The sequence below is a fragment of the uncultured Senegalimassilia sp. genome, from assembly GCF_902464545.1.
In the GTDB taxonomy this organism is placed as follows: domain Bacteria; phylum Actinomycetota; class Coriobacteriia; order Coriobacteriales; family Eggerthellaceae; genus Senegalimassilia.
Genome location: NZ_CABQJR010000022.1, coordinates 1 through 43,466, shown reverse-complemented (window position 1 = coordinate 43,466; position 43,466 = coordinate 1). Strand labels below are relative to the sequence as shown.

Below are 43,466 nucleotides of genomic sequence, written 5' to 3'. Positions count from 1 at the left end.
CACCGCAGGCGGTGCCTCGTCCGACTGCGCCCGAGCGGCCTGCGCCCGCACCTGCTCCTGCTCCCGCCGCGCCCGTTGCCCCGGCGGCTCCGGCTCCGGTCCCTGCGGCCCCCGCACCCGCTCCGTCGGCCCCGGCGGCCGCGCCCGCTTCCGCTGCGGCTGCGGCGGGCGGTGCGAACCCGCAGCTGGCGGCCACCATGGAAAACCCTGCGGCGCTGCAGCGCATGTGGCAGGCGGCGCTTGCCGAGCTCAAGCGCAAAAAGGCCGCTTACGGCGTGCTGTTCCTGGGCACGAAGGCCGTGTGGAATGCGCAGACGAGCATGCTCGCCATCGAGTTCCCGAAGGAGAACGCTTTCGCGTTCAAGGCCGTCCAGAAGCCGGATGTGCAAACGGCGGTAGCCGAGGCTCTGGCGCAGTCGTGCGCGGGCCAGGCGGTGCCGTTCGCATATCAGCAGGCAGGTGCGGCCCCTGTCGCCGCGGCGGCCACCGCGCCCTCTCGCCCGCAGCCCGCGCAAGCGCGTCCTGCGGTGCAGATGCCCGCGCAGCCCGCGCCTTCGCGCCCGCAGCCCCAGGCTCAGCCCGCGCAACGCCAGATGCCGGCGGCTCAACAGCGTCCGGCGGCACCCGCGGCGGCGCCGGCCCCTATGGCTCAGCAGCGTCCGGCCGCGCCCGCGGCCCAGCCGGCCCCCGCGGCGCCGCAGCGCCCGCAACGGGCTGCGGCTGACGTGCCGCCGTGGGAGGACGACCAGGTTCCCTATGGGGACATGGACGCGCCCATGCCTGAGGACGAGCTCCTCAACGCGCCGGCCGGCCCCGCGCGCTCCGCGCAGCCGCATCCTGCGGGGGCTCCTCGTCCGGCGGCGCGTCCGCAGGCGGCGCCTGTTGCCTCGCAGCGACCGGCGCCTCCTCAGGCTGGCATGCCGCAGCCTCAGGCCGCACCGCGCCCCATGGCCCCCGCGCAGCCTGCTGCTGCGTCTTTCCCGGCCAAACCGGCTTCCGCGGCCCCGGCCCAGCCGGCTCCCGCGCCGCGGCCTGCGGCTGTACCGCGGCCTGCGGCTGTACCGCAGCCTGCCGGCGCTCCCTTCGCGGCCCAGTCGACGCCTTCCTGCGAGGGCGCGCCGCAAACCCCCGACGAGCTGCAGGCCGTGCTGCAGGCGGGCTTCGGCGGCGGCGTGACGTTCGAAGAAGTCAAGGAATAGCGCACATCCGGGCTCGCGCCCGGTACAATGCAATGGTTTGAAACCCGTACATTCGCGATTAGAACAGGAAACGATATGGGACGTAAAGGCGGATTCCCCGGCGGCGGCATGGGCAACATGGGCGCCATGATGAAGCAGGCTCAGAAGATGCAGGTCGAACTTGCCCGCGCGCAGGAGGAGATCAAGGACATGACCTTCGAGGCTTCCGCCGGCGGCGGCATGGTCAAGGCGGTCGCCCAGGGTGACAACAGCCTGGTCAGCCTGACCATCGACCCCGAGGCGGTGGACCCCGAGGACGTGGAGATGCTGCAGGACATGATCACCGCGGCCGTCAACGAGGCGCTGCGCGGCGTGGCCGAGCTCGGCGCTCAGCGCATCAACGCCGCAACCGGCGGCATGAGCATCCCCGGCCTGATGTAGGGAAGCGGTTCCGTGCAATCGGCTCCCGCAATCCAAAAGCTGCTCGACGAGCTCGAACGCCTTCCCGGCGTGGGCCCGAAATCGGCGCAGCGCATGGCGTATTGGATTTTGAACTCCGACCGCGCCACGGCGCTGCGCTTGGCGCAGGCCATCGTGGAGGTGAAGGACACGGTGCATTTCTGCAGCCGTTGCTTCAACTATGCCGAGGACGACCTGTGCGAGATCTGTCGCTCGACCAGCCGCAACCAGCAGCTGCTGTGCGTGGTCAGCGAGCCGCGCGATATCCCGCCCATCGAGCGCACCGCCGTGTTCCAGGGCGTGTACCACGTGCTGGGGGGCGCTCTGTCGCCTATGGACGGCATCGGGCCCGATGACCTTCGCATCCCCCAGTTGATGCAGCGTCTGGGCAGCGAGGATATCCAGGAGGTGGTGCTGGCCACCAATCCCAACGTGGAAGGGGAGACCACCGCCGCCTATCTTGCGCGCTTGATCAAGCCCCTGGGCATCAAGGTCACGCGTCTTGCCAGCGGCCTGCCCGTGGGCGGCGACCTGGAGTTTGCCGACGAGGTGACGCTCGGACGGGCGCTTGAGGCAAGGCGCGTGCTGTAGCGCAGTCTCCGTTGCGTGCGTTTTCCGTAGCGCCAAAACCCATGGGAGCGAATCGGGCCCCGCAGCCGAACAGCTGCGGGGCCTGCATGTTTCGCCTGATGGCGGCGTTTTGGCATAGAAAAAGGGATTCCGCCCCCTCCAAAAAACGGAATCCCTTCTCTTCCTTTTAACGAAGCCGAAGCCATCGAAAAAAGCAAATTCATTATAGCAATCTCTTCACGGAATATCAATAAAATCTATCAATCATAAGCACTTCATTAGATGAAGTACATGGAACGCCTGGGCCTGGTCTTGTGCGCGGGGTGTGCGTCGGAAAGCACATGCTATACTTTTTCGTACGAAAGGATATGCGCATGATCAAATTTCCCAGCCCCGCGGTCTCCATCGTCGGGCGTCATAATTCCGGCAAGACAACCCTTATCGAGAAGCTCATCGCCGAGCTGGTCGGTCGCGGTCTGGACGTGGGCAGCGTCAAGCACCACAGCCATGTCGGGTTCGATATCGACATCCCCGGGAAAGACTCGTGGCGGCATCGCCACGCCGGCGCCAGCGAGACGGTTATCGCGGCTCCGGGCCAGATGGCGCGCATCCAAACCACCGATGGGGAAGCGGAATGCGCCGACATCGTGGCGAGCATGCCCGGCCACGATGTGGTGATCGTCGAGGGCTATCGCAAGAGCGGCCTGCCCACCATCGAGATCATGCGCGCCGGCAACAAGGCCGATGCCCGAACCGCCGAGGTGTTCGTCGAGGGTGCTCGCAAGGGATGGGCGCTCGGCACGGATTTCACCCAGTTCGGACGCGGCTCCGTGCCTCATGCGGCCGATGTCCACCCCGATGATCATCCCGTGGCGCAGCCTTTGGACCAGGTCGAGGAGGACCGCCTCGCGCGCAGCTATCCCGACCATGCCGACATCTCCAACAAGATGCCCACGGCCGCAACGGTCGCGGTGGTCACCGACATCCCGCTGGCTGCTGAAGCCGCCGGCATATACGGCATCCCGGCGTTCGATATCAACGATGTGGCAGGGTTGGCGGTTTTTCTGCAGGCGAGCTTCGCGCGTCCGCGCGTGTCTATGGTCATCCAGGCCGGCGGCGAGAGCCGCCGCATGGGTCGCAGCAAGGCAACGGTCCCGTTCTGCGGCCGGCCGCTCATCTGCCGTTTGGTCGAGAGGCTCTCGCCGGTGGCCGATGAACTCATCATCACCACCAATGAGCCGGAGGAGCTTGCGTTTCTGCAAGAGCAGTATCCCGAACTGAGTATCCGCTTCGAGTCCGACGTCATCAACGAGCGCGGCGCGCTGCCGGGCCTTTACACGGCACTTCGCTGCGCCCGCAACCCCTACGTGGCCGTTGTGGCCTGCGACATGGTGCTCGCGTCGCCGTCGCTCGTGGTCGCCGAAGCGCTCGAGATGACCAGGACGGGGGCTGATGTGGTGGTGCCCGTCAACAAGCATGGCTTCGAGCCGTTTCACGCGATCTACCGCCGCTCGGGCTGCTTGCCGGCCGTGCGCGAGGCGCTCAATGAGGGAGAGAAGCGCGCTCAGGTGTTCTTCAACCAGGTCAACGTGTGCGAGTTCCCGCAAAAGAAGGTGCTTGAGGCCGAGCCTATGGGCGGGTGCTTCATGAACGCGAACACGCCCGACGAGCTGGCGGCGCTCGAGCGCATCGTGCAGGAGCGCATCGAGTGCGAGTAGCGCCATGTGAAGCGCCCGCGTCCGACCCGCGCCGATTTCGCGCAGATTATGATGCGAACTCGTCGCGTGCAGCGGTCGTACGCTAATCTTCGCCGCGGCATATACGCGCGGGACTAAACGAGGGGGAAGGCGAATGCCCAACATCGCAGACATCATAGAAGTGGCCGAGGAGCTTGAGGACAAGGCCGTCGTGCCAGCTTCGAAACGCTGTGTGGCCGTACGCAACCGTAACGCCTCGTGCCGCAAGTGCATCGATGCCTGCCCGGCGGATGCCATCAGCGTGCACAACAACGTGCTCAGCGTCGATCACAAGGCTTGCGTGGCGTGTGGGGCCTGCACGGTTGTTTGCCCCACCGAGGCCCTGATCCCCGTTCGCCCTGCCGACGAGTCGCTTGAGCAGGCGGCGGCAGAGGCCATGGCCGCACTTGATGGGCGCGCGGTCGTCGCCTGCGCCCGCATCGCGTCCAAGGGCCTGGCAGACCCGCACAAGTTTGCCGAGGTGCCCTGCCTGGCGCGCGTCGACGAAAGCCTGCTGCTCGGCTTGGCGGCGGTCGGCGCCAAGGACATCGTGTTGGTGGACGGGTGCTGCAAGACGTGCAGGTTCAGGGCGACCTCGCCCGGCGTGGACGAAACCATCGCTTCCGCTAACAACCTGATGCAGGCGCAGGGGGCGCCGGCAATGGTCTCCCGCGCGTCGGAGTTCCCCGAAGGGCTGGCGCTCAAGAACGCCAACAGCCTGCTCGGCGAGGCGCGCCGTGGCTTCTTCACCAGCGCAACCTCGTGGACGGCCAGCGCGGCGGGCAAGACCGCCGAGATGGTCATCCGCAAAAACCTGGGGATGCAGGCAAAGGAAGCCACGCTTCGCGAACAGCTGGGGGCGGGCGCATCGGGCACGCTGCCCCAGTTTCAGGAGCGGCGCCGCAGCCAGGTGCTCGATGCCATGGACCGTTTGGGCGAGCCTGCGGTCGAGCAGGTCGAGACGCGCCTGTTCGGCAGGGTGGAGATCGATGCCTCCGTGTGCAACTCGTGCGGCATGTGCGCGGTGTTCTGCCCTACGGGTGCGCTTGCAAAAAGCTCCATCAAACCCAGTCCCAACGCCGACGGCACGCCCGACGGCGGCAGCTTCCTGGAATTCTCCTGCGCCGAGTGCGTGCAATGCGGCCTGTGCGTGGATGCGTGCATGAAGAAGTGCATCACGGTAAGCCCACAGGTGTGCACCGCCGAGCTGTTCGACTTCGAACCGCGTTTCATCTATTTGTCGAAACCCCAGGCCAGACCGGGAATCTTGTCGAATTTCAAGCGGTAGGGGCGCATTCGGCCGCAAATTTTGAAAAAAGTCGTCGCGGATGCCGGATGGTTATGCTAATATATTCCCCGCTGCGAAAGCGGCAATCGGGATGTGGCTCAGCTTGGTAGAGCGCTGCGTTCGGGACGCAGAGGCCGCAGGTTCAAATCCTGTCATCCCGACCATTGCATGGTCAAGGCTCGGTGTTCGCACCGAGCCTTTTTCGTGCAACCGTGCATATCCGTTGGAGTGCTGCGCAAGCGCGTGTGCTTTTCATCGAAGGTGCGTCGGCAAGCTGCGGTTATGCTAAAGTACGCGGCGTTGCATATCACGGCCCGATGCCCGGGCTGGGACGAGTACTTGGAGGACACATGAAATTTCTGGGAATGGGCGTGCCTGAGCTTCTGATCATCCTCGTGGTGATCCTGCTTATCTTCGGCCCGAAGAATCTGCCAAAACTCGGTAGCGCTCTGGGCAAGACCGTGAAGAACCTGCGCGAGGGCATGGGCGATTCTAAGAAGGCCGAGGAAGAGGCCGACGAGGTCGAGGTCGAGGAAGGCGACGAGGACGCCGCCAAGAAGAAGACCACCGCTGCCCGCAAGAAGAGCGAGTAGATCGCAGCTTCACAAGGTTGGTACGCGGTATGCGCAACGGGCTGCGGCCCGGCGCATACCGCTTTTTTCGTATAGATAGGTGAACAACATGGCTGACAACTACATTCTTACCCCCGAGGGCAAGCAGCAGCTCGAAGAGGAGCTGCATTATCTGGAAACCGAGAAGCGCGCCGAGGTGGGCGAGCGTATCAAGGTAGCGCGCGAGTTCGGCGACATCTCCGAGAACTCCGAGTACGACGACGCGAAGAACGAGCAGGGCATGCTCGAGGCGCGCATCGCCGAGATCACCCGCATCCTGGGCGAGGCCACCGTCGTGGCAACCCCGAAGCGCTCCAACTCCGTGCACATCGGCTCCACCGTCACCGTCGACATGGGCGGCCGTGAGCGCGTGTTCACCATCGTGGGCGGCGCCGAGGCCGACAGCCATGCCGGCAAGATCTCCAACGAGTCCCCGGTGGGCGCCGCGCTGCTGGCCCACAAGAAGGGCGACGAGATCGAGACCACCGGCCCGACCGGCCGCGTCATCAAGATGAAGATCGTCAACATCGAGCACTAGCAGATTTGCAAGTTCCGCTTGCCTGTGGGTAAGCGGAACATCTCGATGTTGCGGCTGGCTGTGCCGCGTCGCTTGCGCATTCGGTTCCACGGACAAGGCTACGGGCCTATGCCTGCTCGTTTCGGTCAAACCCGGCGCACCGCAGCCGCTCTCGCTTACTCAATCAAATCCCTGTACTTAGAAGGGCTTTCCCATGAGCAATACCCCTGAAGTTATCGAAGACGATCCCATCGAGGTGCGCAAGGCCAAGCGCCAGGCCATGCTCGATGCCGGCCAGAACCCCTATGGTCATGCGTTCGACTACAGCCATCACCTAGCCGAGCTCGAGCAGCTGTACGCGCACCTTGAGGACGGGGATTCCACCGAGGACCTGGTTAAGGTCGCCGGCCGTATCATGTCCAAGCGCGTTCAGGGCAAGATCGCCTTTCTGGGCCTGCGCGACGCCACAGGCGACATGCAGCTGTTCTGCCGCATCAACGAGCTGGGCGAAGAGGCCTTCGGCCGCTTGAAGGACCTTGATGTGGGCGACTGGATCGGCGTCGAGGGCGCTATGATGCGCACGCGTCGCGGCCAGCTGTCCGTGGCCGTCTCGTCCTTCGAGCTGCTCAGCAAGTCCATCCGCCCGCTGCCCGAGAAGTTCCACGGCCTGGCGGACAAGGAGACGCGTTATCGCCAGCGTTACGTCGACCTGGTCATGAACCCCGAGGTCAAGCAGGTCTTCGAGAAGCGCTTCAAGATCGTCGCCGCCATCCGCCGCTACATGGAGGACCAGGGCTTCTACGAGGTGGAAACCCCGTTTCTGCACCCCATCCTGGGCGGCGCGAACGCAAAGCCGTTCGTCACGCACTTCAACGCGCTCGATCGCGACTACTTTCTGCGCATCGCCACCGAGCTGCCGCTCAAGCGTCTGCTCGTAGGCGGTTTCGAGAAGGTGTTCGAGATCGGCCGTCAGTTCCGCAACGAGGGCATGGACCCGTACCACAACCCTGAGTTCACCACTATGGAGGCATACCAGGCCTTCTCCGACCTCAACGGCATGATGAACCTCACCGAGGGCTTCATCAAGGCGGCAGCTGAGGCTGCTTGCGGCACGCTCAAGGTCAGCTACCAGGGCGTCGACATCGACCTGTCCGGCCAGTGGCCGCGCGAGACCATGTGCGGTCTGGCAACGCGCTACGCCGGCGAAGAGGTGTCCTTCGACCGCAGCCGTGAGGACCTGGTGGCCATCCTGGAGAAGAACGGCGGACACGCCGAGGACGCCTGGGGCAAGGGCAAGCTCATCTCCGAGATCTTCGAGGCCGTGGCCGAGGAGAAGCTCATCCAGCCCGTGTTCGTCACCGAGCATCCGCTGGAGATCTCCCCGCTGGCCAAGAAGCTGCCGAACAACCCCGAGCTCACCGAGCGCTTCGAGCTGTTCATCTGCGGTCACGAGTATGCCAACGCCTTCAACGAGCTCAACGACCCGGTCGACCAGGCCGAGCGCTTCCGTGCGCAGGTCGAGGCCAAGGATATGGGCGACGACGAGGCCATGGGCTACGACGCCGACTATATCCGCGCGCTCGAGTACGGCATGCCCCCGGCAGGCGGCGTGGGCATCGGCATCGACCGTCTGACCATGTTGCTCACCGATTCTCCGACCATCCGCGATGTGCTGCTGTTCCCGCACATGCGCGACGAAGCCCCTGCCGGCGCCAAGCCCGCCGCACGTCCGGCTGCTCCGGCAGAGCAGCCCGCCGAGGAGCCCATCGACTTCTCCAAGGTGGTCGTCGAGCCGCTGTTCGCCGACGAGGTGGACTTCGACACGTTCAGCAAGTCCGACTTCCGCGCCGTGAAGGTCAAGGATTGCGTGGCCGTGCCGAAGAGCAAGAAGCTGCTGCAGTTCACGCTTGATGACGGTACGGGCGAAGATCGCACCATCCTGTCCGGCATCCACGCCTACTACGAGCCGGAGGAGCTGGTGGGTCGCACGCTCGTGGCCATCACCAACCTGCCGCCGCGCAAGATGATGGGCATCGCCTCCTGCGGCATGCTGCTGTCCGCCGTGCACGAGGAGAAGGTCGATGACGACACCACCGAGGAGCGTCTGAACCTGCTCATGGTCTCCGACCGTATCCCGGCAGGCGCCAAGCTGTACTAAGCGGCAAACCTTATATCGTGATTGCAAGAAAGCCCGCCTGGGTTAACCCAGGCGGGCTTTCTTTGTTTGGTGGAAGGCGAACGTGCGGTTGCGTTTCGCCGCTCGATCCTATGACGCGGTGCCGCGCCATAGGATCGTCCCGTTGCGGATGACGTTATGCCAGTGTTGCGGGTTTGATAGCCGCGTCGCTTTCGTCTTCGCTGCCGTTTTCGGCATCAACTTGCGCGAAGTGCTCCATGGCAAGCGTTCTGATCGTGGAGATGACGGGCACGCCCAAAAGCACGCCCAGAAGGCCGAACAGCGACCCGCCGGCGATCACGGCCACGAACACCCAGATGCTCGGCAGGCCCACCGACTGTCCCACCACGTTCGGGTAGATGAGGTGCCCCTCGATTTGCTGGAGGACCACCAGGAACACGATGAACTGCAGGGCCTGCATAGGATCTTGCGACAGGATCATCGCTGCACCCATGATGCCGCCGATCCACGCGCCGGCGAACGGGATGAGCGACGACACGCCCACGATAAGACCGATGGAGGCCGCATAGGGGAACTGCAGGATGGTGCCGCCGATAGCGCACAGGGCGCCCAGGATGATGGCCTCGATGCATTGCCCGCGGATGAAGCGCGAGAAGCAGTCGTTGGTGATGCTGCATGCGTGCAGCACGCGGCGACGCAGGGCCTCGCTGGGGATGAAGCTGGCCGCGCGCATGGCGCCGGCGTGCACGCGGTCCTTATCAAGCAGCAGGTACAGCGCGAACACCATGCCCAGCAGGATGGAAAGCGTCAGGTGGGCCACCTCGCCGCTGGTCTGCGCCACGATGCGCAGCGCCTGGTCGGTGCCGCCCATGGCGTCCAGGGCCTTTTGCCCGATGGAGTTCCAGGTGGCGTTGTCCAAGATCGGGATGGCTTGCGCACCGGGAAGGTTCGCGATGGCCTGCGATGCCATGGCCGCAGCTTCCGAAACGCCGGTGATGATGGCGGCGCCCACGGATTTGAACTCGCCGCCCACGAACGCGGTCAGCTCCGCAAGCGCCAAGGTGACGGCGGTGATGGCCAGGATGACGCAGATGGGGCGGCGCGTTTTCGCCACAAGCGCGCTGTTCGAGCGCGGAAACCACCGAGATTCGAGCGCCGCCGCTATGAAGTTCAGCAGATATGCCAGCACCGCGCCGATGGCCAGGGGCTCAAGGGCGGACCAGACGGTTGATAGGATGGAACATAGGTCGTCGAATCGGGCGACTGCCAGCGCCGCCACGGCAAGGGCGGCAACAAGGATAAGGGCGTAGCGTATGGTGTGCCTGTTCATGCGATCCTGTCGGTTGAAGGGGGATGGGCCGCGCTGCTGCGCGTTTCGCAACCAGTATAAGCGTGTGCATCGGTCAAGGCGCCGTGTTTGCGCGCTTGTCGACCTTTCGTGAAGAACCGCTTGCGGAATCCGGGTGAAAAGGGGCAAAAGGGGTCTAAAAGCGCTTCCGGTGTGTGCGGATTGCACGTAGCGGGGGCAACGGGCGTTGTGCGGCTCCGGGCTACCCTATTATGTATACGATACATAAACGGCTTAGCAGTCCCTTGACGGGAGTGCTAACATAAACAACCGAGACCATAATCATATGCCGCGAGAATCGAGGCTTCATGTCATTTGAGAAGTTCACGGACAAGGCGCGCAAGGTGCTCGTCTTGGCCCAGGACGAGGCACGCGCCCTGCATCAGCCTTATGTGGGCACCGAGCATATCCTGCTTGGCCTCATCCAGGAAAAGGACGGCCTTGCCGCCCAGGCCCTCGAGCGTCTGGGCGTGGCCTATGACGCCGTGGTGAAGGGCATTCGCGAGGTGGCCTCCATCGACGAGGGCGCCGACGTGTCCGGCCATCTTTCGTTCACCCCGCGCGTCAAGCGCGTGCTCGAGAACAGCCTGCGCGAGGCCATGCAGATGGGGCAGAGCTACATCTCCACCGAGCATCTGCTGCTCGGCATCGTGCGCGAGAACGAGGGCACGGCGCTCGACGTGCTCTCGCGCCTTGGCGTGAAGGGCGACGATATCCGCACCGCGCTCAACGACCTGGTGGGTCAAAGCCCCGTGTACGCGGGCCGCAACCCCTTTGAGGCGGCCGGCACCGTGCCCGACAGCGCCCTGAAGGAGTTCGGCACCGACCTTACGCAGAAAGCGCGCGACGGCAAACTCGACCCGGTCATCGGCCGCGCCGGCGAGATCGAGCGCGTCATGCAGATCCTCTCCCGCCGCCAGAAGAACAACCCGCTGCTTATCGGCGAGCCCGGCGTGGGCAAGACCGCCGTCGCCGAGGGCTTGGCGCAGCTCATCGTGTCCAACCAGGTTCCCGATATCCTGCGCGGCAAGCGCCTGCTCACGCTCGACGTGTCCGCCCTTGTGGCCGGCAGCAAGTACCGCGGCGAGTTCGAGGACCGCTTGAAGAAGTGCATCAAGGAGGTCAAGGACGCCGGCGACATCATCTTGTTCATCGACGAGATGCACACGCTCATCGGCGCGGGTTCTGCCGAGGGCTCCATCGACGCCGCCGCCATCCTCAAGCCGCCGCTGTCGCGCGGCGAGATCCAGGTCATCGGCGCCACCACCATCGACGAATACCGCAAGCATCTGGAGAAGGACAGCGCCCTCGAGCGCCGTTTCCAGCCCATCACGGTCGGCGAGCCCAACGAGGAGCAGGCGCTGCGCATCATGGAGGGCCTGCGCGACCGCTACGAGGCGCATCATCAGGTGCATTTCACCGACGAGGCGCTTCAGGCCGCCGTCACGCTGTCGGATCGCTATATCCAGGACCGCTTCCTGCCCGATAAGGCCATCGATGTCATGGACGAGGCGGGCGCCCGCATGCGCATCCGCAACATGACCTTGCCCGACGAGCTGCGCGAGATGGACGACAAGCTGCGCCAGATCCGCTCCGATAAGGACAAGGCCATCGCCGAGCAGGACTTCGAGCGCGCCGCCAAGTTGCGCGACCAGGAGTCCGCCGTGAAAGACGAGCGCGCCGCGGCCGAGAAGAAGTGGGCCGAAGATTCCCAGAAATCGGTGCATCAGGTAACGGCGCAGGACATTGCCGACGTCGTCTCCATGACCACCGGCGTGCCCGTGTCCAACCTCACCGAGGCCGAAACCGAGAAGCTGCTGCGCATGGAAGGTGTGCTGCACGAGCGCGTCATCGGCCAGGAAGAGGCCGTGACCGCGTTGTCGAAGGCCATCCGCCGCAGCCGCGCCGGTTTGAAGGACCCCAAGCGCCCCGCCGGCAGCTTCATCTTCCTGGGCCCGTCGGGCGTGGGCAAGACCGAGCTGTCCAAGGCGCTCGCCGAGTTCCTGTTCAGCTCTGAGGACGCGCTCATCAGCTTCGATATGTCCGAGTACATGGAGAAGCACTCCGTCAGCCGTCTGGTCGGCTCGCCTCCGGGCTATGTGGGCTTCGACGAGGGCGGCCAGCTCACCAAGGCAGTGCGCCAGCGCCCGTATTCGGTGGTGCTGTTCGACGAGATCGAGAAGGCTCATCCCGATGTGTTCAACATCCTGCTGCAGATCCTGGAGGAAGGTCGTCTGACCGACGCCCAGGGCCGCACGGTCGATTTCCGCAACACGGTCATCATCATGACGTCCAACGTCGGTGCCCGCGAGATCTCCGCGCCTACCACGCTCGGCTTCAGCCCCGAGGGCAAGGCGGGCCTTTCCGACAAGGAGATCAAATCCCGCGTTATGGGCGAGGTGAAAAAGCTGTTCAGGCCCGAGTTCTTGAACCGTATCGATGAGATCATCGTGTTCAAGTCCTTGACGCAGGAGCAGATCGTCGAGATCGCCAAGCTCATGGTGGCAGACCTGCGCGAGCGCTTGATCGCCCAGAACATGACCATCAACCTCACCGATGACGCCTACAAGCTCATCGCGAAGGAAGGCACCGACGCCGCCTATGGTGCCCGCCCGCTGCGCCGCGCCATCCAGCGCCTGCTGGAGGACCCGCTGTCCGAGGAGCTGCTCGAGGGCAAGTGGACGTCCGGCTCGGTCATCCAGGCCAACGTTTCCGAGGACGGCGAAAGCCTTGCGTTCGCCCCCGGCACGGGCTCCATCCCTGCGCCGCGCAAGCACGATAACATCGCGCGCGACGCCGAGCTTCTTCTCACGAACTTCGATCTGGGCCACGCCGGCGTCTCCGGCTCGGGCGGGTCGGCAAGCGGCGGCGCTGCGGATTAAGGTTCCGGTTGCTCCCGCTGCGCCCTGCTTGGGCCGGCTGGGGAGCGCCTGCCACGCGCTCTTTTTCCATACAGCGCGTAGCGTGCCTGCGAAAACGCGGCAGTTGCTTTAGAATGTAAGGCGGTCCCGAAAGGGGCCGCCTCATTTGTTTTCGACGGAAAGAGGAAACCATGCCCAAGACCGTTGACCCGGTGTTCTCGTCCTCGGTGCTCGCCGCGGCCGATCTGGCCACGGCGCTCGACATCGATGCGCTCACGCAATCCTTGGCCGGCCTTGAGGGCAAGGTCGACAAGAACCCGAAGACGGCGGCCATCATCTTGGCCGGCGGCACGGGCGAGCGTTTCGGCAAGGAAGGCGGCAAGCAGCTGGTGGAAATCGGCGGCAAGCCGATTCTCACCTGGTCGGTCGAGGCCTTCGACGCCGTAGGCGACATCGGCCTCATCGTCATCGTCTGCCCGGCCGAACGTCAGGGCGAGTACCTGAGCAAGGCCGTCGACCCCTTCTCGTTCGCCACGCCCATCGTGGTCGCCGCGGCGGGCTCCACGCGTCAGGAATCAGCGTTTTCCGGCCTTGAGCTGGTGCCCGAGGAGTTCGAGTACGTGGTCATGCACGACGGCGCGCGCCCGCTCATCTCGGCCGATCTGATCGCCCATACCATCGCCACGCTCAAGGGCAACATCGACGCCGATGGCGCTGTGGTGGCCCATCCCGCCATCGATACGCTCAAGGTGGTGGAAAACGGCGTTATCGTGGGCACGCCAGACCGCAGCGTGTTCTGGAACGCGCAAACCCCGCAGGTCTTCCGCGCGGGCATCTACCGCCGTGCTCACGCCTCGGCGCTTTCCGACGGCTTCGTCGGCACCGATGACAGCTCCTTGATCGAGCGTCTCGGCGGCCGCGTCCTTGTGGTGGAGGGCAAGCGCGACAACATCAAGCTCACTGTGCCGGAGGATTACCTCATGCTCGTCGCCGCCGTGCGCGAGCGCTATCTCAAGCAGAAAGGCGAGCAGGAGCAATGAGCCTGGAATTCAACGCCCTGCGCATAGGGCAGGGCTACGACGTGCATAAGCTGGTCGAGGGCCGCAAGCTCATCATCGGCGGGGTGGATATCCCGCATGCCTTGGGCTTGCTCGGTCACTCCGACGCCGATGTGCTCGCGCATGCCGTGGCCGATGCGCTGCTCGGAGCCATCCGCGGCGGCGATATCGGCAAGCTCTTCCCCGACACCGATCCCGAATGGGAGGGGGCCGATTCCATGAAGCTGCTGGCGGCTGTAGCGGACAAGGTACGCGAAGAGGGCTACCAGATCATCGACGTCGATAGCGTCATCGCAGCTCAGGCGCCGAAGATGGCGCCGCATCGCCAGCAGATGCGCGAGAACTTGGCAGCCGCCATGGGTATCGCGGTCGACAACGTCGGCGTGAAGGCGACCACCACCGAGCACCTGGGTTTCGAGGGCCGTCAGGAGGGCATCTCCGCCACGGCCGTGGCCCTGCTGGCGCGATGTAGCTAGTTCGGGCGCGGTTTTCGCAACGCCCGGTCCCTTCGCAGCCTTCGTCAACCCGCCGCACCATGCGGCATGCACATAGAACAGGAATGCAAATGCTTAAGATCTACGACACCAAACTTCGTGAAAAGGTGCCTTTCGAGTCGCTCGAGCACGGGAAGATCGGCATGTACGTGTGCGGTCCCACCGTGTACAACTACATCCATATCGGCAATGCCCGTACGTTCGTCAGCTTCGACGTCATCCGCCGCTACCTCTCCTGGCGCGGCTTCGACGTGAAATTCGTCTCCAATATCACCGACGTCGATGACAAGATCATCAAGAAGGCCAACGAAGAGGGCCGCAGCGCAGCCGAGGTTGCCGCCGAGTATTCGCAGGCATTCCTTGATGATATGCACGCCATGAACGTGCAGGACCCCGATGTACGCCCGCGCGCAACCGAGGAGATCCCTGAGATGATCCAGCTCATCCAGGAGCTCATCGATGGCGGCCACGCGTACGAGGTCGAGGGCGACGTCTACTTCAGCGTGCGCAGCTACGCTGATTACGGTGCGCTGTCCGGTCGCAACATCGACGAGATGGAAGGTGGTCATCGCGAGCTGCGCGCCGACGGCCAGGGCCTGGAAGACCGCAAGCGCGACCATCTCGACTTCGCGCTGTGGAAGGCCGCCAAGCCCGGCGAGCCTTCTTGGGAAAGCCCGTGGGGCCAGGGTCGTCCCGGCTGGCACATCGAGTGCTCGGCCATGTCGCGCAAGTACCTGGGTCTGCCCTTCGACATCCACGGCGGCGGTGCCGACCTGGTGTTCCCACATCATGAGAACGAGCGCGCCCAGTCCGAGGCCGCATGCGGCTGCACCTTCGCCAATCACTGGATGCACAGCGGCATGCTGCAGATCAACCACGAGAAGATGAGCAAGTCGCTGGGCAATTTCCTGCTGTTGCGCGACATCCTCAAGACCACGTCCCCCGATGTGCTGCGTTTCCTTATGCTGCAAACCCATTACCGCAGCCCGCTCGATTTCTCCGACGAGCGTCTTGACGAGGCTGCATCCGCGCTTTCCCGCATCGAGAACGCCGTGCGCAACCTTGATTGGCAGATGAAGAACGCCCAGGATGTGCCCAGCCCGCTTGATACCCAGGCCATCCTGAAGCAGACGAAGTCCACGCGCGTCGAGTTCGTCCTGGCCATGGACGACGACTTCAACGCTCCGCGCGCGCTGGGCGAGGTGTTCGACCTGGTCGGTTTCGCGAACACCCAGATCGCCGACAAGACGCTTTCGCTCTCCGATGTCCCCTCCGTGCGCGATCTGCGCGAGACCATCACCACGCTCATGCGCGTGTTCGGCGTGGAGGTTGCTCCTCAGGATTGGGAGGATGCGCAGGAAGATGCGTATCCGGCCGAGGTCGTCGACCTGGCGAAACAGGTTGCCGGCTACGAAGGCTCGGATGCTCATGAGGCTGTCGACGCCCTGCTCGATGCCCGCGCCACCGCGCGTGCCGAGAAGAACTGGGCTGTGGCCGATGCCGTGCGCGATGGCCTTACGGGGCTGGGCTTCACCATTGAGGACACCCCTCAGGGTGCTCGCGTCAGCTACGACCCTTCCGAGGTCAAGTAGGCTAAAACCGACGTTGTTGGCCGCTGTGCCGCTTCGTTCCCATTCTCAACCCTGCGGGCGTGGCCGAAAGGCCGCGCCCGGTCTGGCCTGATGCAAGATGCGTTTTACCGGGCCTAGGGCAAAGGGTGCCGGATTTGCCGTGCGGCGTCCGGTTGGATGGGTTCGAGGCCGCGCGGCGGCTTTCGTGTTTGTACTGGATCGATTACTACGAAGATTGCTACCGATGACTGACTTTTCAACAACCGAGCTCCTTGCGCCTGCGGGCGGCCGCAGCCAGCTGGAGGCCGCCGTCCGTTTCGGGGCGGATGCGGTGTATTTGGCCGCCGACAGGTTCGGCATGCGTCAACGTGCCGAGAACTTCACGCTTGACGATATCCCGTCCGCCGCCGCCTTCGCGCACGCAGCGGGCGTGAAGGTGTACGTGACGGTGAACACGCTTATGAACCAGGCGGATATCGCCGCCTTGCCGTCGTATCTGGAGGCCCTTGACGCCTCGCGCGCCGATGCGCTCATCGTAAGCGACCTCGGCGCATTTTCCCTGGCGAAACGCTATGCTCCGCATATGGAGCTGCATGTGAGCACCCAGGCTTCCGTGATGAACGCCGAAGCTGCGCGCACCTGGCATGACCTGGGCGCATCGCGCGTGGTGGTCGCGCGCGAGATGAGCGTGGAGGATATCGCCGAGCTGCGTGCGCAGGCGCCGCGCGATCTTGAGATCGAGGCGTTCGTGCACGGCGCCATGTGCATGGCATTCTCGGGGCGCTGCATGTTGTCTGCCGCTATGACGGGGCGCTCGGGCAACAAGGGTTATTGCGCGCAGCCGTGCCGATGGAGCTATGCGCTGGTGGAGGAGAAACGCCCCGGCGCCTATTACCCCATTGAGGAGGACGTGCGCGGCACCTATGTCATGAACGCGCACGACCTGTGCATGATCGAGCATCTCGACGAGCTGGCGCAGGCTGGCGTCAGCTCATTCAAGATAGAGGGCCGCAATAAGCGTGCGTTCTACGTTGCCACGGTGGTGCATGCCTATCGGGCGGTCATGGATGGCGCCGACCCGTCCACGGTCATGTCCGACTTGCATGCCATTTCGCATCGCCCCTATGGCACTGGCTTCTATTTCGGCCAGCCAAGCCAACGCCAGGAGCGTGACGGCTATGACAAGGATTACCTGCATGCCGCCACGGTCACCGCATGCAGCCCGGAAGGGGAGGGCGGGTGGCGCATTGAGGCCACGTGCCATAACCGGTTCCGCGAAGGCGATGAGCTCGAGGCGCTTTCTCCGCGCAAGGCCATTGAAACGGCGAAGGTGAGGGGCCTCACCTGGCTGGTGCAGCCAAGCGAAGATCGTCCCAACCCGTCTCCCGAGCCCGTGCCGGTGGCGAATCGCACCATGGAAACCTATGCGTTCACCAGCGATATCGCATTGCAGCCGGGCGATCTGCTGCGCATTCGCGTGGATTCTGCTCCTCAAGGGGCGCAGGAAGTGAGGGCATGAGCGGTTCCGAGACAGCGTCCGCGGTGGAGGCGCCCAGTCGCGCTCGTGGCAACCTCATGATCTTGGTATTGGCGCTCAGCTGCTTCGTGTTCGGATGCGCATACCAGTACATCTTGGGCGTGCCCGATCAGGTCGCGCAAATCGCCGGTATCGATCTTTCCCAAGTTAGCCTCATGATGGGCGTCTACGGCGTGTGCAACGCCATCGGCACGCCGCTTCTGGTCATGGCGCTCACCTCGCGCGGCCCGAAGGCATTGCTGCTTGTCAGCCTCGCGCTTATGGCGGTGGGCATGGCCATTTGCGCCGCCACCCCCATCTATCCCGTCATTTTGACGGGCCGTGCCGTCATGGGCGTGGGCAACGGAACCTTCGCGGCAACCGCCTACATCGCGGCAAGCCGCATCGCCGGCCCTTCGCGCGCCGCCTCGGCCATGTCGAATGTGGCGCTGGGTTTCAGCGCTTCGTTCGTCTTCGCGCTTCCCGCCGCGCGTATGCTGCGCAACGTCATCACCTGGCAGCAGGCGTATTGGGTGCTCGTCGTTGCGGCATGCGTCGCGTTCGCGGTCATAGCGCTTATCGTGCGCGTGCCTGAAGCGCCAAGCTCGCCGGCGGCGCAGGGCCGTCACAGCGCCGATGCGCTGCGCGTGTTCCGCAATCCTTGCGTGGTGTTGCCCCTGATCTGCACTATGCTCATGTTCGTGGGGTACGCCTCCATGAACACCTACATCACGCCGTTCATGGAAAGCGTGCTTCCCCAGCCGGAGTGGGTGAGCGGCTCCCTGTTCGCCTTCGGGCTTATGAGCATGATCGGCTCGAAGGCAAGCGGCTGGGCAGCCGATCGCTTCGGCTCGGCTTCGGCGGTCATCGGCTGCGTTGCGCTTCAAGCGGTAACGCTGGTGGGGCTGGGTCTTGGCACGGGATCGTGGCTTGCGGCGCTGGCGGCGGCGTGTATGTGGACGGGCATATCTTGGGGATTCCTGCCGGCGCAGAATTCGTTCATCATGCTCAACGCCGGGGATGAGGCGGCGTTCGCCGTCAGCTTGTCGAACTCCTCGCTGCAGCTCGGCAGCGCGCTCGGGTCGTTCGCCGCGGGCGTGTTCATCACCTGCATGCCGCTTCTGGCGATGCCGTTCGTCTCCGCTGCTTTCACCGCTTGCGCGGTGGCTGCCGAAATCGCGGCGTTGCGTCTGTCCCGCAAGCCCCGCCGCGCACGGTAAGGCGAAAGGTTCCGCTGTTTTCGGTTTTCCGCATCCGTTCGGCTGTTTAGCGTGCAAAGGGCGTGCGCGGTAAAGCCGGTCGCTTGGCTCGTGCGATTCCTTTGTCCGTTCGGCGGTTTAACAGGCGAGCGGTTTGCGCGCCGGTGTAATATATGCCCAACAGATTCGATGCAGGGGTGCCCGGCGGCAACGTCGGCGCTGAGAGGGCGCAAGCCTAACCCTTTGAACCTGTCCAGGTAACGCTGGCGTAGGGAGCATCTCTCGTGCACGGACGAGGGCGCCATCTTCTACGGTAGCGTCCTCGTTTTTCGTTGCAAAGGAGAGAATATGATCGAACAAAATCAGCTCGAGGCATCCATCGCGAAGGCCGCCGCCAACGTGCGCGCCAACAATCCTCTGGCCGGGTCCATCACCAATACCGTCACTATCGATTTCGTGGCCAACGCCCAGCTTGCCGTCGGTGGATCGGCTGCCATGGTTTATCTGCCCGATGAGGGTGAAACCCTGGTTGCCGCAGGCGGCGCCGTGTACCTGAACATGGGCACGTTGTTCCCTATTTACGAGGAAACCATCCCGCGCACGGCGGCCGCGGCTCAGGCCGCCGGCAAGCCGTGGGTGCTCGATCCGGTGGGAATCGGCATCGGCAGCCTGCGCACCAAGCTGCTGTCCGAGCTCAAGCAGTATAAGCCCGCCATCGTGCGCGGCAACGCTTCCGAGATCATCGCGCTCGCCGGCCTGTGGGGTCTCGAGGGCACGGCCGACGACCTTTCGCGCGCCCGCGGCGTCGACACCGCCGATACGGTGGAGGCTGCACGCGCGGCTGCTATCGCGCTGGCTCGCTATACGGAAGGCGCCGTCGTCATCTCCGGCGAGTCCGACCTGGTCACCGACGGGCATTCGGTCGTCATCAGCCATGGCGGCAGCGCGCTTATGGGCAAGGTCACCGGCTTTGGCTGTTCGCAGGGCGGCGTGCTTGCCGTATATGCTACGCAAACCGATCCGTTCACGGCTGCTGTTGCCGCGGTGAACCACTACAATCTGGCGGGTGTCACGGCTGCAGCCGCCGCCGATGCTCCGGCAAGCTTCAAGGTGGCCTTCATCGACGAGCTGTTCCGTGCAACCCCCGAGGCGGTTGCCGGCAACTCCATCGAGATCCAGGAGGCATAGCATCGTGAACACGCTGGTTGCCGTGGCCATCGCCCCGTTCGGCGTGGGCGATGAGCTTGCACCCGAGGTGGCCGAGGTAGTTCGCGTCATCCGTGAATCGGGTCTGCCCAACAAGACCTATTCGATGTTCACCGAGATCGAAGGCGAATGGGACGAGGTTATGGCCGTGGTTCGCAACGCCACGTTCGTCTTGGCTCGGAAGGGCATCCGCACTGAGGTTATTCTGAAGGCCGACGTGCGTCCTGGGTTCGAGAACATGATGGAGCAGAAGGTTCGAAGCGTTGACGCAATTCTTGAAAGCAACGTTGCCGACGGAGATGCCGAAAAGGGAGAATAGCATGAGCATGCGAGATAATCTGGATATTTCCGCATATCTGGTCCTGGGCCCGGAAAACACCTTGGGCCGACCCGTTGCCGATGTGGTGGCCCAGGCCATCGCGGCAGGGTTCACCTGCGTGCAAATCCGCTCGAAGGAGTGCTCGACTCGCGAGCTCATCTCCTGCACGGCCCAGGCATCCGAGGTCATACGGCAGGCCGGTGCGCAAGACCGAGTGGCGCTGCTCATCGATGACCGCCTGGATGCGGTATATGCCGCTCGTCAGCAGGGCGTCAAGGTCGATGGCGTGCACGTTGGCCAGACCGATATCCCCGTCGAGGCGTGCCGTGCCCTGCTCGGCCCTGATGCGGTGGTCGGCCTTTCCGCTCGCGCGGACGAGATGCTCGAGTACGTGAAAACCGCCGATATGTCGCTGGTCGATTATCTGGGCGTCGGCCCGCTGCATGAGACGCCCACGAAAACCGACTGCGGTTTGGCGGCGGACGGTACCATTATCACGAAAAGCCTCGAAGACTTGGCGGCGCTCCATCAGGCAAGCCCCGTTCCCATCGTGGTTGGCGGGGGAGTGAAAGTGGCGGATATCCCCGCCGTCGCGCAAACCGGCGTCGATGGCTTCTTCGTGGTATCCGCGGTATGCGCCGCGCCCGACCCGCATGCAGCCGCCCAAGAGCTCGTGCAAGCATGGAACGCTGCGAAGCAAGCTAGCTAACGCAAACTGAAGCAAACGCAATGAAGGCCCGCTCGATCGAGCGGGCCTTACCTATTTATAAATGTATCGGCCGCGAAAAGTTCCTAGACACGATTCTATGCCGAGCATGCTTGCAAGGGAGAATCAATATAGGCAAGAGAAGCCTGCCTACGTCTTTGCGCGCTTGCGCTCGCGGCAGGTATCGATTCGGGCTAAACAAGTTGGCGCATCTGATCGGCGTTTCCGGCTTAATCCTGCAGCAGTTTCTCCGCGTACGCCAGCTTCACGCAGCAAACGAATACGTCAAGCGCCGCATCCAATTCCTCAACGGGCGGCAGGCTGGGGGCGATACGGATGTTGCTGTCGGCCGGGTCCTGCTTGTACGGCCAGGTGGCGCCTGCGCCCGTCATGGTGACGCCGGCTTTTTTGGCAAGCTCCACGATCCGCTTCGCGCATCCGGCGGGGGCGTTGAACGAGACGAAGTACCCGCCGCGCGGCTTGCTCCAGGTGCAGCCGCCGATTTCGCTCAGGCCTTCGGACAGCTTGCGGTCCACCAGCTCGAACTTGGGGCGCAGGATGGCGGCGTGCTTGGCCATGTGCTCCGTCAGGCCCTTCCCATCGTGCAGGAACTTCACGTGACGCAGCTGATTGAGCTTGTCATGGCCGATGATCTGCGGGCTCATATGCGCCTTCATGTCCGCGATGTTGGCGCTGCTTGCCGCCATTGCCGAAATGCCCGCACCGGGGAAGGTTACCTTGCTGGTGGAAGCGAACTTGAAGCAGCGGTCGGGATTTCCGGCATCATCGCAGGCGCGGCGGATATCGAGCAGCTGATCTTGCTGCGATGCGTCGTCGCTCAGATGATGGATGCCGTATGCGTTATCCCAGAAGATGCGGAAATCATCGGCTGCGCAGGACATGGCTGCCAAGCGGCGTACCACCTCGTCGGAATAGGTTGCGCCGCTGGGATTGGAATACTTCGGCACGCACCAGATGCCCTTGATAGAAGCGTCTTCGGCCACCAGGCGCTCTACCTCGTCCATATCCGGGCCGTCCTCGTTCATGGCAACGGGGATCATCTTGATGCCGAAGGCCTCGGTCACGCCGAAGTGCCTATCGTAACCCGGGCAGGGACACAGCCATTTCACCTCATCAAGCTTGCACCAAGGCGTATGGCCCAGCGTGCCGAACATCCAGCAACGAGCCATGGTGTCGTACATGATGTTCAGGCTGGAGTTGCCGAACACCATCACATGCTCGGCGTCGTCGTCGAGCATAACGGCCATAAGGCGCTTCGCCTCGGGAATGCCGTCGAGCACGCCGTAGTTTCGGCAGTCCGTGCCATCTTCGGCGGTGCAGTCGTCGACATCGGTGATGCACCTGAGCATGGGCATGCTCAGGTCAAGCTGTGCCCGGGAAGGCTTGCCGCGCGCCATGTTCAGAGCCAGCCCTTTCGCCTTGAAAGACTCGTATTCGCGGGTGAGCGCATCGCGCGTTGATTCCAACGCTTCATGGGCAAGCTCTGCGTAAGCTGGCATCGTGGTGCATCCTTTCGCCGTTTGCGGGGTAAGAACAATCGAAAACACCTACCTGAGGTAGGCGAAGTCAAGTATAATCCCAGCGTCAACGTAAACAATCGACCGGTCGTTAAATGCGTCCGTTTCCCGTATTTCGGCGATGCCGGCTGGAGGGCCGTGCGGCTTGCCTGGGGGACGGGCTTGAAAACGGCATAAGGGGCGGGCACAGAACATGGAAACGAATGATTTGCTGGTCGTTTTGGCCATGGTTATCTACTTCGTCGTGGTGCTGGCGGTGGGCTTCTCCTACGCCAAGCGCTCGAATTCCTCTACCGACGAGTACTTCATCGGCGGTCGCAAGGTGGGGCCGTGGTTCACGGCGCTGTCCGCCGAAGCGTCCGACATGTCGGGCTATCTGCTCATGGGCATCCCCGGTCTTGCTTACTTCTTCGGCGCCTCCGAGGCCATGTGGACCTGTATCGGCCTTGCAATCGGCACGTATTTGAACTGGCTGTTCGTGGCCAAGCGCCTGCGCCAGTACTCCGAGCGCGTGCACGCCATCACCATCCCGGCGTTCTTCTCCAACCGCTTCCATGACAAGAAGAACATCCTGTCCACGGTGGCGGCGGCCATCATCTTGCTGTTCTTCTGCGTATATACGGGCAGCTGCTTCGTCACCTGCGGCAAGCTGTTCCACACGCTGTTCGGCATCGACTATGCGGCCATGATGATCTTCGGCGCCGTGGTGGTGTTCGCATACACGCTGGTGGGCGGCTATCTTTCGGTTGTGGCAACCGATTTCATCCAGGGCTGCTTGATGTTCTTCGCCCTGGCCGTGGTGCTCATCGGCTCCATCGCCTCCGTTGGCGGTGTCGATGTGACGGTGGCTTTCCTGCAGAACATCCCCGGCTTCTTGAACGGCGGGCAGCTCACTACGCCCATCATCGACGCGGATACCGGCCTGCAGGCGGTCCAGGACGATCAGCCGCTGTTCGGCGAACCTACCGAATACGGCATCCTCACCATCATCTCCACCTTGGCTTGGGGCCTTGGCTACTTCGGCATGCCGCAGGTGCTCGTTCGCTTCCTGGGCATCCGCTCGGCTGAAGAGGTTCGCCAGTCGCGCATCATCGCCGTGGTGTGGGTCGTCATCTCCATGGTGTGCGCCCTGTGCATCGGCTTCATTGGCCGCGCCATGCTGCCCACCTATTTCGGCACCAATGCGGCTGCTGAGAACATCTTCATCGTCATCGCCCAGATGATTCTGCCCGCCTTCATGTGCGGCGTGGTGGTGTCCGGCATCCTGGCGGCGTCCATGTCCTCTGCTTCGTCGTATTTGCTCATCACCGGTTCCTCGGTTGCCGAGAACATCTTCCGAGGCATCATCAAGCGCGATGCCACCGATCGTCAGGTCATGATCGTTTCCCGCATCACGCTGGCAGTGGTCATGATCATCGGCATCGTCATCGCCCTCGACGAGAATTCCGTCATCTTCCGCGTCGTCTCCTATGCGTGGGCCGGCCTTGGCGCCTCGTTCGGCCCGCTCGTGCTGTGCAGCCTGTATTGGCGTCGCACGAACCTGCCCGGCGCCCTTGCGGGCATGCTCGGCGGAGCTATCACGGTAGTGGTTTGGCACAACCTCATCAAGCCGCTCGGCGGCGTGTTCGGCATCTACGAGCTTCTGCCTGCCTTCATCATCTCGCTCGTGTGCATCTTCGTGGTGTCGAAGCTCACGGCAGAGCCCTCGCAGGAGATCTATGATGAGTTCGATCACTACACCGAGGCTCGCATGGATGAGGATGTGAATCCTGCGGCCGCATAGCAACTGCGATACATATATAGGTGTTTCAACGGGGAAGGGACCTTGGGTTTCCTTCCCCGTTTGACGTTTGGGAAGGTTTGCGTAAAAGCATACGCATGAACTGGTTTTATGAACGCAAGCACACAAGCATTTTTCCTGCAACCGTTCTCCGTGCTATCATATGCGATGCTATTGCCCGTAATCACAGTACTTAAGCTCAATCTAGGAGGTTCTTGGATGAGCCAATCTATTATCGATCTCAGCAGGCGAGCATTCATCGGCGGCGCAGCAGCGCTTGGCGCCACGTCGCTTATCATCCCCGAGTTCGCGTTTGCTGAAACGGCCGCTGAAAAGCAGGCCGAGGCGGATGCCGTTCGCAACCAGCTGGTCGGCTTGCAGGCCGACCTGGAAACCGCCGGCGAAAACTACTATGCAGCTCTCGACGAGCAGGAAAGCGCCCAACGCTCCATGGAGGAGCAGCAGGTAAAGATCGACGAGACCACCGAGGAAATCGAAGGTCTGCAAGATCGTCTGAGCACGCGCGCCCGCAGCATGTACCGTTCCGGCTCCACCACGTTCATCGACTTTCTGCTCGGTGCCTCCTCTTTCGCCGAGTTTACCCAGAATTGGGAGCTGCTGAATCAGATCAACGCTAACGACGCCGATCTGGTCGATCAGACCAAGGCCGCTCGTGAGCAGCTTCAGGCAGCCAAAGACGAGTTCGCCCGTCAGGAACAGATCGCTGCCCAGAAGGCCGCAGAATGCAAGCAGATCCACGACGAGGTTCAGGTCAAGGTGCAAAATGCCACCGAGCTCATGAACTCCCTCGACGAAGAGGCGCGTGCCCTGCTTGAGCAGGAGCAGGCTGCGGCCGCTGCTGCAGCGGCCGCCCAGGCACAGGCCGAGGCCGAGGCTGCAGCTGCAGCTGCCGGCGGCAACGGTGGCGGAAACGACGGCGGCTACCAGGGTGGTGGAAGCAACGATGGCGGCAATCAGGGTGGCGGCAACGGCGGCGGCAATGATGGCGGCAACCAGGGCGGCGGCGGAAGCAGCAGCGGTGGCAGCACCATCGTCTATCCTGGCGGCGGCGGTTCCGCTGGCGACAACAGCGCTGCGTATTCTTACGCCTGCTCGCGTATCGGCTGCCCGTACGTGTGGGGCGCTGAGGGACCGGATTCGTTCGATTGCTCCGGTTTGGTCACGTGGGCATATCGTCAGCTTGGCATTGAACTGCCGCATCAAAGCGAGGCTCAGATGGCTCGTGCTACTCGAGTGGTATCCGTCAGCGAGGCGCGTCCGGGTGATGTTTTGTGGCGTTACGGCCACGTGGGAATCGCCGGCGGCTACGGCGGAACTCCCTATGTGCATGCTCCCACGTTCGGCGCATGCGTCCGCAATACCGACTCGCTTTCGTGGTCGAACTTCACGAACGCGTTGCAGTTCTAGAAGGCATAGACTCTAGAAGACATAGCCTGATTAGCATGTAATCGGGGGAAGGCATACGGGCCTTCCCCCGATTTGTTTTAGAACGCATGATCAATAGGCCATGTGCAATGCCTTAAGAGGGAAGTTATGGCTCCAAAGGCTGCGGAGCTCTCATTACAGATAACGTTACGCATGGCAGGGAAGAGAATAGGCTTCGCTCAAATGATGCCAACGCCGCTATAGGATAAAGCTGAACAGGGAAAACAATCCCTGCTTTACGAAGGAGAGGCTCAGCGCACGTAAGAGAAGTTCCATCTTTCAAAAAAAGTTGAAAAAAGGGGTTGCCACAACGTCCACTATCCCGTAATATATTACCTCGCTTGCGGAGCTCACGACAGCGAGCTTCGAAGTGGAACGCCTGCTGGAAAGCCGAACAGCTTACAGCAACGGGTGATGAGGATTCAAAACTTTGTGAAGGTTTGAAGAGGATACACCCGGGGCCGTGTAAAGGGTTGACACGGTTTCTTAGCTAGCGTATGATTCCACTGCTCGCGCGTTCGGGTTCTCACCGATCCGCAAGCAGGCAGCTTGATAAATGCACATGAATTAAGCAGCGAAACATGGGCGTGTGCCCGAGTGGTTAAAGGGGACGGGCTGTAAACCCGTTGACTCTGTCTACCTAGGTTCGAATCCTAGCGCGCCCACCATCTTTCGCCTGTGTAGCTCAGTCGGTAGAGCACTTCCTTGGTAAGGAAGAGGTCGTCGGTTCAAGTCCGATCGCAGGCTCCAGCTTTTTGGCGGTGTAGCTCAGTTGGTTAGAGCACACGGTTCATACCCGTGGCGTCACTGGTTCGAATCCAGTCACCGCTACCAATACTTACACTGCGCCCGATTTATCGGGCGCTTTATTTTAGATTCGTTTCGCGAAAGCGATCCTTATAAGGAGGATGAAACATGGCTAAGGAGAAGTTCGAGCGTTCCAAGCCGCATGTTAACATCGGCACCATCGGTCACGTTGACCACGGTAAGACGACGCTGACTGCTGCTATTTCCAAGACGCTGTCCGAGAACGATGGCTCCCATGGCACCGCTCATGCTGACTTCACCGCCTTCGAGAACATCGACAAGGCTCCCGAGGAGCGCGAGCGTGGCATCACGATTTCCATTGCTCACATCGAGTACGAGACCGATCAGCGTCATTATGCTCACGTTGACTGCCCTGGTCACGCTGACTACGTCAAGAACATGATCACCGGTGCTGCCCAGATGGACGGCGCTATCCTGGTTATCGCTGCTACCGACGGCCCCATGGCTCAGACCCGCGAGCACATCCTGCTCGCCCGTCAGGTCGGCGTTCCCTACATCGTCGTCTTCCTGAACAAGTGCGACATGGTCGACGACGAGGAGCTCATCGAGCTCGTCGAGATGGAGACCCGCGAGCTGCTGACCGAGTACGAGTTCCCCGGAGACGACATCCCGGTCATCCGCGGTTCTGCTCTGAAGGCCCTGGAGGGCGACAAGGAGTGGCAGGACAAGGTTTGGGAGCTCATGGACGCTGTTGACTCCTACATCCCCACGCCGGAGCGCGACGTTGACAAGCCGTTCCTGATGGCTGTCGAGGATACCATGACCATCACCGGCCGTGGTACCGTTGCTACCGGTCGTGTCGAGCGTGGCGTTCTGCATGTGAATGACCCGCTGGAGATTGTCGGTATCAAGGAGACCCAGAACACGGTCTGCACCGGCATCGAGATGTTCCGCAAGCTGCTGGACGAGGCTCAGGCTGGCGACAACATCGGCTGCCTGCTCCGTGGCATCAAGCGCGAGGACATCGAGCGTGGCCAGGTTCTCTGCAAGCCTGGTAGCGTTACCCCGCACCAGAAGTTCGAGGGCCAGGTCTACATCCTGACCAAGGAAGAGGGCGGCCGTCACACCCCGTTCTTCGATGGCTATCGTCCGCAGTTCTACTTCCGCACCACCGACATCACCGGTGTTGCTCACCTGCCCGAGGGCACCGAGATGGTTATGCCTGGCGACAACGTGACCATCACTGCTGAGCTGATTCACCCGGTGGCAATGGAGGAAGGCCTCCGCTTCGCTATCCGCGAGGGTGGCCGCACCGTTGGTTCTGGTCGAGTGACCAAGATCATCGCTTAGTTTTAAGCTGCAGCTTTCAAAGGGCCCGCTTACGGGCGGGCCCTTTCTTAAGATTCATGTGTATGCGTTCAAGCTTGTTTGAATACGGCTTATAAGGAGAGTTCATGCGCACGATGGTTACCTTGGCGTGTACGGAGTGCAAGCGCCGTAACTACACGACCAAGAAGAACAAGCAGAACAACCCTGATCGTATCGAGTTGAAGAAGTACTGCAAGTGGTGCCAGAAGCACACGCTGCATAAGGAAACCCGATAGTTTTCAGAGGTTAGCACGGGCATAGGCCAGTAGCTCCAATTGGTAGAGCGGCGGTCTCCAAAACCGCATGTTGGGGGTTCGAGTCCCTCCTGGCCTGCCAGCTCGAATAGCGAGCAGCTTGTAGTCAGGTTGCTAAATTGATCAGCAGCTTGATGCCAGGCTGCTTGTTTGGCGTTTAGAGGTAAAACGATCCCTAAAGGAATCAGATGGCTAAGAAATCAAAAACTCAGCGTGCGAAGGCGTCTGCCGCTCGTGCCGCTCGTAAGGAAGCTCGTCAGGCCGAAGCAGCAGCCGAGGCATTGAAGCAAGCCCAGGGCGAAAGCGCTGATACCGAAGCTCCTAAGAAGAAGCTGTTCGGTAAATCTTCTCAGGCTGCTGATTCTGCAAAAGACGCTAAGCAGAGCAAGGCTGTTGAAAAGAAGGCTGAGAAGAAAGCTGCTAAGCCCAAGAAGAAGCGTTTCCAGTTCCTTAGGGATGTCAAGGCTGAGATGAAGCGCGTTACTTGGCCTAGCCGTCAGGACGTTCTTCGTTGGAGTGTTGTGGTGGTTGCCGCGCTTCTCTTCTTTGGTATTTACGTTGCTGTTCTTGACAATGGCATTATCACGCCGCTGTTGTTTTTGATTTCCGGATTGGGGGCTTAAGGCATGTCGAAGAAGTGGTATGTGCTTCACACCTACTCCGGCTATGAGAACAAGGTGAAGACGAACCTTGAAACCCGCATCGAAACCATGGGTCTTGAGAACAATGTCTTCGCTATCGAGATTCCTACCGAAACCGTTACCGAGATCAAAGAGGGCGGTCGTCGTAAGGAAAGCGAAAAGAAGGTGTTCCCTGGTTACGTGCTGGTTCGCATGGAACTTGATGATCGTAGCTGGGCTGCCGTTCGCAACACTCCCGGTGTTACCGGTTTTGTCGGTGCTGATAGCAAGCCTGCACCCCTTACTCGTGACGAGTACAATAAGATTATGAAACGTACTAGTCATGAGGCCCCGAAGAAGACCTCTACCAATCTTGAAGCAGGGCAGGCCGTCAAGGTCGTTTCCGGTCCTCTGGCCGAGTTCGATGGCGTTGTTTCTGAGGTCATGCCTGATGCCGGCAAGGTTAAGGTCATGGTTTCGATCTTCGGTCGTGAAACCCCGGTGGAGCTTTCGTTCGATCAGGTTTCCTGCATATAGAATGGTCTCTGCAGTTTTAAGGCGTGCCCGCGTGGACCGGGGCTTCTCATTCCTTAGGCTGTGAAGATATATAGTGCAAAAGCATTTTGAAAGGTAATTAGAATGGCTGAGAAGAAAGTTACCGGCTTCGTTAAGCTGCAGATTCCTGCTGGCGCTGCGAATCCGGCCCCGCCCGTCGGCCCGGCTCTGGGTGCTCAGGGTGTCAACATCATGCAGTTCTGCCAGGCGTTCAACGCTCAGACGCAGGAGCAGAAGGGCACCATCATCCCTGTTGAGATCACGGTGTACGAGGACAAGTCCTTCACCTTCGTCTGCAAGACCCCGCCGGCGGCCGTGCTGATCAAAGAGAAGCTGGGTCTGAAGTCCGCTTCCGGCATCCCGCAGCTGAAGTTTGTGGGTACCCTTACCCAGGATCAGCTCCGCGAGATCGCTGAGATCAAGATGCCCGACTTGAACGCTAACGACATCGATGCTGCTATGCGCATCGTTGCCGGTACCGCTCGTTCCATGGGCGTGCGCGTCGAGGGCGTTGAGATGAAGAAGACCTACGTGCCTTCTAAGAAGCTGGCCGCTATCCTCAGGGGCGAGGCTTAAGAATTTCGCATCGTTTGATGCATTTGATTTTGGACAGTGGAAGGGCTTTGCGTTAGAAGCCGCATAAGCTCGCTACGCACCACGAAAGGAACTATCATGGCAAAGCATTCCAAGGCTTACCGCGCTGCCGTCGAGAAGATCGGCGATGCCACCTACGCTCCGCTTGAGGCGTTTGCAATGGTGAAGGAAGTCGCCACCACCAAGTTCGATCAGACCATCGAGGCTCACTTCCGCCTGGGTATCGACACCCGTCAGGCTGATCAGCAGCTGCGTGGCACGGTCTCCCTGCCGAACGGCTCTGGTAAGACCGTCCGTGTTGCTGTTTTCGCCGAGGGCGCTGCAGCTGACGCTGCTCGTGAGGCTGGCGCCGACATCGTCGGTACCGATGAGCTGACTGCTCAGATCCAGGCTGGCGAGTTCAACTTCGACGCTGCTGTTGCTACTCCTGACCAGATGGGCAAGGTCGGTCGTCTGGGCAAGATTCTCGGCCCCCGCGGTCTGATGCCGAACCCGAAGCTCGGGACCGTCACCCCGAACGTTGCTCAGGCTATCAAGGAGCTCAAGGGCGGCCGTGTGGAGTATCGCGCTGACCGTTACGGTATTGCTCATGTCATCATCGGTAAGGCTAGCTTCACTCCCGAGCAGCTCGCTGAGAACTACGGCGCTGTTTATGACGAGATTCTGCGCATGAAGCCTGCTGCTGCTAAGGGCAAGTACGTCAAGTCCGTCAGCGTTTCCGGCACCATGACCCCGGGCGTTGCTGTTGACTCTTCCGTGAACAAGAACTACACGGTTGCTGCTGAATAAACATCTCAGCCATTTCAGCTTTTAAGGAGCGGTCCCTTTGGGGCCGCTCCTTTTGTATATGTTGGCGGCTCTAATAGCGTGCATGGATGTGGCTTGTTGAAGGGCCAATGATTACAGGATGGGTAGTACTCCTTAGCGCCATTTTGCCGATCTGTGCTTGTTGGAATGCCATGACGAGACTGCTTTTGCATCTGACATAGTGCGAGTTTGGTACCATTGTCTTGATTGCGGATTGCGGATTGCGGATTGCGGATTGCGGATTGCGGATTGCGGATTGCAGTTCTTGAAGCTATTGGGTTAGGAGCATGGGCTATGTCGGTTATCTTGAAGTCTCCGGGTGAGATTGAGGCTATGAAGGCTGCAGGGCAGCTTTCAGCAGAAGTACTGCGCAAGGTAGGGGAGCTTGTGAAGCCTGGCGTCTCTACGTTGGAGCTTGACGAGTTTGCCGAAACCTATATCCGTGAGCACGGTGGTATCCCGGCATTTAAAGGTTATGGCGGATTCCCGGGGACCATCTGCGCATCAGTGAACGAGCAAATCGTTCATGGTATTCCCTCGAAAAATGTCGTGCTTCGGGACGGCGATATCCTCAGCGTTGATACCGGTGCCACGGTTGACGGTTGGGTGGGGGATAACGCCTGGACATTTCCCGTAGGGAAGATATCCGAGCAAAAGCGTAAGCTGCTTAAGGTTACCGAGGAGTGCATGTGGGCTGGTTTGGACTGCGCCGTCGCGGGTAATCACTTAGGCGACATCGGTCATGCTGTGCAATCGATTGCTGAGAATGCCGGCTTCGGAGTTGTTCGCGAGTATGTTGGCCATGGCGTGGGTAGAAATATGCACGAAGAACCCAACGTTCCCAACTACGGACATAGGCACTTGGGAATGAAGCTGCAGGTTGGCATGGTGCTGGCTATTGAGCCGATGATTAATATGGGTACCCGAAAGGTGCTTCAGGGCAATGATGGGTGGCTGGTGAGCACGCGCGATGGAAAGCCGAGTGCCCACTTCGAGAAGATGGTCGCCATCACCGAATCCGGTCTCGTGATTCTCACCACCGAACCGGACCATAGGCGTCCTCTGTAAAAAGGCGAGCACTCGCTCGCGAATCATTGCTGTGGGTTGTGAAGTGTCAGGCAAGACACTGGTACGGCAGACGGGTCGTGCCGATGGGAGCTTAGGCAACAGCGATCCCGCAGTATGCATAGTAAAGGGGTGCAGCGTGCATATGCGCTGCACCCCTTAGCTTTACGGGAAGAGAATTGGCAAGGGCCTTTTACTTCAGCTGCTTTCCGTTCGTGTCCCAGTAGAACCGCTTGAACTTGCGAATTTGGTTCAGGTGCATGATCTTCGCCCACATGTTGTGCTTGAAGGAATCGGGTGCGTAATGCAACGGGTAAGGCTCTTCGGTGGCCTTCAGGGCCTTCAGGGCCTGAGCAAGGCGCTCCTGGTTGTCCATGCTGCGCTTGAGCACATAGGCGGGTACGCAGCAGTACAAGAACGGGTTATAGGCCTCGTGATACTCCACCGGCTGACCCATGACGAACTCGCGCACGATCAGCTCGACGAAGTTCTGTCCGCCAAGGCTCATGTAGTAGGTGTTACGCCCACAGCGCGTGTTCACCTCGAAGAAGCGGAAGCTGCCGTCGCGGCTGTCGTACTTGATGTCGAAGTTGGCGAATCCGCGATAGCCCACATGCGACAGGAAGCGCTTGGCGCACGAGATGATGGCTTCCTCGCGCTCGCCCATGATGCACAGCGGGTTGCCAAGCGCGGTGGGGTCGTGGTCCTGCAGACATACCACGCCGCCTGCGACCACGCGCATGTCGCCGGAGGCATCCGAGAACGTGGTGAGCGTGCGGATGGCGTCGTCTCCGCCGGGGATGAAGTCCTGCAGCACCAGCAGGTTGTTGTAATCCGACGTGCGGATGCTGCGCCAAACCTGCGCAAGCTCCTCAGGGCTTTCGATTTCGTAGATCTTTCGCCAGCCCTCGATGGTGGGCTCGGCGTCTTGGAACTGGGCCGAGTTGGAAGGTTTGGCGATCAGCGGGTAGGGGAACTCGTTGACGGGAAGCTCGTCGGGGCCGTTTCCGCAATCGAAGTACCAGGTTTTCGGGAACGGGATGTCAAGCTCCTCGCAGATCTCGTAGAATCGGCGTTTCTGCGTGATGTCATCGAGCAGGGGAAAATCGATGTAGGGGACTACGTAGCCAAGATCCTGCAGGCGTTGCTTGCCCTGCGAGAGCATGCGGGCGTGGCAGTCATCGCAGCCCAAGATGAGCAGCGTCTTCTCGGGATGTGCGCCGTGGACCTCCTTCGCGAGTCGCTCAAGCGCGTTGTAAAGGCCCTCTTGCTCGTGGATATGCGGCTCCAGACGATAGTCGGTGAAGCGGCTTTCGGAGAGCATCTTGATGTTTTGCGTGGCGAGCACGATGGTGCTTTCGATACCGAAGGCGCGATGCAGTTCGCGCACGTAGCTGTAGGCAAGGATATCGCCGCCTACCACCACCGGTTGCAGCAGGCGCGCAACATCTTCGGTGCAGGTGATAGGTGCGGGATCGACGTTTGCGGTCATGAAATCTCCTTTGAGACCCGATAACGTATGCAGCCTTGCATTATCGCACACGCCGGCAGCCGCGCGTAGGCGTGACGCGCGTTTCGTGGAAAGTGCCCATAGGGCGGGCCGGTGGCGTATGATGGGCGAATGCAAAACGCCGGTCGGCGAACCTGTAAGAGAAGGAGCTTTCCAAAGCATGTGCGGATTCGTGGGATTCACCGCCGTTGATTTCGATGAGGGCGTCAATCGCGCCATCGTCAAGGACATGGCGGATCGCATTATCCATCGCGGCCCTGATGATGAGGGCTTTTTCGTAAACGATGATGTGGCGATGGGCTTTCGCCGCCTGTCCATCATCGACCTTGAGGGCAGCCACCAGCCCATGCAGAACGCCGATGGCAGCGTGACCGTCACGTTCAACGGCGAGATCTACAACTTCCAGGAGCTGCGCGCCGAGCTTGAGGGCATGGGCTACCAGTTCAAGACCAACGGCGACACCGAGACCATCGTGCATGGTTACGAGGCCTGGGGTACGGGCGTGTTCGAGCGCCTGCGCGGCATGTTCGCCATCGCCATCTGGGATGCCAAGGAAAAGCAGCTGGTGCTTGCGCGCGATATCTTCGGAATCAAGCCGCTGTACTACCAGCATGAGGGCTATCGTCTTATCTGGGGCAGCGAGATCAAGTCCTTCCTGGCGCACCCGCGCTTCAAGAAGGAGCTCAACCGCGAGGCCCTGCCGCAGTACCTGTGCTTCGAGTATATGAACGACTCGCAGACCATGTTCAAGGATGTCCATAAGATGACGCCCGGTCATTTCATGGTGCTCAAGGACGGCAAGGCCACTATCGAGTGCTTCTACAAGATCACCTACAAGATCGATCGTTCCAAGGGCCTTGAGGAATGGGCCGACATCATCAAGGACACGTTCGACGAGAGCGTGCGTGCCCACGAGATCGCCGACGTGGAGATCGGCAGCTTCCTGTCCGGCGGCATCGACAGCTCGCTGGCTGCGTACTGCATGGGCCAGCATCACGACGAGGGCGTGAAGACGTTCTCCGTGGGCTACGACATCACCGGCAGCGAGGAGCAGCGCGACAAGGCCGAGAACGCCGGCTTCAAGATCAAGCTGGACGAGCTGAAAGATGCGCGCGAGTTCGCCGAGTGGGCAGGGCTTTCCAATAAGGATGTGCAGGTCACGGCCAAGGAGTTCTTGGATATCGTTCCCACCGAGCAGTATCACATGGACGAGCCGCTCGGTGCGCCGTCGGCCATCCCGCTGTACTTCGTCAGCCAGCTTGCCTCCAAAGAGGTGAAGGTGGTGCAGTCCGGCGAGGGCGCCGACGAGCTGTTCGGCGGCTACTGGATCTACCACGACCAGTACGAGTTCTCCAAGTACTTCAAGGTGCCCCGTGCGCTGCGTGCGGCCGGCGGCGCGGTTGCTCAGAAGTTGCCGCCGTTCCACGGGCGTCACTTCGCCATGCGTGGTTCGGGCGGCCCGGAGAAGAGCTACCAGCGCGCGTGCATGAACTACATGTGGGACGAGGTGCCCCATGTGTTGAAGGGCTACAACGGCCCGTGCAAGCCGTGGGAATGGTGCAAGCCGCACTTCGATGAGGCTGCGGTGCAGACGGGCGGCGGCGACGTGATTACGCAGACGCAGTATGTGGACATGGTCTCCTACATGCCCTACGACATCTGCCTGAAGGCTGACCGCATGTCCATGGCTCACTCCCTTGAGCTGCGCGTTCCCTTCCTTGATAAGAAGGTGCTCGACGTGGCGCTGCAGCTGCCCACCGATTGCCGCGTCACCGACGAGCACTCGAAGTACGCACTGCGTCGTGCGGCTGCCCACTTGGGCTTCCCGCAGAAGGTGGCCGATATGCCCAAGCAGCCGTTCATCACGCCGCTGACCGTGTGGCTGCAGACCGACCTGTACTATGAGCGCATCAAAGAGGCGTTCACCAGCCCCGCTGCGCACGAGTTCTTCAACGTGGACTACCTGATGAAGATGCTCGACGACCACCGCAGCGCCGACTTCAGCACGCAGGAGGGCCGCTCCAAGCTCAAGATGATGCGCATCTGGAACGTGTACTGCTTCCTGTGCTGGTACGAGGTGTTCTTCGGCGAGACGTCGAAGCAGTACGCCCCGAAGACGCAGGTGGCGTAAACGGGTTTGCGCAAGAGCGCGTAGGCGTGCGGGTTTTCCGTCGCGAACGGATAGATAGGGCTACGTCCCCAAAGTGTCCGGGTGACGGTTTGCTTGAGCTCTCCTGCATAGCGAAATGAGAAACGGCCGCGGATGGTTCCGCGGCCGTTTGTTTTGCGGGTGCGCTCGTTTGCGCGGGCTACTTGTCCCAGGCGATGAAGGCCCAGGTGATCACGCGGGGGTTGCGCAGACGCAGTGCCTTTTGCACACCGCCGTGGCCGTCGGGCGATCCGGCACGCTCGTTGGGAACGAGGTTGTCGTTGAGCCAAGCGTGCAAGCGCGCATAGGCGGCTTGGCGCTGTTTTTCGCCGACGATGGCGCCGGCGGCCCCGTCGATCATGCGGCGCAAGCTGTCCGCGGCTTGATCGGGGGTGTCGTAGGTATCGTTGCGCTCGGAGCAGATGAAGTCGACCTGGGGCAAGATGCCCTCGGCGGCCAAGATGTTGATGGCGTACAGGAAATCGGGGCACAGCGCATCCTTAAGCCCCAGCTCGGCCATGATGCGCTCGTCGGTGCGAGGGCTTGAGCCGGTGGTCAGCGTGATGCACACGCGCCGGCGTGCGATGTCGGTCAGGCGCAGCAGGCTGTCGCGCAGGTTGGCGGTGGCGATGCTGCGGGAGGCGGTGCACACGTCCACCATGCCCGGGCGCACGCCCTTGGCGGCCCAATCTTCCTCCCAGCTCAGCTGCATGGGGAAGACCGTGTGGACATCGGCCTGTTCAAGCGCCTCCGACATACGGTCGAGCATGCCGCGCGAGAAGTCGGCGGCGACCACCTTGTGGCCGGCCAGCCCGAGCGGCACGGCAAGCGCCCCGGTGCCGCATCCCATATCGAACACGGTTTCCCTGGGCTGGATATCCGCCAGCTCGATGAAACGTCGCGCGTAAGCGCTGGGTTCGGTGCTGGTGGGGAAGGTGTGGGAGCGGGAATCCCAGTAGGAGGGGTCATCGGCTTTGCGACGTACCTGCTGCAGAGCCATCCATTCCGCGTTCCAATCGGTGGTGGTGAGGATCGGGGTGAAGGGCTGCACGTTGATGGCGGATTCGACGTCGATCTTGTCGGCCGGGGCGTTTGAGCCGAATGACTCGGTGGATGCCGGGGTTCGGTCGAGTCGGCTGCCGTCCGTTTGGTCGGTGGATGTGCCCGTGAGGTCAAGTTGGGAGCACCTCGTCTGCTTGAAGGACGAAGCGGGTTCGGGCGTGTTGTTTCCGGCCATTTTGAGCATCCCTTCCATGAAACGGCTGTGCAGCCGATATATTCGTTAGCACGTATAACCATAGTATCCGATTGCGGGGCTTGCTATGCGAGGGCCGGGCAATCGTTCTCAGATAAGGAGCATACCATGCATGTAGAGCTGCTCTACCACACCCCTGATCCGGAGCGTGCCATCGCCACGGCTGCGCGCCTGTGCTACGCGCCTGTAGGCGCCGCCGAGCTGATGGAGACCATGCCGCCCGAGCGCATCAAGAGCGTGCTCACCACCATCATGTCCTCGGGGCATTTCAGCACCCTTGAGCATGCAAGCTATACGTTCGCCGTCGACGGCGTGTCGCGAGCGCTCACGCATCAGCTTGTGCGCCATCGCATCGCCAGCTTCAATCAGCAAAGCCAGCGTTACGTGAAGTTCACGGGCGAGGTTGCGGTGGTGAAGCCCGAGAGCATCGCGGGCAACACCGAGGCATCTGAGGCGTTCGACAAGGCAATTCAGGCGGCAGTGGATGCCTATCATGCGCTGCTCGAGGCGGGCGTGCCCGCCGAGGACGCGCGCTATCTGCTGCCAAACGCCGCGGAGAGCAAGATCGTCATCACCATGAACGTTCGCGAGCTGCTGCACTTCTTCAGCCTGCGCTGCTGCAACCGCGCTCAGTGGGAGATCCGCGATATGGCGCACCGCATGCTGGAGCTGGCGCGCCCCACGGCTCCGTTCATCTTCGCCGACGCCGGCGCGCCATGCGTGCGCGGTACGTGCCCGGAGGGCAAGATGACCTGCGGCAACCCGTATCCAAAGGTCGTGCGTGAGTAACGTGGCGAAACCTAAGAGCGACCTTTCCCGCGCGTTTTCCGAGGATGGTGCGCGCAAGACGCACGTGGGCGGCCAGGCGCTGCTCGAGGGCGTGATGATGCGCGGCAAGTACAACTGGGCTGTGGGCGTGCGCGAGCCGGATGGCGGCGTGTATGAGGAATCCCACGACCTGGCAAGCGGCCGTGCGAAGAACGGCTGGATGTACTGGCCGTGCGTGCGCGGGTGCCGCGCGATGGTGGAATCGCTGGTGCTGGGCTACAAGGCGCTCGAGATCGCCGCGCTCCATGCGTTCAGCGAGGATGAGGAAGACGAGGCCGATTCCGCGTCCGCGCAGCGGGCGAGGGTGACCGGTTCCGACGGAATCGCTGCGAAGGCTGCAGCTTCGATGCGGCAGGCGGAAGCTTTCGGGTCCGGCAAGCACGTTGAGGAGAAGGCGGTCTTTGAACCTTCGGTGGCGGAGGACGCGGCGGGCGTAGGCGCCGCTTCGTCGCATCCGCTTGTCGGCGATGCCGATGTGGAGTCGCCAGCGCATTTGCCCGCTTGCGACTCTTACGGTGAAGCATCTGCGCCTACGCCCGCCGATGCAACGTTCTCCTGGAAGGACGATTTCGGCCGCCCTGACACCATGATCGACGCCTTGGGTGCGCAGCGTTCGCTAGAGGTGGTTTCCGAGCCGGTCTCCGCACCCGCTGCCTCCGCTGCGGCCGCAAGCGAGCCTGCAGCGAAGTCCGACGGAGATGCGGTGTTCGGCAAGAAGGAGATGGCGTTCTCCATGGTGCTGGGCCTGGTCATGGGCGTGGTGCTGTTCATCGTGGCGCCGGCGCTCATCACGAACCTGCTGGTGGGCGAGTACGATGCGCACACGCTGGCCTGGAACATCGTGGACGGCCTTTTGCGCGTGGCCGTGTTCGTGTTCTACATTTGGCTGATCGGGCGCATGAGCGACATCAAGCGCATGTTCGGCTATCACGGCGCCGAGCACAAGACCATCCACTGCTACGAGCATGGGTTGCCGCTCACCCCGGAAAACGCGAGGCAGTTCCCGCGCTTGCACGTGCGTTGCGGCACGGCGTTTCTGATCATGGTGATGATCATCGCCATTTTGGTGTACACCGTCACGCCGCTCAATGCGCTCATCTCGGCGTGGGGCGTGCCCGACGGCGCCCCGAAGCTGGCGCTCGTCATTGCGGCGCGCATAGCGCTGATGCCGGTGATCGCGGGCATCAGCTACGAGATCACCGTGCGCTGGGCGGGCAGCCATCCGGAAAACCCGCTGGTGAAGGTGGTGCTGTGGCCGGGTATGCAGATGCAGTACCTGACCACCAACGAGCCCGACGACGGCATGCTCGAGTGCGCCATCGCCGCCATGCAGCAGGTGCTTGAGCGCGAAGAGCTCGAAGCGGCGAAGGCCGCCGCCGCGGCTAGAAGCGCTCAAGCGTAGGCGGGACAGGTTTGATAAACGAAAGGGAGGGCGGCTTGCGAGGGAATCGCAAGCCGCCCTCCCTTTTCGCTGTGTTAACGCGCCGTATCGGGACACACGCTCGCCCTAGAAGCCTAGGCTTCGGAGCCTGAACGAGATTGCAACGCGTGCAAAGAGAAAGCCTGCCCAAGGCGATGCTTGGGCAGGCTTTCGAGCTTTCGGTTAGAAAGGGCTTTGCGCCTTTCGCGATGCGTCTACTGGTTCGCACAGGCGATGAGCGGCAGGTATTGCTGCGCGGCTGCTGGAACGGCAAGGTCGATGCTTTGGCCGTAAGCGCTTACCGTGACGTAACCGGGGGTGTTGTACGTGGTGAGCGTGGCGGGGACGCCCGCGGCGGAACCGGACACGGTGCTAGCGGGTACGGCGTTGGCGGGAAGGTCGGCCACCTGCCAATCCTTGATGTCGAGGTTCTCGATGCAGGTTTGCACTTGCGAGGACGAGATTCCCGTGGCGTTGGCGATGTCCCAGGTGTGGGCCAGAAGCGCATCGGAAACGGCGTCTTTGACGCCCGATGCGTCGATAGCGGAGTTCATGGCGGTGGCTTTCACGCTGCTTGCTGCGTTGGCAACCGGGGCTGCGGTGGACGTGGCGGGCAATAACGCGCTTGCGCAGCCTATGCCCACGCAAACGATCAGAATGCTCCCAAGGCAAACTCCTAGTGCTTTTCGTACCATGCGACGCTCCCTTTCCGCCCGATGGGCGGCCTCCATGTTGCTACGTACGGGCAGGATGCCGTCGATGATGCTGTGATACGGCGATTGCGCTGCGAAGATGCGGCGGTTCGACGGCTCCTTGATGCTAAGGTTACGCGAAGGCGGGCAGCGGGGACCAAGGTTCTCGAAACCGTCGCGGTTCCTTCGCGCTCCGCCGACGAAATCAACACGCATTCTGCAATTTCGCGGTATCGTCGTGTATAAGGCGGCCGGTTTTGCGTCGTTCGGGGCGCGTGCGGGCGGCTCGTGCGGAATCGCAAGCTCATCTTCGCCGTCAATCGTGTATAGTACCCCCTGCGCCGCCCGCGACGTTTCGCCGCGCGGCGCTCCTATCCCCGCACACGTAAAACTACGAATGGGGCAACCGTGTGAACGAGCAGGCCCAAGAGCGGCCGGAGCAGGCAAGGAGGGTGCCGCATGAAGCTGGTGGTGACCGAGAAGAACGACGCGGCGACGAAGATCGCGGCGTTGCTGGGCGTGAAAAAGCCCAAGGCTGACAAGGTGTATTCCACGCCGGTGTACCGGTTTGAGGTGGACGGCGAGGAATGGGTGACCATCGGCCTGCGCGGCCATATCTTAGAGCCCGATTTCACGCCTACTCTTATATATAAGAAGCGCGGCGGCTGGCGAGGCGTCACCGCGGAGGGCGAGGCCATCCCGGCGCAGCTGCCCGCAAGCCTAGCGCGCCCGCCGTTTAAAAAGAAGAAGCCCTTTATCGAGGACGGCGTTGAGCTGAAGGCGTGGAAGATGGACGCCTTGCCATATCTGATCTACGCGCCCATCGAGAAGCTTCCGAAGGAGAAGGAGATCATCCGCAGCCTGAAGAACCTGGCGAAGAAGGCGGACTCCATCGTCATCGCAACCGACTTCGACCGCGAGGGCGAGTTGATCGGTTCGGATGCGCTGTCGTGCATCCAGGAGGTCAATCCCACGGCGCCGGTTTCCCGCGCCCGTTACAGCGCCTTCACGAAAGAGGAGATCACGCACGCGTTCTCCAACCTGGTGGAGCTTGACACGAACCTGGCATCGGCCGGCGCATCCCGTCAGGACATCGACTTGATCTGGGGCGCGGTGCTCACGCGCTACCTTACGCTCGTGAAGTTCGCCGGCTATGGCAACGTGCGCAGCTCCGGCCGCGTGCAGACGCCCACGCTGGCGCTGATCGTGGCGCGCGAGCGCGAGCGCCTGGCGTTCATCCCCGAGGACTATTGGGTGATCAAGGGCGCCTTCGACGCCGGTGCGACCTCCGGCCCCACCGCCGGCGACGGCGAGTTTGCCTTCACGGCGCCGCATTCCACAGCCCGCTTCAAGGATGAAGCGGCGGCGAAGGCGGCCATGGCGGCCGTTTCCGGCGCGGCAAGCGCCACGGTGGCGGCGGTGGAGAAGCGCACGCGCAAGCAGCAACCGCCCGTGCCGTTCAACACCACCAGCCTCATGGCCGCGGCATCGGCAGAGGGCCTTTCGCCGGCGCGCACCATGCGTATCGCCGAGAGCCTGTACATGGACGGTTACATTTCCTACCCGCGTGTCGACAACACGGTGTATCCCAGCTCGCTCGACCTGGCCGAAGTGGTGAAGACCATCTCGGGCAACCCGGCGTACGCCCCGTATTGCCAGCAGCTGCTCTCCGCTGGCGAGCTGCACGCCACGCGCGGCAAGAAGGAGACCACCGACCATCCGCCTATCTATCCCACGGCAAAGGCCACGCCCGACGACCTGGCGCCGGCGGATTACAAGCTGTACAACCTCATCGCACGCCGATTCCTGGCAACGCTGTCGGATGCGGCCGTGGTGGAGGGTACGAAGGTAACGCTCGAAGTGGGCGGCGAGCATTTCGCTGCCAAGGGCGACGTGCTGGTGACGCCGGGCTATCGCGCCATCTATCCGTACGGCATGAAGAAGGACGAGCAGCTGCCTGCCATGAGCGAGGGGCAAAAGGTCGCCTTCAACGGCGCCGAGTGCACGAAGAAGCAGACCGAGCCGCCGGCGCGCTACAGCCAGGGCAAGCTCATCCAGGAGATGGAGAAGCTGGGCCTGGGCACGAAGTCCACGCGCCACAGCATCATCGAGCGCCTGTACACGGTGAAGTACATCCAGAACGACCCCATCGAGCCCAGCCAGCTGGGTATGGCGGTTTGCGACGCCCTTGACAAGTTCGCTCCGCACATCACGCATCCGCAGATGACGGCCGAGCTGGAAGAGGAGATGGACAACATCGCCGAGGGCCGCAACACCAAAGACGCGGTGGTCACCAACAGCCGCAACCTGCTCTCCGAGCAGCTTGCCAACCTGCTGCCGCATTCCGAGGAGGTCAAAGACGCCCTGGCAGATGCCGTGGCGGCCGACGCCTATGTGGGCAAATGCCCCAAATGCGGCAAGGATCTGCAGATCCGCGTGTCCCAGAAGACGCGCGGCATGTTCATCGGCTGCGCCGGCTGGCCGGACTGCGACGTCACCTACCCGCTGCCGAAGGGCAAGGTGGAGTCGCTGCCCGACCCGTGCCCCACGTGCGGCATGCCCCAGGTGAAGGTGACGGCGTTCCGTTCCAAGCCGCGCACGCTGTGCATCGACCCGAACTGCGAGACGAACAAGGAACCCGATGTGGTGGTGGGCGAGTGCCCGAAGTGCGCTGAGGCCGGCAAGAAGGCCAAGCTCATCGCGCAGAAGAACCCGCGTACCCTGAAGCGCTTCATCCGCTGCGAGAACTACGACGAGTGCGGCGTGGGTTACCCGCTGCCGCAGTACGGCGCCATCACGGCGACCGACGAGGTTTGCGAGCACTGCGGCGCGCCCATGGTGATCGTCACCACCACGCGCGGTCCGTGGAAGCTGTGCCCGAACTTCAGCTGCCCGGGCAAGGAGATCGAGGCCGAGAAGAAGGCCGCGGCCAAGGAGGCCAAAGCCGCTGCGAAGAAGGCGCCGGCGAAGAAGCCCGCGGCCAAGAAGCCCGCGGCGAAGAAGACAACCGCGAAGAAGGCAGCTGCGGCGAAAACCGAGGAGCCGGCAGAATAACGACGGCATACGGCGAATGCCCTGCCGAGCCTGGCGTTTGACGAGATAGGCCCCGGAACGATGATCCGTTCCGGGCCTGTTTGCGTTGTGGGGCTTTTCGGTGCCGAGCCGTGCGGCTCGCCCGGCGCTTATCCGGTGCGTTGCGCCTATGGGGCAACGCACCGATGCCGAGGGCGGGCAATCGGCATCGGCGATACGGTCGGGGCGGCGGGTCGTTTCGCCTTTTGGGGCGCATCGCGCGACCTGGGCGTCGACCCCGACCGATAGGAACCGGGTCTAGATATCTTCGCCGTTCTCGATGGCGCGATAGAGGTCGCGGCCAGCCACGTCGACGGCCACGAAGACGGGGAAGTCGTCGAGCATGATGCGGCGCAGGGCCTCGGTGCCCAGGTCGTCCCAGGCAACGGTGTCGCTTGCGGTGACGTGCTTGGCCAGCAGCGCGGCGATGCCGCCGACCGCCGCGAAGTATACGGCGCCGTTTTCAACGCAGGCGTCGATGACGGCCTGGTTGCGCTTGCCCTTGCCGATGCACGCCGCGATGCCGGCGCGCATAAGCTGGGGCGTGGCGAAGTCCATGCGGCTTGCCGTGGTGGGGCCCACGCTGCCGAGCGGGCGGCCGGCAGCGGCGGGGGTGGGGCCGGCGTAGAAAAGCGTCTGGCCCGCCAGCCCGAACGGCAGCTCTCCGGTCTGCTCGAGCGCCTCGAGCGCGCGGGCATGGCCGGCATCGCGCATGGTGTAGCAGGGGCCGGTCAGGCGTACTTCCTGGCCGGCTTTCAGGCTCGTCAGCTGGGATTTGTCCAGCGGCAGGTTCAAGCGTACGGGTTCGCTCATTTCCCCTCACCCCAATCGATCAGCTCGATGGATGCGCTGCGCATTGCCGAGCAGCCCATGTTCACCGCCACAGGCAGCGCGGCGATGTGGCACGGCGCGGTTTCCAGGTGCACGGCCAAGGCGGTCGCGCCGCCGCCGAGGGCCGCCGGGCCGATGCC

The 43,466-nt window shown here is 62.2% G+C and carries 36 protein-coding genes, 5 tRNA genes, 1 pseudogene and 1 riboswitch; of the genes and pseudogenes, 35 read left to right on the top strand and 7 right to left on the bottom strand.

The window, feature by feature from the left end; translation table 11 throughout:
- The 9 genes and pseudogenes from RDW26_RS07105 to lysS form a co-directional block, all read left to right on the top strand.
- Window positions 1-1,199: pseudogene (locus tag RDW26_RS07105) on the top strand (hypothetical protein); the annotation flags it as partial.
- 75 nt (window positions 1,200-1,274) lie between these two features.
- Entirely contained in the window at window positions 1,275-1,619 is a 345-nt protein-coding gene (locus RDW26_RS07100; RefSeq protein WP_042434781.1) for a YbaB/EbfC family nucleoid-associated protein, read from the top strand.
- Window positions 1,620-1,631: 12 nt separating this feature from the next.
- Window positions 1,632-2,228 carry a recombination mediator RecR gene (recR, locus tag RDW26_RS07095; RefSeq protein ID WP_294396607.1) on the top strand — a complete coding sequence of 199 codons (597 nt, stop codon included), beginning with the start codon at window positions 1,632-1,634 and terminating at the stop codon, window positions 2,226-2,228.
- A 353-nt stretch (window positions 2,229-2,581) separates the two neighbouring features.
- Complete coding sequence (gene mobB, locus RDW26_RS07090; protein ID WP_307983047.1) at window positions 2,582-3,925, top strand: molybdopterin-guanine dinucleotide biosynthesis protein B; 1,344 nt, start codon at window positions 2,582-2,584, stop codon at window positions 3,923-3,925.
- A 133-nt stretch (window positions 3,926-4,058) separates the two neighbouring features.
- Complete coding sequence (locus RDW26_RS07085; protein ID WP_307983046.1) at window positions 4,059-5,231, top strand: 4Fe-4S binding protein; 1,173 nt, start codon at window positions 4,059-4,061, stop codon at window positions 5,229-5,231.
- An 87-nt stretch (window positions 5,232-5,318) separates the two neighbouring features.
- Window positions 5,319-5,395: transfer RNA gene (locus RDW26_RS07080), tRNA-Pro, on the top strand.
- Between the two features lie 186 nt (window positions 5,396-5,581).
- Window positions 5,582-5,824: a twin-arginine translocase TatA/TatE family subunit gene (gene tatA, locus RDW26_RS07075; protein WP_307983045.1), complete on the top strand. Its 243-nt coding sequence runs from the start codon at window positions 5,582-5,584 to the stop codon at window positions 5,822-5,824.
- A gap of 88 nt (window positions 5,825-5,912) precedes the next feature.
- Window positions 5,913-6,380 (top strand): transcription elongation factor GreA, encoded by a 468-nt coding sequence (greA, locus tag RDW26_RS07070; RefSeq protein WP_294416889.1) that lies wholly within the window; start codon window positions 5,913-5,915, stop codon window positions 6,378-6,380.
- 193 nt (window positions 6,381-6,573) lie between these two features.
- Complete coding sequence (gene lysS, locus RDW26_RS07065) at window positions 6,574-8,517, top strand: lysine--tRNA ligase (RefSeq protein ID WP_307983044.1); 1,944 nt, start codon at window positions 6,574-6,576, stop codon at window positions 8,515-8,517.
- Window positions 8,518-8,671: 154 nt separating this feature from the next.
- Here the strand turns inward: lysS and RDW26_RS07060 are convergent, their stop codons facing one another.
- Window positions 8,672-9,826 carry an AI-2E family transporter gene (locus tag RDW26_RS07060; protein WP_307983043.1) on the bottom strand — a complete coding sequence of 385 codons (1,155 nt, stop codon included), beginning with the start codon at window positions 9,824-9,826 and terminating at the stop codon, window positions 8,672-8,674.
- Between the two features lie 326 nt (window positions 9,827-10,152).
- Here RDW26_RS07060 and RDW26_RS07055 point away from each other — a divergent pair, with 326 nt between their 5' ends.
- The 9 genes from RDW26_RS07055 to RDW26_RS07015 all read left to right on the top strand — a co-directional run bounded on the left by RDW26_RS07055 (window position 10,153) and on the right by RDW26_RS07015 (window position 20,777).
- A complete protein-coding gene (locus RDW26_RS07055) occupies window positions 10,153-12,726 on the top strand; it encodes an ATP-dependent Clp protease ATP-binding subunit (protein ID WP_307983042.1) in 2,574 nt (857 codons plus the stop codon).
- A 170-nt stretch (window positions 12,727-12,896) separates the two neighbouring features.
- Window positions 12,897-13,745: a 2-C-methyl-D-erythritol 4-phosphate cytidylyltransferase gene (gene ispD, locus RDW26_RS07050; RefSeq protein ID WP_042434753.1), complete on the top strand. Its 849-nt coding sequence runs from the start codon at window positions 12,897-12,899 to the stop codon at window positions 13,743-13,745.
- The gene (ispF, locus tag RDW26_RS07045) at window positions 13,742-14,239 is read left to right on the top strand and encodes a 2-C-methyl-D-erythritol 2,4-cyclodiphosphate synthase (protein ID WP_307983041.1); all 498 of its coding nucleotides are present in this window, start codon (window positions 13,742-13,744) and stop codon (window positions 14,237-14,239) included. Before ispD ends, ispF begins: the two co-directional genes overlap by 4 nt.
- A gap of 89 nt (window positions 14,240-14,328) precedes the next feature.
- On the top strand, window positions 14,329-15,849 hold the full coding sequence (gene cysS / locus RDW26_RS07040) for a cysteine--tRNA ligase (RefSeq protein WP_307983040.1): 1,521 nt from the start codon (window positions 14,329-14,331) through the stop codon (window positions 15,847-15,849).
- Between the two features lie 223 nt (window positions 15,850-16,072).
- Window positions 16,073-17,347, top strand: coding sequence for a U32 family peptidase (locus RDW26_RS07035; protein WP_307983039.1), 1,275 nt, complete (start codon window positions 16,073-16,075; stop codon window positions 17,345-17,347).
- Window positions 17,344-18,564 (top strand): MFS transporter, encoded by a 1,221-nt coding sequence (locus RDW26_RS07030; protein ID WP_307983038.1) that lies wholly within the window; start codon window positions 17,344-17,346, stop codon window positions 18,562-18,564. The genes RDW26_RS07035 and RDW26_RS07030 overlap by 4 nt, the downstream gene beginning before the upstream one ends.
- 162 nt (window positions 18,565-18,726) lie before the next feature.
- A riboswitch (TPP riboswitch) is annotated at window positions 18,727-18,835 on the top strand.
- A gap of 56 nt (window positions 18,836-18,891) precedes the next feature.
- Window positions 18,892-19,731 (top strand): hydroxyethylthiazole kinase, encoded by an 840-nt coding sequence (gene thiM, locus RDW26_RS07025; RefSeq protein ID WP_307983037.1) that lies wholly within the window; start codon window positions 18,892-18,894, stop codon window positions 19,729-19,731.
- Window positions 19,732-19,735: 4 nt separating this feature from the next.
- Window positions 19,736-20,068: a thiamine-binding protein gene (locus RDW26_RS07020; RefSeq protein ID WP_307983036.1), complete on the top strand. Its 333-nt coding sequence runs from the start codon at window positions 19,736-19,738 to the stop codon at window positions 20,066-20,068.
- Between the two features lies 1 nt (window position 20,069).
- The gene (locus RDW26_RS07015) at window positions 20,070-20,777 is read left to right on the top strand and encodes a thiamine phosphate synthase (RefSeq protein WP_298627408.1); all 708 of its coding nucleotides are present in this window, start codon (window positions 20,070-20,072) and stop codon (window positions 20,775-20,777) included.
- Window positions 20,778-21,004: 227 nt separating this feature from the next.
- Here RDW26_RS07015 and RDW26_RS07010 read toward each other — a convergent pair whose 3' ends face one another.
- Window positions 21,005-22,294, bottom strand: coding sequence for an aminotransferase (locus RDW26_RS07010; protein ID WP_307983035.1), 1,290 nt, complete (start codon window positions 22,292-22,294; stop codon window positions 21,005-21,007).
- A gap of 211 nt (window positions 22,295-22,505) precedes the next feature.
- Between RDW26_RS07010 and RDW26_RS07005 the strand changes: the two genes are divergently transcribed.
- From RDW26_RS07005 to map, 13 genes are all read left to right on the top strand, one after another.
- Entirely contained in the window at window positions 22,506-24,095 is a 1,590-nt protein-coding gene (locus RDW26_RS07005; RefSeq protein ID WP_298627404.1) for a sodium/proline symporter, read from the top strand.
- A gap of 216 nt (window positions 24,096-24,311) precedes the next feature.
- On the top strand, window positions 24,312-25,520 hold the full coding sequence (locus RDW26_RS07000) for an NlpC/P60 family protein (protein WP_298627402.1): 1,209 nt from the start codon (window positions 24,312-24,314) through the stop codon (window positions 25,518-25,520).
- Between the two features lie 601 nt (window positions 25,521-26,121).
- A tRNA-Tyr gene (locus RDW26_RS06995) sits at window positions 26,122-26,206 on the top strand.
- Between the two features lie 6 nt (window positions 26,207-26,212).
- Window positions 26,213-26,288 (top strand) — tRNA-Thr (locus RDW26_RS06990).
- A gap of 7 nt (window positions 26,289-26,295) precedes the next feature.
- A tRNA-Met gene (locus tag RDW26_RS06985) sits at window positions 26,296-26,372 on the top strand.
- A gap of 81 nt (window positions 26,373-26,453) precedes the next feature.
- Window positions 26,454-27,656 carry an elongation factor Tu gene (gene tuf, locus RDW26_RS06980; protein WP_298627400.1) on the top strand — a complete coding sequence of 401 codons (1,203 nt, stop codon included), beginning with the start codon at window positions 26,454-26,456 and terminating at the stop codon, window positions 27,654-27,656.
- 104 nt (window positions 27,657-27,760) lie between these two features.
- A complete protein-coding gene (rpmG, locus tag RDW26_RS06975; RefSeq protein WP_042434722.1) occupies window positions 27,761-27,910 on the top strand; it encodes a 50S ribosomal protein L33 in 150 nt (49 codons plus the stop codon).
- A gap of 23 nt (window positions 27,911-27,933) precedes the next feature.
- Window positions 27,934-28,010: transfer RNA gene (locus RDW26_RS06970), tRNA-Trp, on the top strand.
- A 106-nt stretch (window positions 28,011-28,116) separates the two neighbouring features.
- Window positions 28,117-28,551 carry a preprotein translocase subunit SecE gene (secE, locus tag RDW26_RS06965; protein ID WP_294417725.1) on the top strand — a complete coding sequence of 145 codons (435 nt, stop codon included), beginning with the start codon at window positions 28,117-28,119 and terminating at the stop codon, window positions 28,549-28,551.
- Window positions 28,552-28,554: 3 nt separating this feature from the next.
- Window positions 28,555-29,085: a transcription termination/antitermination protein NusG gene (gene nusG, locus RDW26_RS06960; protein WP_042434717.1), complete on the top strand. Its 531-nt coding sequence runs from the start codon at window positions 28,555-28,557 to the stop codon at window positions 29,083-29,085.
- A 102-nt stretch (window positions 29,086-29,187) separates the two neighbouring features.
- On the top strand, window positions 29,188-29,679 hold the full coding sequence (rplK, locus tag RDW26_RS06955) for a 50S ribosomal protein L11 (protein ID WP_366517924.1): 492 nt from the start codon (window positions 29,188-29,190) through the stop codon (window positions 29,677-29,679).
- A 96-nt stretch (window positions 29,680-29,775) separates the two neighbouring features.
- Entirely contained in the window at window positions 29,776-30,486 is a 711-nt protein-coding gene (gene rplA, locus RDW26_RS06950; RefSeq protein ID WP_042434711.1) for a 50S ribosomal protein L1, read from the top strand.
- Between the two features lie 312 nt (window positions 30,487-30,798).
- Window positions 30,799-31,572: a type I methionyl aminopeptidase gene (gene map, locus RDW26_RS06945; protein ID WP_307983034.1), complete on the top strand. Its 774-nt coding sequence runs from the start codon at window positions 30,799-30,801 to the stop codon at window positions 31,570-31,572.
- 190 nt (window positions 31,573-31,762) lie between these two features.
- Here map and RDW26_RS06940 read toward each other — a convergent pair whose 3' ends face one another.
- Window positions 31,763-33,061, bottom strand: coding sequence for a hypothetical protein (locus RDW26_RS06940; protein ID WP_307983033.1), 1,299 nt, complete (start codon window positions 33,059-33,061; stop codon window positions 31,763-31,765).
- Between the two features lie 178 nt (window positions 33,062-33,239).
- Between RDW26_RS06940 and asnB the strand changes: the two genes are divergently transcribed.
- On the top strand, window positions 33,240-35,210 hold the full coding sequence (asnB, locus tag RDW26_RS06935) for an asparagine synthase (glutamine-hydrolyzing) (RefSeq protein ID WP_307983032.1): 1,971 nt from the start codon (window positions 33,240-33,242) through the stop codon (window positions 35,208-35,210).
- 178 nt (window positions 35,211-35,388) lie between these two features.
- Here asnB and RDW26_RS06930 read toward each other — a convergent pair whose 3' ends face one another.
- Window positions 35,389-36,465: a methyltransferase domain-containing protein gene (locus RDW26_RS06930; protein WP_307983031.1), complete on the bottom strand. Its 1,077-nt coding sequence runs from the start codon at window positions 36,463-36,465 to the stop codon at window positions 35,389-35,391.
- Between the two features lie 126 nt (window positions 36,466-36,591).
- Between RDW26_RS06930 and thyX the strand changes: the two genes are divergently transcribed.
- Both thyX and RDW26_RS06920 read left to right on the top strand, forming a co-directional pair.
- Complete coding sequence (gene thyX / locus RDW26_RS06925; protein ID WP_307983030.1) at window positions 36,592-37,272, top strand: FAD-dependent thymidylate synthase; 681 nt, start codon at window positions 36,592-36,594, stop codon at window positions 37,270-37,272.
- 1 nt (window position 37,273) lies between these two features.
- Window positions 37,274-38,713 (top strand): DUF1385 domain-containing protein, encoded by a 1,440-nt coding sequence (locus RDW26_RS06920; RefSeq protein ID WP_307983029.1) that lies wholly within the window; start codon window positions 37,274-37,276, stop codon window positions 38,711-38,713.
- Window positions 38,714-38,946: 233 nt separating this feature from the next.
- Here RDW26_RS06920 and RDW26_RS06915 read toward each other — a convergent pair whose 3' ends face one another.
- The gene (locus tag RDW26_RS06915; RefSeq protein WP_307983028.1) at window positions 38,947-39,426 is read right to left on the bottom strand and encodes a hypothetical protein; all 480 of its coding nucleotides are present in this window, start codon (window positions 39,424-39,426) and stop codon (window positions 38,947-38,949) included.
- Window positions 39,427-39,882: 456 nt separating this feature from the next.
- Between RDW26_RS06915 and RDW26_RS06910 the strand changes: the two genes are divergently transcribed.
- Complete coding sequence (locus RDW26_RS06910; protein ID WP_307983027.1) at window positions 39,883-42,477, top strand: DNA topoisomerase I; 2,595 nt, start codon at window positions 39,883-39,885, stop codon at window positions 42,475-42,477.
- Between the two features lie 276 nt (window positions 42,478-42,753).
- On the opposite strand, the gene RDW26_RS06905 is transcribed toward RDW26_RS06910, so the two are convergent.
- Both RDW26_RS06905 and RDW26_RS06900 read right to left on the bottom strand, forming a co-directional pair.
- Window positions 42,754-43,308, bottom strand: a complete 555-nt coding sequence (locus tag RDW26_RS06905) for a FumA C-terminus/TtdB family hydratase beta subunit (protein ID WP_307983026.1) — start codon at window positions 43,306-43,308, stop codon at window positions 42,754-42,756.
- Window positions 43,305-43,463 (bottom strand): fumarate hydratase, encoded by a 159-nt coding sequence (locus RDW26_RS06900; RefSeq protein ID WP_307983048.1) that lies wholly within the window; start codon window positions 43,461-43,463, stop codon window positions 43,305-43,307. The genes RDW26_RS06905 and RDW26_RS06900 overlap by 4 nt, the downstream gene beginning before the upstream one ends.
- Window positions 43,464-43,466: the final 3 nt, after the last annotated feature.

What these genes read in the sequence shown, in the direction of transcription:
- RDW26_RS07100 (WP_042434781.1), top strand. Translation starts at nt 1,275, where the DNA reads ATGGGACGTAAAGGCGGATTCCCCGGCGGCGGCATGGGCAACATGGGC.
- mobB (WP_307983047.1), top strand. Translation starts at nt 2,582, where the DNA reads ATGATCAAATTTCCCAGCCCCGCGGTCTCCATCGTCGGGCGTCATAAT.
- RDW26_RS07085 (WP_307983046.1), top strand. Translation starts at nt 4,059, where the DNA reads ATGCCCAACATCGCAGACATCATAGAAGTGGCCGAGGAGCTTGAGGAC.
- tatA (WP_307983045.1), top strand. Translation starts at nt 5,582, where the DNA reads ATGAAATTTCTGGGAATGGGCGTGCCTGAGCTTCTGATCATCCTCGTG.
- greA (WP_294416889.1), top strand. Translation starts at nt 5,913, where the DNA reads ATGGCTGACAACTACATTCTTACCCCCGAGGGCAAGCAGCAGCTCGAA.
- lysS (WP_307983044.1), top strand. Translation starts at nt 6,574, where the DNA reads ATGAGCAATACCCCTGAAGTTATCGAAGACGATCCCATCGAGGTGCGC.
- RDW26_RS07060 (WP_307983043.1), bottom strand. Translation starts at nt 9,826, where the DNA reads ATGAACAGGCACACCATACGCTACGCCCTTATCCTTGTTGCCGCCCTT.
- RDW26_RS07055 (WP_307983042.1), top strand. Translation starts at nt 10,153, where the DNA reads ATGTCATTTGAGAAGTTCACGGACAAGGCGCGCAAGGTGCTCGTCTTG.
- ispD (WP_042434753.1), top strand. Translation starts at nt 12,897, where the DNA reads ATGCCCAAGACCGTTGACCCGGTGTTCTCGTCCTCGGTGCTCGCCGCG.
- ispF (WP_307983041.1), top strand. Translation starts at nt 13,742, where the DNA reads ATGAGCCTGGAATTCAACGCCCTGCGCATAGGGCAGGGCTACGACGTG.
- cysS (WP_307983040.1), top strand. Translation starts at nt 14,329, where the DNA reads ATGCTTAAGATCTACGACACCAAACTTCGTGAAAAGGTGCCTTTCGAG.
- RDW26_RS07035 (WP_307983039.1), top strand. Translation starts at nt 16,073, where the DNA reads ATGACTGACTTTTCAACAACCGAGCTCCTTGCGCCTGCGGGCGGCCGC.
- RDW26_RS07030 (WP_307983038.1), top strand. Translation starts at nt 17,344, where the DNA reads ATGAGCGGTTCCGAGACAGCGTCCGCGGTGGAGGCGCCCAGTCGCGCT.
- thiM (WP_307983037.1), top strand. Translation starts at nt 18,892, where the DNA reads ATGATCGAACAAAATCAGCTCGAGGCATCCATCGCGAAGGCCGCCGCC.
- RDW26_RS07015 (WP_298627408.1), top strand. Translation starts at nt 20,070, where the DNA reads ATGAGCATGCGAGATAATCTGGATATTTCCGCATATCTGGTCCTGGGC.
- RDW26_RS07010 (WP_307983035.1), bottom strand. Translation starts at nt 22,294, where the DNA reads ATGCCAGCTTACGCAGAGCTTGCCCATGAAGCGTTGGAATCAACGCGC.
- RDW26_RS07005 (WP_298627404.1), top strand. Translation starts at nt 22,506, where the DNA reads ATGGAAACGAATGATTTGCTGGTCGTTTTGGCCATGGTTATCTACTTC.
- RDW26_RS07000 (WP_298627402.1), top strand. Translation starts at nt 24,312, where the DNA reads ATGAGCCAATCTATTATCGATCTCAGCAGGCGAGCATTCATCGGCGGC.
- tuf (WP_298627400.1), top strand. Translation starts at nt 26,454, where the DNA reads ATGGCTAAGGAGAAGTTCGAGCGTTCCAAGCCGCATGTTAACATCGGC.
- rpmG (WP_042434722.1), top strand. Translation starts at nt 27,761, where the DNA reads ATGCGCACGATGGTTACCTTGGCGTGTACGGAGTGCAAGCGCCGTAAC.
- secE (WP_294417725.1), top strand. Translation starts at nt 28,117, where the DNA reads ATGGCTAAGAAATCAAAAACTCAGCGTGCGAAGGCGTCTGCCGCTCGT.
- nusG (WP_042434717.1), top strand. Translation starts at nt 28,555, where the DNA reads ATGTCGAAGAAGTGGTATGTGCTTCACACCTACTCCGGCTATGAGAAC.
- rplK (WP_366517924.1), top strand. Translation starts at nt 29,188, where the DNA reads ATGGCTGAGAAGAAAGTTACCGGCTTCGTTAAGCTGCAGATTCCTGCT.
- rplA (WP_042434711.1), top strand. Translation starts at nt 29,776, where the DNA reads ATGGCAAAGCATTCCAAGGCTTACCGCGCTGCCGTCGAGAAGATCGGC.
- map (WP_307983034.1), top strand. Translation starts at nt 30,799, where the DNA reads ATGTCGGTTATCTTGAAGTCTCCGGGTGAGATTGAGGCTATGAAGGCT.
- RDW26_RS06940 (WP_307983033.1), bottom strand. Translation starts at nt 33,061, where the DNA reads ATGACCGCAAACGTCGATCCCGCACCTATCACCTGCACCGAAGATGTT.
- asnB (WP_307983032.1), top strand. Translation starts at nt 33,240, where the DNA reads ATGTGCGGATTCGTGGGATTCACCGCCGTTGATTTCGATGAGGGCGTC.
- RDW26_RS06930 (WP_307983031.1), bottom strand. Translation starts at nt 36,465, where the DNA reads ATGGCCGGAAACAACACGCCCGAACCCGCTTCGTCCTTCAAGCAGACG.
- thyX (WP_307983030.1), top strand. Translation starts at nt 36,592, where the DNA reads ATGCATGTAGAGCTGCTCTACCACACCCCTGATCCGGAGCGTGCCATC.
- RDW26_RS06915 (WP_307983028.1), bottom strand. Translation starts at nt 39,426, where the DNA reads ATGGTACGAAAAGCACTAGGAGTTTGCCTTGGGAGCATTCTGATCGTT.
- RDW26_RS06910 (WP_307983027.1), top strand. Translation starts at nt 39,883, where the DNA reads ATGAAGCTGGTGGTGACCGAGAAGAACGACGCGGCGACGAAGATCGCG.
- RDW26_RS06905 (WP_307983026.1), bottom strand. Translation starts at nt 43,308, where the DNA reads ATGAGCGAACCCGTACGCTTGAACCTGCCGCTGGACAAATCCCAGCTG.